Genomic DNA, 57,671 nt, shown 5'->3' on the forward strand with positions numbered 1-57,671 from the left:
TCATCGTCAAGGTCGGTAGCCAGGGCAAGGTCTCGTTGTTCAACTCCGCCGGCAATACCGATGTCGTCGTCGACGTCGTCGGTTGGTTCGCCGCCGCTTCGCCGCAGTAACCTTCGCTCCGGCGCCGCAATTCAACGCGGCGCCGGGCTTTTTACGCAAGGTTTTGCAGCGCGCCTTGCATCTGCGATGTCAAGGCTGTTATCAAGCACGTCCGCATCACAGATCACGGCCGTAGCGCGTGAGCATCGCAGCCAGTTTCGAAATCGAATACCTGCAATATCTGGATGAGTCGGGCAAGCTCCTGCGCGAGGACGTGCCCGCATTCGCGCGCGACGTGCGCGCGCTCGTCGAAGCGTACAAGCTCATGTGCTTCACGCGCACGTTCGACGGCAAGGCCATCGCTCTGCAGCGCACCGGCAAGCTCGGCACTTATGCCTCGTGTCTCGGCATGGAAGCGACGCATATCGCGATCGGCTCGGCGCTGACCGAGGACGACGTGTTCGCGCCGTTCTATCGCGACTACGGCACCCAGTTCCAACGCGGCGTGAAACCGCGCGAAGTGCTGCTTTATTGGGGCGGCGACGAGCGCGGCAATGATTTCTCCGGCCCGGCGCACGACTTTGCCTGGAGCGTGCCGATCGCGACGCAATGCCTGCACGCGGCCGGCTCCGCGCTCGCGTTCAAGATTCGCAAGGAACCGCGCGTCGCTCTCGCCACGGTCGGCGACGGCGGCACCTCGAAAGGTGATTTCTACGCGGCGATCAACGCCGGCGGCGCATTCGCGCTGCCGCTCGTGGTCGTCGTCGTCAACAATCAATATGCGATCTCGATTCCGCGCGCGCAGCAAACCGCCGCAAAAACGCTCGCGCAGAAAGGCATCGCAGCCGGTATCGAAAGCATCCAAGTCGACGGCAACGATCTGATCGCAATGCGTGTCGCGCTCGACCACGCGATCAAGCGCGCACGCCACGGCCACGGCGCGACCTTGATCGAGGCAGTGACTTATCGCCTATCCGACCACACCACTGCCGACGACGCGCGCCGCTACCGCAGCGAAGACGAAGTGAAGGCGGCGTGGGAACGCGAGCCGATCAAACGTTTGCGTGCGTACCTGATGAGTTTGAATGCCTGGACTGAAGACGAAGAAAAAGAATGGCTCGCCGAGTGCGTGAAGCGCGTCGATGCAGAGATCGATGCTTATCTCGCCACCAAGCCGCAGGCGGTATCGGCCATGTTCGACTACACCTACGCCGAACTCCCGCTCGATCTCGAACGCCAGCGCGCCGACGCGCTCGCCGCGGCGAAGGCCTGAGACGATGGCGCAGATCAATCTGATCGAAGGCATCACGATGGCGCTAGCGCACGAGATGGCGCGCGATCCATCGGTCGTCGTACTCGGCGAAGACGTCGGCATCAACGGTGGCGTGTTCCGCGCCACGGTCGGCCTGCAGCAGAAGTTCGGCCCCGAACGCGTGATCGATACGCCGCTCGACGAGGCGATGATCGCCGGCCTCACGGTCGGCCTCGCTGTGCAAGGCATGAAGCCGGTCGCCGAAGCGCAGTTCGAAGGTTTCATGTATCCGATGATCGATCAGATCGCTTCGCACGCCGCGCGCATGCGCACGCGTACGCGCGGGCGACTGACCTGCCCGGCCGTGTTCCGCGCGCCATGGGGCGGCGGCATCCACGCCCCGGAGCATCATTCGGAAGCGATCGAAGCACTGTTCACCAATATCGCCGGACTGCGCGTCGTCCTCGCTTCTTCGCCGGGCCGCGCCTACGGCCTGCTGCTCGCGGCGATCCGCGATCCCGACCCGGTGATCTTCTTCGAGCCCAAGCGCATCTATCGCCAGTACAAGGAAGAAGTCGCCGACGACGGCGAGGCATTACCGCTCGACGTTTGTTTCGTTCTGCGCGACGGCAGCGACGTGACACTCGTGACTTGGGGCGCTCAGGTCAAGGAAACGCTCGAAGCGGCCGACGCGCTCGCGGCCGAAGGCATCAGCGCCGAGGTGATCGACGTCGCCACGCTCAAACCACTCGACTTCGACACGATCCACGAGTCGGTGAAGAAGACGCATCGCTGCGTGATCGTGCATGAGGCGCCGTACACGGGCGGCTTCGGCGGCGAAATCGCCGCGCGCCTGGTCGAGCACGCGCTGTACGACTTGTATGCGCCAGTCGAACGCGTCGCCGGCTACGACGTACCGATGCCGCTGTACCAGCTCGAGATGAGTTATCTGCCGACCACCGCGCGCATCGTCGCGGCGGCGAAACGCGCGCTCGCGGCGAGTTGAGGCGCTTTCGCCGATATGAATCCGCGCAGCGGAATTCGGATTAGCGATTCCCGCGAAAGCGGGAATGACCATCTTTTCAGAACTGCCTCGCTGGGGAGAATGCCGTGAATATCGCTGCGCAAATCCTGATCGCCGTTGTCGCGCTGTTGCACCTGTACTTTCTCGCTCTCGAAATGTTCTTCTGGGATCAGCCTCTCGGGCGCAAGGTATTCAATCTGACGCCCGAGTTCGCCGCGGCATCGAAAAAACTCGCTGCCAATCAAGGTTTGTACAACGGCTTTCTCGCCGCCGGCCTGATCTGGAGTCTGATTCTCGGCGGTCGCGAGGGTTTTCACGTCGCGATCTTCTTTCTCGCCTGCGTGATCGTCGCCGGCATCTACGGTGCACTGACGGTCAACAAGCGGATATTTTTCTTCCAGGCGCTGCCGGCGCTCGTCGCGCTGGCAGTCCTGCATATTCGGTAATCCAGTCATGAGCGAGCTGCGCACCTTCCGTCTGCCCGATCTCGGCGAAGGCCTGCCCGATGCGACCATCGTGGAGTGGCTGGTCAAACCCGGCGACACGATCGCGCTCGACGCGCCGCTGATCTCGATGGAGACCGCGAAGGCCATCGTCGAAGTGCCGTCGCCGTATTCCGGAAAATTAGTAAAAGTATACGGAAGCAACGGCGACGTGATCGCGACCGGCGCGCCGCTCGCCGACTTCGAGATCGACGCGAACGCACCGCAGCGCGCGGAAGCGCATTCGACCGGGCATCATGCCGCGCCTGCGGCAACGCCGGCCGCCTCGTCCGCGCCGGCATCCACCGAAAGACCCGACACCGGCACGGTGGTCGGCGAAATGCAGGCCAGCGATCGCGTCGTCGTTGAAGCCGCGGTCGCGGTCGGCGGCATCAAAGCCGTGCCGGCCGTGCGCGCGCTTGCGAAGAAGCTCGGCATCGACCTCGCTCGCGTTGCACCGAGCGGGGCGGGCGGCGTGGTGACGTTGAAAGACGTACGCGATTTTGCCGCGCGACCGGACGCGAAATCGCGGAAAGAAGAACCGCCGCCGGTGCGAGCCGAAACGCGCAGTGCAGCATCGGCACCGACTGCGGCAGAAAAATCGCCGGCCGTACCGCGCGCCGCCGCATCGTCCGTGCGCGAACACGACGGTTACGGCGAACCGCAGCAGCTCAAAGGCGTACGCCGCAATATGGCGCGCGTGATGGCCGACGCGCTCGCGAAAGTCGTGCCGACCACACTCAACGACGATGCCGATATCCACGCCTGGCGCGCTGGCGAGGACGTCAGCGTGCGTCTGCTACGCTCAATCACCGCCGCATGCAAGGCGGTGCCCGCGCTCAACGCCTGGTTCGACGGCGAAAACCTGACGCGCTCGCTGCACGAACGCGTCGACATTGGCGTCGCCGTCGATACGGTCGACGGCCTCTTCGTGCCGGCCTTGCGCAATGCCGATACGCTCGATGCGCGCGGGCTGCGCGCCGCGCTCGACGACTTGATGCGCCAAGTCCGCGACCGCAGCATCCCGCCGTCCGAGCTGAGCGGCTACACGATTTCGCTGTCGAATTTCGGCGTGTTCGCCGGACGCTATGCGACGCCGATCGTGGTGCCACCGACGGTCGCGATCGTCGCCGCGGGCAAGCTTCGTCATCAGGCCGTCCCCGTCATCGGCGGCATCGAAACGCATCGCGTCATTCCGTTGTCGCTGACCTTCGATCACAGGGCCTGCACCGGCGGCGAGGCCGCGCGTTTTCTCAAGGCGATGCTCGACGATCTCACCTTGCCTGAATAGCGTCCTGCATTGACGCAAAGCGCGGCCGGGCGTATACCATTGCGCCCAGCCTGATCCGGAATGAGATGAAAGCTGTCGGATTGAAGCATACCGAGGCAAACCGCACTCGATTGACCCCGGACGAACGCAAACTCGTCGCGGCCGCAAAAAAAGCCAGGTTGCGCGCGCACGCGCACCAGTCGCAGTTCAAAGTCGGCGCCGCCGCGCGCTACGGCAACGAAATCGTGCTCGGCTGCAATGTCGAATCCGACGTTTACGGCCTGACCAACTGTGCCGAGCGCACGGCCGTATTCGCCGCGCACGCAAACGGCCTGGCGCGCAAAGGCCTGTCGATGATCGCCGTCGTCGCCGATACGCCCGAACCGGTCGTACTCTGCGGCGCGTGTCGCCAGGTGCTGTTCGAGCAAGGCGGACCGGACTTGCGCGTGATCATGTGCAACACGCGCGGCAACGTGCGCGTGGCGACACTGGCCGAGCTGCTGCCCGGCGGCTTTCGCCTAGAAACGATGCCGAAGCGCCGCGCCGCCGCCGCAGCGAAGCCGCGCAAGGCGACGAAACGCGAGCCGCCGCATGCACCGTAGCCGCATCTCCGCCTACGTGCTCGACTGCCAGGTCGACGATCTCAAGGACGCCGCGGAATTCTGGAGCAAGGCGCTCGGCCGCCCGGTCGCCTCGTTCGACCAGGACGGTGACGGCAAGTACGCCGAACTGAAGAGCGACGCCGACGAGCCTTTCCTGCTTTTGCAGCGCGTCGATCACGAAGCGCGCATTCACCTCGATATCGAAACCGACAACCTCGATGCCGAAGTCGCACGTCTCGAAGCGCTCGGCGCCAAGCGCATCCGCTTCGTCAAACGCTGGTGGGTGATGCAGGCACCCACCGGGCACCGTTTCTGCGTAGTGCACAAACAGCGGCCTGAGTTTGGGCCGCATCTCAATACCTGGTCGACCGCTGAAGACTGAAGCCACGCCCCCGCTTCCGACTCGTCGTTGAAGATCCGCCGGGATATTGAACAGACGTGTCCTCGGGAAAACCACTGGCTGGACTCCCTATTGAGCCAAACCTCTTCACCGCAGGTGAAACAAGCGCCGGTATCGAAAAGAAACAATCGATGTGGCGATACATGGCCTTAAACAACGTTGCGCAAACGCTGAATGTGCTCAGCGCTTGCGCGAGTCACGAATGCCCTACAACGCATCCAGCCCGATTGGCACCTTATTCGCGGCAGCCGAATCCGGGTATGCCCGGACTCGGCACGTCTGACTAAGTCCCAGTGGGACTTTTCAAACTGTCTCTAGAACTTCACCGTGATACGTCCCCAGAAGTAGCGGCCGATCGTATCGTAGGTATTCACATCGACGTTCGCGTTGGTTACCGCCTGATAGAACAGCGGCGGCTGCTTGTCGCCAACGTTGTCGATGCCCACATCGATACGCGTGTTCAGTGCCGACAGGTTGTAGCCCGCCGAGATGTCGTTACGCGTCCACGCACCGACGTGATATGCACCGAGTGCGAAGACATGTACGCGGCTCTGGTAACGTTGACGCCACGAAGCTGAAAAGTCGCCCATTGACCAGTCGACGCTGCCGACCGCGCGCCAACGCGCAAAGTTGCCGTACTGCGAGTTGTAACCGCCCGCGAGGTGAACCACTGGCGCGCCCGGAGTCGGAACATTGTCGTAATTCGCGTAGTAGGTTGCTTTCAAACCGAGACGGAAATTGCCGTAAGGAGTTTCCGGCACACGGTAGCTGCTGCCGAAGTCCGCACCCGAAGCATCGAGACGACCGAGGTTGGTGTAGGCCACGCCCGACATGCTGTCGATCTGACCCTCGGAGAAGTTGATGAACTTGCAGAACGGGCTCGTCCTGCTCGCGCCACTAGCGTAGCACAGGTTGGCAATGGTCTGACCGCGCGGACGATCGATCATGTTGTTCAGATAGATGCGCCAAAGATCCGCACTGAAGCTCAGGCCTTCAAGCCAGTGCGGGTCGTAGACGAAACCGAAGTCGAAAGTGGAGCCGGTCTCGGGCTTGATCGGCAGGCCGGCAACGTTTGCGCCGGAGAAGAGCACCTGCACCTGATTGCCATTCGATGAACCAAAACCGGGGCCGGGCGAGACGTAATTGTCGTAGGAGCTCTGCAGCGCAGCCGAGGTCTCGGTCAGGTTCGGCGCTCGAAACACCCGCGACACCGTACCGCGCAGCAACAGATCTTCGATCGGCTTGTACTCGACGGCGACCTTCCAGTTATTGGTGCTGCCGAAACTGGAGTACTTCGAATAACGATCGCCCACGATCAGGTTCGCGCTATGGACGAAGGGCAGGTCCCTGAGGAGCGGCACGAGCAATTCGGCGTAGGCTTCCTTGACGTTGTAGTTGCCGCTGAACGGCGAAGTGCAGGTCTCGGGAATGCCGCCGCAACGACCGCCATTCTTCGGATCGGCAATGGTTGCCTGATCGGCATCGTTCTCCACATATTGCTTGCGATAGCTGAGGCCCGCGGCCATGCTGACGTTGCCGGCAGGAAGCGCGAACAGGTCTCCGTTCGCACTGATGTTGGCCTGGCGCTGAATCTGGAGGCTGTGATAGTGCAGGATACTGCCGTAGTACTTTTGCAGTAGCGCCGCCGTATTCGGATCGCTCTGGTCGAGAATATTCAGACAGGTGGTATTGCTCAGGCCCGCACTGACCGGCGTGCATTTGGCACCGAGCGCGCCATTCTGCGTGAGCGCCGCGGCATTGAGGTAGCCCGTGCGCGTGCGATTGGCGCTGAACTTGCCGAAGCCGATGTTGGCGTCCCATTCCCACGACGTTTCGAACAGCTTGCCATGCAAACCGGCGACGACCTGGTTGTTCTCCGTGTTGTAAGCCTGACGACGCGGACCGAGAGCAGTGAGGCGCAGCGAAGCGTTGCGGCTGCTTGATGTGCCGATATCGATGCCGAACGGGTTGTACGGATTCTGCGAAGAAATGACCACACCCGTGCTGTAAAGACTGATCGGCAGCGAAGCGATCTGGAAGGCCGAATCGGTCTTGTTGTACAGCGTGCTCATGTAGGCTTCAACCGAATCGGTCAGTTTGTAGTTGCCTTTGATGAAGGCATTGGTACGTTCGGACGGCGTCGAAATCAGGTTGACCGCGGCAAAGTTGTACAGATCGCCGAGGCCGCCGGCCCCCGCGGGTTGGAAGCAGCGGAAACCCTTCGGAATACCGTTGCCGCCCGCAGCACTCGAGTCGAACGTGCCGCCCGGGACATTGCCGCCCTCGGGGATATTCGGGCAGCCGCTGAAGACGGGAGCGCGAATGAATCCCGTCGGCGCTGAGGTAGAACCGGTAAAGCTCACGGCGCCCGTGGTGGCGTTGCGGGTATAGGAGTAGCGGCTGTAATCGCGCAGTCCCGCGAGAATCTGATCTTGTTTGTTGTAGTCGATGCCGCCCATCACACTGCCACGATCGCCTGTCTGGCCGATCGTCAGGTTGAAGCCGCGGCGCGCACCGTCATCGCGATCGGAAATGCCGTACTGGCCGCTTACTTCGACGCCCTGAAAGTTCTTGCGCGTGATGACGTTGACGACACCGCCGATCGCATCCGAACCATAGATCGCGGAAGCGCCGTCGGTGAGCACTTCGATGCGTTCGATCAGGTTCGCCGGAATGGCATTGACGTCGGCTGTCGTGCCACCGACCTGGAGACGACGACCGTCGAGCAGAACAAGGGTACGCACCGACCCAAGGCCGCGCAGAGAGACATTCGCTTGGCCGTCGCCACCACCGTTATTGACGTTTGTGTTGCCTGCATTGCCGGCGATCGCAGGAAGATCCTGCACGATGTCGCCAAGCGTGGCTTTGCCTGATCTCGTGATCGTAGCGCGATCAATCGTGATGACTGGATTGGCCGTCTCCATGTCGACGCGGCGGATGTTCGAACCGGTAACGACAATAGTTTCGAGGCTGCGGCTCTTGATGTCCGAGCTGTCGGCACTCTGCGCAGCGGCAGTGCCGACGCTCGCGACGGCTCCCACGGCAAGGCTTAGACGAATGGCAGAAATCAGCTTGTTGCTAGTGAAATTCATATGACTATTAGCTCCCCATCGGTTGAAAAATCGCCGCCCGGCGACGCTTACCAAAAAGCCAAAGCCAGATCGGCAGTGCACGCAGTTGACATGCTAGCAACGAATATTTAACTTAAGCAACAAAATTTAACAAACCAAACAAAAATTTCATCGACCAAGTCTTGACGAGGTCAAACTACGAGTTGCGAAAGGATGGGGAATATCGCAGGGCACATGCCTGCGACCGACTTGCCCGCGTTCAGGGACAGTCCCCGCGCGGCACTCAAGCGACTTCGTACGACGAAGATTTCTTTGAAATGCCTACGACATTTCGACGGCTCCGGGACGGAGCCATTTTTTTGCCGGGTCCGATGATCGAACCCGGTTTTTCATGCGCTGATGATCGAGAATCAAGCGCGATGAGTTGCGCCCTTATGCTGGCGGAATGTGTTCCATCGCCTCGCGCGCCGCCGCCATCGCCGCCTTGGCATCGGCGAACCCGCCCTGGGTTTTCAGCACATTGCGTTTGGCGTCGAGCACCTTGTATGCAAATGCGTCGTCCTCTCGAAACACGACCGGTTGCAGCGCCGGTTTCTCCGCGCGCTCTACGGGTTTTTTCACGGCCTCGATGCCAGAACGCAGATCGCGCAAACCGGCCGCGTGCCGCAGCGTGTCGAGGAATGGTCCGGCCAGTTTGCGCGCACGCGCGGCACCGGTGTGCAGAATATCTTCGATCTCACTGGGCTTGGCGACTAGCGCATCGTAGCGTTCGCGCATTGGCGCCAGCTCCGCGTCGAGCCGCTCGAACAGTTTCTGCTTGGCGTCGCCCCAGCCTATGCCCTCGGCATAGGCTTGGCGCATCGCCGCGGTTTCCTCGGCGCTCGCAAACGCCTGGTAGATGCTGAAGATGTTGGAATCGTCGGGATTCTTCGCCTCGCCCGGCGCGAGCGAGTTGGTCACGATGCCGAGGATCGCCTTGCGCAGTTCCTTTGCCGGCAGCCAGAGCGGAATCGTGTTGTTGTAGCTCTTCGACATCTTGCGTCCGTCGAGGCCGGGCAAGGTCGCCACGTTCTCCTCGATCGCCGCCTCGGGCATGATGAAGTACTCGCCGTCGTAGAGATGATTGAAACGCTGGCCGATGTCACGCGCCATCTCGATGTGCTGGATCTGGTCACGCCCGACCGGCACCTTGTGTGCGTTGAAAATCAGAATGTCCGCGGCCATCAGCACCGGATACATGTACAAACCCGCGGTCACGCCCGCATCGGCATCTTCGCCCTTCTCGCGGTTCGCATCGTTCGCCGCCTTGTAAGCGTGCGCGCGATTGAGCAGCCCCTTCGCGGTGACGCAGGTCAGCAGCCAAGTCAGCTCCGGAATTTCGCGAATGTCGGACTGGCGGTAGAAATATACTTTTTCCGGATCGAGCCCGCAGGCCAGCCAGCTCGCGGCGATCTCGAGCGTCGAGCGCTGGATTCGCGCCGGATCGTCGCACTTGATCAGTGCGTGATAGTCGGCGAGAAAGTAGAACGACTCGGCGTCGGCGTTGCGGCTGGCCGCAATCGCGGGTCGGATGGCTCCGACATAGTTGCCCAGATGCGGCGTTCCGCTCGTGGTGATGCCGGTGAGGATGCGGGTTTTCGAGCTCATTCTTGCGGGGGATGCGGCAGGGAACGCGCAGTTTAAGCCATTGCCGGCGCTCCTGCCCCGAGCGACTTAACCCCGCGGCGGCCAACGCTTCGTTGCATCGTTCACCCCGCCAAAGGAGATCGCAATGAAAATCCTGCCTGCCATTCTCGTTCTTGCCGCACTGTCCTGCATCGCGCCGGTCCACGCCGGCGACCTCGTCGATCTGCGCGTAATCGACCGCGATACGGGCGCCACCCTGCAAAGCTATGCGCGCGACGGCAAGACTTACGTCGCCGGTATGCCTGGCCATCGCTACAGCGTGCAGATCAGAAACCTTGTCGGCGAGCGCGTGCTTGCGGTGCTTTCGGTCGACGGCGTCAATGCGGTGACGGGCCAGACCGCGAGTCCCGACCAGTCCGGCTACGTGCTCGATCCCTATCAGAGCACCGAAGTGATGGGCTGGCGCAAGAACATGAGCGAAATCGCCCAATTCAATTTCACCGCGCTCTCCGACAGCTATGCCGCACGCACCGGCCGTGCGGAGAACGTCGGCGTGATCGGCATCGCCGTGTTCCGCGAAAAGCCGCTCGACCTGCCGTGGCGCGAAGGCAAGATCGCGAGCGCACCGCTGGCCGACCGCTATTCACCGCCCCCGCCGCCCGCGCAGCCGTCTCCGCCGCGGCCCGCGCCCGCCTCGGTGCCGCCGGGCACGGCGGAAACTGCCGCCGCGGCCAAGCCGGCGCCATCGGCCGACAGCGTCGCCCGCGCGGATTCCTACTCGCCCAATCGCCGCACGCTCGAAGCAGCGCGGCCGGAGGAGTCACTTGGCACCGGCCACGGCGCACGCGAAACCTCGCAAGTCCGCTATACCCAATTCGAACGCGCCGGCTCGCAGCCGAACGAAATCGTCTCCGTGCGCTACGACAGCTACCGCAATCTCGTCGCGCTCGGCGTGATTCCGCAGCCGCGGCCGCCGCGGCATTTCGTCGAACCACAGGCCTTTCCGGGCGGTTTCGTGCCCGATCCGAGAGGCTGAAGCGCACGCGGCGCGGCGGAAAATCCTTCCGTCGCGCGGAATCGAAGGGGATAATGGCCGCCCTTCCCATTTGCGTTGCCCTGCCCGCGCTCGGCGATGCCTCTGAATCCCATGCCTGCATCCGCTTCCGGCGACGCCCCCGCCACCACGACCTTTCGCGATCTCGGCCTGCGCGAGGAATTGCTCAAGGTCCTCGCCGGTCTCGGCTACGAATCGCCGTCGCCGATCCAGGCCGCGACGATCCCGAGCCTCGCCGAGGGCCGCGATGTGCTCGGCCAGGCACAGACCGGCACCGGCAAGACCGCCGCGTTCGCGCTGCCGATCCTGCAGCGTCTCGATCTCAGCAGAAGCAAGCCGCAAGCGCTCGTCCTCGCACCGACGCGCGAGCTGGCGATCCAGGTCGCCGAAGCGTTCCAGCGTTATGCGCAGCATTTGCCGGGCTTCCACGTGCTGCCGATCTACGGCGGCCAGGCCTACGGCCCACAGCTCGGCGGCCTGCGCCGTGGCGTGCACGTCGTCGTCGGCACGCCGGGGCGCGTGATCGATCACCTCGAACGCGGCTCGCTCGATCTGTCCGCGCTGACCACGCTGGTCCTCGACGAGGCCGACGAGATGCTGCGCATGGGCTTCATCGACGACGTCGAAGCGGTGCTCAAGAAGACCCCGCCGACGCGCCAGATCGCGCTGTTCTCGGCGACCATGCCGAGCCAGATCAAGCGCATCGCGCAGACTTATCTGCGCAATCCGGAGGAAGTGAAAATCGCGTCCAAGACGACGACCGCGGCGAACATTCGCCAGCGCTATTGGCTGGTCAGCGGCGTACAGAAGCTCGACGCGCTGACGCGCATCCTCGAAGCCGAGCCGTTCGACGCGATGATCGTCTTCGCGCGCACCAAGCAGGGCACCGAAGAACTCGCCGAACGCCTGCAGGCGCGCGGTTTCGCCGCCTCGGCGATCAACGGCGACATCGCCCAGCAGCAGCGCGAACGCACGATCGGCCAGCTCAAGGACGGCAAGATCGATATCCTCGTGGCGACCGACGTGGCCGCGCGCGGGCTCGACGTCGAGCGCATCAGCCACGTACTCAACTACGACATTCCGAACGACACCGAGCCCTACGTGCACCGCATCGGCCGCACCGGCCGCGCCGGCCGCAGCGGCGAGGCGATCCTGTTCGTCGCGCCACGCGAACGCGGCATGCTGCGCGCGATCGAACGCGCGACGCGGCAGACGATCGAACCGATGCAGTTGCCGTCGATCGAGACGGTCAACGAGGCGCGCGTCGCCAAGTTCAAGGACCGCATCACGAGCGCACTCGCCGCCGACGGCCTCGGTGTGTTCCGCAACATGATCGAAGCCTACGAGCGCGAGCACAACGTGCCGGCGATCGAGATCGCCTCGGCGCTCGCACGGCTGGCCCAGGGCGACAAGTCGCTGCTGATCGAAGCGCCGGCGAAAACCGAGCGGCACGAGTATCCAAAGCGCGAATATCCGGTCAGGGAAGCGCCGACGCGCGAGCCGCGCACGCGACGCGAGGAGCGCACGCCTTTCGCCGCCCCGGCGCGCGAGGAATTCCGCGATGCTCCGCGCGAAGTGAAGCGCCGCGACGACGGCGACAAACCGCTGCGCAAGCCGCGCGACGAGACGCGCCGCGAACCGGCGCGCGAGCGCCCCGCCGAACACGGCATGGAAACCTTCCGCATCGAAGTCGGCCACGTGCATGGGGTCAAGCCGAACAACATCGTCGGCGCGATCGCCAACGAAGCCGGCCTCGATTCCAAGCACATCGGCCGCATCGACATTCGCGACGAGCACAGCTTGATCGACCTGCCAGAAGGCATGCCGGCGGAATTGCTCGCCCATCTGAAAAAGGTCTGGGTCTCCGGACAGCGGCTGCGCATCAGCCGCGACACCGGCGACAGCGCACCCGAGTCGCGCAGCGCGCCGCGCGGCAAGCCGCCCGGCAAACACCTCGGCAAGCCGAAAAAGAAACCCAAGCACTACTGAGCCCCGCGCGCTGCGCGGAAACGATCAGATCGATCCGCGGCCGCTCATCGGCTTGCCGCTGCGGGCGCAGTCAGCGACGCGAGCCATGCCTTTGCTTCGTCGATCGTGTGCACGAAGCGCACCGCGCTGTGCGTCGCGTGTTCGTGCGCAAGCTCGGCGAAACGCGCACCGTAGGCGTCGAAATCGCCGATCACGAGGGCAAGCGGCACGCGATAGTTCGTGAACTTCTGGAAGGTTTCGCCCGCGAGGCCGGTGCCGAGCGCGAAGAAGTCCACCGAGACGTCTTGCTCCGTAAGGATCAGGCCGGCCGAGCCGAAGCATTTCCCTAACGCATCGGCGACGTCTGCGGGCGTGGCGAGATAAATTTCGTGATCGGCGGCAAGCAGAAACTCCGCCGATCCGTTCGTCGACGAGAACATGCGCCGCTCAACTTCGCATCAACGTCGACTTGCCGAACAGGCTTTCGACCAGATCGACCGCGAGCCGGCCGGTCTGGTTGCGCTTGTCGAAGGCCGGATTGAGTTCGACGATGTCGAGCGAGCCGAGCCGGCCGGTATCGGCAATCATCTCCATGACGAGCTGCGCTTCGCGATAGCCCGGGCCACCGCGCACGCGCGTGCCGACGCCGGGCGCGATTCCCGGGTCGAGGAAATCGACGTCGAAGCTGACATGCACGTGGGTCGACGCGTCGACGCCTTCGAGCGCTTCCTCCATCGCGCGGCGCATGCCGATTTCGTCGATGTAGCGCATGTCGTAGATGTCGAGGCCGACGTCGTGCACGAGCTTGCGCTCGCCCTCGTCGACCGAACGGATGCCGATCTGGCGGATCGCGTCCTTGTCGAGCATCGGCGCAGGACCGGCCAACGTGGTCAATTCCTTCGGGCCGAAGCCGCACAGGCACGAGACCGGCATACCGTGGATGTTGCCCGACGGCGTGATCGTCGAGGTATTGAAATCGGCGTGTGCGTCGAGCCAGAGCACGCGCAATTTCTTGCCGGTCTCGCGACAGTGGCGCGCGACCGCGCCGATCGAACCGATCGCCAGGCAATGATCGCCGCCGAGCAGGATCGGCAGGCGGTCGATCGCGAGTTCGGCGGCGACGGCCTGCATCACCGCACGGTTCCAATCGACGACCTCGCCGAGATGGCGATAGCCGGCATGCGGCGGCTGCCACGGATTGAACGGGCCGGCGACATTGCCGCGGTCGATCACGTCGAGTCCGCGCGCGCGCAGCGCTTCGCCGATGCCGGCGACACGCAGCGCCTCGGGACCCATCGACGCACCGCGATGGCCCGCGCCGATGTCGGTCGGCGCACCGATCAGGGATACCGGTGTAAATTGCTGCATTTTATACCTTTGAACGAATGAGGAAGATCGCGCGCAAAGCGCGGATGGACGGACCGTCGGGCCGATTTCCATGCGAGGATTCTAGCCGCGGCACGGTAACATTCCGCCCAGGAATCTCATGCTATGCTGCCAACGCATTCACAGTATTGCCGCGCAGCAGACGCTAAGCATCATCCACACTATTCACGGAGACGCAATCCCATGAGCGGACTGATCGATCAAGTCATCGGCCAACTCGGCTCCGGCCAAGTCGAGGCGATCGCCAAGCAGCTCGGCACCGATCCGCAGACCGCGCAGGCCGCGATCGAGCAGGCGCTGCCGCTGATCGTCGGCGGCATGGCAAAGAACGCGAGCACGCCCGAAGGCGCCGGCGCGCTGCACAGCGCACTCGAGCGCGATCATGCCGGCACCGATATTTCCGAAGTCCTCGGCGGCGTTCTCGGCAATGCCGGCGGCGGCGCGGGCGGGGTCGGCGGGCTGCTCGGCAGCCTGCTCGGCGGCGGCCCGCAAGGTGCGCCAGGTGGCCTCGGCGCGGTGATCGGCAGCGTGCTCGGCGGCGGCCAGCAGCAGAGCGGCGTCAATACCGGTATCGGCGGCGCGATCCTCGGCCACATCTTCGGCAACAACGTCAACGCGGCGAATCAAGGGCTCGGCCAGACCACCGGACTCGGCGCGCAGAACGCGGGGCAACTGCTCGCAATCCTCGCGCCGATCGTGATGAGCGTGCTCGCCAATCAGTCGCGCAGCCAGGGGCTGTCGCCGGGCGGCCTCGGCAACGTGCTTACTCAGCAGGCGCAGACGACGCAGCAGCAGGGCGGCATCACCGGCGGCCTGCTCAATGCGGTGCTCGACCACAACGGCGACGGCCATATCGACCTGTCGGAAATGATCCAGGCGGCCGGCGGCCTCATGGGCGCGCTCGGCGGCCGACGCACGGTCTGAATCGTTTCCTTTGCGCATAGACGGCGGGCATGGCCCGCCGTTTTCGTTTCTGTCGTCCGCTTTCAGCCTTCTGCTTGCTTCACGGCGATCGGCGTCGAGCGGAAGCTGATCGCGATGCGGTTGAGCGCATTCATCAAGCCGATCGCCATCGTCAGATCGGCCAGTTCCTTTTCGTTGAACTGCTTCGCCGCGGCGGCGAATTCCTCGTCGGGCACCTTCGTCTCGGCGACGCGCGTGACCGTCTCGGCCCAGCGCAATGCCGCGCGTTCGCGTTCGGAAAACAGCTTGCCGCCTTCGTACCAGACCGGCACGAGGGCGATCTTCGCAATCGCCATGCCGCCCTTGATCAGATCGCGCGTGTGCGAGTCGATGCAGTAGGCGCAGCCGTTGATCAGCGATACGCGCAGATAAACGAGGTCGACGAGTTCCGTCTCCAGGCCGCACTCGCCGATATAGGCGCGGACGCCGCCGAACGCCTTCATGCCGGCCGGGGATTGCTGGTGGTAGTTCAAACGCAGGCTCATGGGGATTTCCTCTGCTGGTGGTTGGTGCGCGTAGATTGCGCTGCAGGCCGATCAGGAAAAAGCACCAAGATCGAAGTGTTTTTCTGTACCATCGATGCATGCCCGCGAAGCCGAAGATCGATGGCTTTAGCCTGCGCGTCGATCGCGAAGCGCGCACCAGCCTGGTCGCGCAGATCCATGCCGGCCTCGGCGCCGCAATCCGCGACGGCAACATCGAGGGCGGCACTCGCCTGCCTTCGTGGCGCGATCTTGCCGCCCAACTCGGCGTCGCCCGCGGCACGGTGCGTGCGGCCTACGAACGCCTGGCCGACGAGCAGCTCATCGTCGGCCTAGGCGCTGCCGGCACGCGCGTGGCCGAGCGCGTCGCCGTGCCGTCGTCGCAGCGCACGGCCGAGGCCGCGCCGCTCACGCGCTTCTATCACGGCTTCGAGACCACGCCGGCGACCTTCCAGATGGGCGTGCCCGCGCAGGATGCGTTCCCGTACAAAACCTGGTCGCGCATCTTCGCGCGCGCTGCGCGCGCGGCCGCGGCCGCGCCGGTCGGCTATCCCGATCCGCGCGGCCATCCCTTGTTCCGCCGCGAGATCGCCGCTTATCTCGCCGTCGCCCGCGGTGTGCGCTGTGCGCCGTCGCAGGTGTTCGTGACCGCGGGCTTTGCCGGCGCGCTCAATCTTGCCGTGCGTGCGCTGCAGCTCGAAGGCCGCACGATGTGGATGGAGGAGCCCGGCTTTCCGTTGACACGCATGGCGCTCGAACGCGCCGGCATTGAACTTGCGCCGGTGCCGGTCGACGATGCCGGCCTCGACGTCGCCGCCGGCACTAAACGCGCGCCGCGCGCGGCTGCGGCGATCGTTACGCCGGGTCAGCAGGCACCGCTCGGCATGACGCTCTCGCTCGAACGCCGCCAGGCCCTGCTGCAATGGGCGCGGCACGCCGATGCCTGGATTCTCGAAGACGATTACCTCAGCGAACTCAAACTCTACGGCCGCGCCGCACCGGCGCTCGCCTCGCTAGACCGCGACGGACGCGTGCTGCACCTCGGCACCTTCAGCAAGAACATCAGTCCCGCATTACGCCTTGGATTTCTCGTCGTGCCGCCCACGCTCGCCGAGCGCTTCGGCGAAGTCGCCGCCCTGCTTGCGCCTGCACCCGATACGGCCGTGCAGCGCGCAGTCGCCGAATTCATGTCTGGCGGACATTTTCTGCGTCATCTACGCCATATGAAGCGGCTGTACTCGGCGCGCAGCAAGGCGCTCGTCGATGCGCTGCGAAAAACGGCGGGCGCGCACGCCGGCATCCACGCGACCGGCGGCTTCGCCGTGCGCCTGGACCTGCCGGCGCGCACCGACGACGTTGCCGTCGCCGCGCAGGCGCTGGCCTTCGGTCTCGCCCCGGTAGCATTGTCGCCGTGGTATGTGCAGACACCGCGCCGTGCCGGCCTGCTGCTCGGCGTGACCAATCTCACCGAGAAACGCCTCGACAAAGACTGTGCACGCCTGATCGAACTGATCGAGCAGCACGGCTGACGCCGCGCGCAAGTGGCTCCATCTAAGTGGTTCTGGAACCGCACGACAATTCTGTTACGGTTTCAATATGGATTCCGCACGCGCTTCCGCCCCCGACGATCTGCACGACGCGCTGAGCCGCCAAGGCTTCGCCTTCGTCGCGCACGAACGCATGCGCGCGCTGCTCGACACGGTCGGCGACCTGCCGGACTGGCCCGCGTTCGCGGCGAGCTGGAACGACCTCGCCGTCGACACCTATCTCGCCGACTACGGCCGCTACCGCCGGCGCCGGCACGCGGTGTTCCGCGTCGAGGCTGCCGGCGCGATCGTGCGCGAAGCGGATCAGCCTCACTACCAGAGTCTTACCTACAATTCGCTGCAGGGCGGCATCGAACGCTGGTTCCAGCCGATCCTGGCGCAGATCGGCGACGGCGCGACGCTCGCGACGCTGCTGCGTTTCTGCCGCAATACGTTCACCGCGCTCGCGCCCGACATCGCCGCCTGGCGCGTGGAAGTGCATCAGTTCCGCATCGAGGCGCGGCCCGACGAACCGGGCCAGCCGACTCCCGAAGGCGTGCATCGCGACGGCGTCGACTTCGTCCTCGTGCTGCTCGTCGACCGCGTCAACATCGCGAGCGGCACGACGACGATCCACGCCGCGGCGACGCGCGAGTTGCTCGGCAGCTTCACCTTGACCAAGCCGCTCGACGCCGCGCTCGTCGATGACGCGCGCGTGTTCCACGGCGTGACTCCGGTCGAGCCGCTCGATCCGGCACAGCCGGCGTATCGCGACGTGCTCGTAGTGACGTTCAAGCGCGCATAGCGCGCGATCTTTCTTGCGTCTCGCGAAGAAACCAAGCAGGGCCGGGCCGTTCCGACCCCTATGCTATAGTCCCTGAAAATCAACAACTACGCGGTGCGCAAGGCATCGCCACAGGGAAAGACCGCATGTCGTCGACCAAAGCGAACGATCTCAAGCAAGCCGCCCTCGAATATCACCGCGCGTTGCCGTACGGCAAGATCAAGGTTGCGCCGACCAAGCCGGTCGTGACCCAGCGCGACCTCTCGCTCGCGTATTCGCCGGGCGTCGCCGCGGCCTGCGAAGCGATCGTCGAAGATCCGTCGGAAGTATCCAGAGTCACCGCGCGCGGCAATCTCGTCGCGGTGATCACGAACGGCACCGCCGTGCTCGGCCTCGGCGCGATCGGGCCGCTCGCGGCGAAGCCGGTGATGGAAGGCAAGGGCGTGCTGTTCCAGAAGTTCGCCGGCATCGACGTGTTCGATATCGAGGTCAACGAGAATGATCCGGACAAGCTCGTCGACATCATCGCCGCGCTCGAACCGACCTTCGGCGGCATCAACCTCGAAGACATCAAGGCGCCCGAGTGCTTCGAGGTTGAACGCAAGCTGCGCGAGCGCGTGAAGATTCCGGTGTTTCACGACGACCAGCACGGCACCGCGATCATCGTTGGCGTCGCCGTGATCAATGCGCTGCACATCATCGGCAAGAAGATCGGTGAGGTGAAACTCGCCGCGTCCGGCGCGGGCGCGGCCGGCATCGCCTGTCTCGACATGCTCGTGCGCCTCGGCGTGAAGCCGGAGAACATCCTCGTCAACGACAAGGACGGCGTGCTCTACCACGGCCGCCCGGGCCTTTCGGGCGAACTCGAGCGCTATGCGCGTGACACGCCGGCGCGCAAGCTCGCCGACATCGTTGTCGGCGCCGACATTTTCCTCGGCGTCTCCGCAGGCGGCGTGCTGACCCAGGACATGGTCAAGACCATGGGCGACAGGCCGATCATTCTCGCTCTGGCCAACCCAACGCCGGAAATCCTGCCGGAACTGGCGAAGGAAGTGCGGCCCGACGCGATTATCGCGACTGGCCGTTCGGACTATCCGAACCAGGTCAACAACGCGCTCTGCTTCCCTTACATCTTCCGCGGTGCGCTCGACGTCGGCGCGACGACGATCAACGCGCAGATGGAAGTCGCCTGCGTGCATGCGATCGCCGAACTGGCGCGGCGCGAAATTTCCGACGTCGCCGAGCGCGCTTACAGCTACGGCGACAATCACCTGACCTTCGGCCCGGAATACCTGATCCCGCAACCGTTCGATCCGCGCCTGCTCGTCTCGGTCGCGCCCGCGGTCGCACGCGCGGCGATGGAGTCGGGCGTGGCGACGCAGCCGATCACCGACCTGCGCGGCTACACCGAAAAGCTCTCGCAGTTCGTGTTCCGCACGACCACGCTGATGAAGCCGCTGTTCGACCGAGCCAAGGCCGACGTCAAGCGCATCGCGTTTGCCGAAGGTGAGGAAGACGTGGTTCTGCGCGCGGTGCAGACCATCGTCGACGAAGGCCTCGCCAAGCCGATCCTGATCGGCCGCCCGGCAGTCATCGAAAAGCGCATCAAGCGCCTCGGCCTGCGCATCCGCGCGGGCGAGCACTTCGAGCTGACCAACGTCGACGACGATCCGCGCTACGACGAATACTGGAACTACTATCACAAGCTCAACGCGCGCCGCGGCACGACGCCGGCGCTCGCCAAGGCGATGATCCGCACGCGCGTCACCCTGATCGCAGCGATCATGGTCGCGCGCGGCGAAGCCGACGGCATGATCACCGGCATCGTCGGCACGTATCAGTCCAAGCTCAACTATATCCGCAGCGTGCTGCCGCTCGATCCCGACGTCTGCGCGCCGTCGGCGATGACCGGCGTGCAGAACGACCGCGGTGCGTTCTTCTTCATCGACACGCACGTACAGCCGGACCCGACCGCCGAGCAGCTCGCCGAGGCGACGCTGCAGGGCGTGCTGCGCCTGAAGATGTTCGGCATCAAGCCGCGCGTGGCGTTGCTCTCGCACTCGAACTTCGGCGGTCACTCGACGCCGAGTTCGCAGAAGATGCGCCGCGTGCTCGAACTCGTGCGTGCGGCCGATCCGGGCCTCGAGATCGACGGCGAGATGCAGGCCGACACCGCGCTCAACGATGCAGTGCGCGCGCGCATCTTCCCCGATTCGACCCTGAGCGGAATGGCCAACGTCTTCGTCTGCCCGAACATGGACGCGGCCAACATCGCCTACAACATGGTGCGCCATATGACCGAGGGCGTCGCGATCGGGCCGATCCTGATGGGCATTTCCAAGCCTGCGCACATCCTCACGCCGGTCTCGACCGTGCGCCGCGTGGTCAACATGACCGCGGTCGCCTGCGTCGAAGCACAGATCCGCGCGCAGATCGCCGGCAGCCCGCCTTCGTCATGATCTGAGCGAGCGGCGCGCGGGAAACTTTGCCGGCGGACGTATTTCCAAGTTTGCGGACGAGCCACTTTCGGAAGCCACCGTGAACGTGCCGCCGGCACCCGCCGCTCCGCGACTTCCCGCCGCCCGGATCGCCAGCAAGCGCTGGCGTTGGGAACGAATGCTCGGCTTTGCTGTTTCGCTCGGCCTGCATCTCGCGATCTTCGCCGCCCTGCTGCGCCCGGAACCGGCGCCGACGCCGGAGCCGGTACTGCCCGCCGCAATCGTTTCGGTCGATCTGACCGCTTCGCAGCCGACCGCGCCCACGCTTCCTGCGCTGCCGATACCGCCGCTGCGCAGCGAACGTGCCACAGCGGCAGCATCCGCCGGCGCGGAGGCGCCGCGATCGCGCACATCGACCGAACCCGCGGGCGTCGCCGCGTCAGCCAATGCGCGCACGAATTCGCGCGCGCCGAATCGCGAGGTGTCGCGCGCGCCCGCGCAACCCGCCCGCGAGGCCCTGTATCGTTCGCCGCCCGCGCGATCGGCACAGGACGCCGACAACCGTGCGCGCGACGCGCAGTCGGCCTACCGCCGGCTGCTCGCCGAATATCTCGCCAAAGTGAAACGCTATCCCGCTTCCGCCGTGGCCACGCACGACGAAGGCACGGTGATGCTCTGGTTCCGCCTCGATCGTTCCGGACGCCTGCTCTCGTGGACGATCTCGCGCAGTTCGCAGTCGCCGCGCCTCGACGGCGAAGTGGCGCGCATGGTCCAGGCCGCGGCGCCGTTCCCGCCGTTTCCGGCCGCTTGGGATGCGCCGTCGGCGACCTTCGTCGTCCCGATCGACTTCTCGCTCAACTGACCAGGGTCGCCGCTCGGGCGAGCTTCACGCCTTTTCCGCGACCGCAATGTAGCCGGCGATCGGCACGCCTTCTTCCATGCGCAATTCGATTTCCTCGAAACAGATCGCCGCGAAGCCCGCGTTGCGACATAGACGCTCGACATAGATACGCGAATGCGCATAGCGCTTGCTCGGACGCAGAACGAAATCGCCTCCGCTATCGGCTACCGTTTCGCAGGAAAAGATCAACGTGCCGCCGGGCCGCAAGGAGCGGAACGCAGCCGGAATGAGATCGACCAAATCGCCGATATAAATAAAGACATCGCAGGCTGCGATGCAGTCGTAACGCTCCGCCGCAGTGTCGCGCAATTCAGCGAGTGCATCGCCCTGATGCAGTTTGCCGTAGATACCCAGCGGCGCCGCTTGATCGAGCATGCGTGCCGAGAGATCGACGCCGACCAGATCCCCGTCGAGGCGGCCGAGGCACATGCCGAGCAAGCCCGTGCCGCAACCGAGATCGAGCAGATCGAATCTGCGCTCGGGATGGCGGCTCAGCACGATGTCGGCGACACGATGCGGAACGCGATATTGCAGCCGTCCGACCAAGTGCCTTTCGAAACGTTCGGCAAGCTCGTCGAACAATTCCGCTACGAGGACGGCAGGCTGCGTGCTCGGCGTTTCACCACGAGCCACGGCCTCACGAAATCGTCGGACCGCGTCGTCAGGTTGATCGGATTGCCCTGCCATGCGGCGGCGAATGTAGCACGGCGCCCGTCGGATCAGATCGCACTGGAATTGGCAACCCGCACTTCCGCGATCGATGAATCGTGCTGCGACGATGAAATTGCGCACACGGTCCACCCGCGGCTCCCGGTTGCTTGCGATGCGGCATCGGCCACCTTCATCGCCTCGACCTACGTTGCACTGAACTGATCAGGTAAGTCGCACCGGCGAACCTCAGGCCTTTTCCGCAACGACGATGTAGCCCGAGATCGGCACCCTTTCTTCCATGCGCAATTCGATTTCCTCGAAACCGACTACGCCGAAGCCCGCATCGCGGCACAGCCGCTCGACATAGGCACGCGAATGCGCGTAGCGCTTGCTCGGACGCAGAACGAAATCGCCTTCGCTATCGGCCGCCGTCTCGCAGGAAAAGATCAGCGCACCGCCGGGCCGCAAAGCACGGAAAGCGAACGGAATGAGATCGGCCAAATCGCCGACATAGATGAATACGTCGGCGGCGATGATGTAGTCGTACGAATCCGCCGCCGAATGGTCCAGTTCCGAACGCAGGTCGCCGTGACGCAGACGCGTATAGATACCGAGGCACTGCGCGCGCTGCAACATGTTCGCTGACAAATCCACGCCGACGAACGCGCCGGACACCTTGCCGAGATTGACCGCGATCAGCCCAGTGCCGCAGCCCAGATCGAGCACGTCGATATCGCACAGCGGATGCCGTCGGCGAACGATGTCGGCGATAAATCCCGGGACGCGGTATTTGAGCTCGCCGGTGAGATGCGCGTCGAAACGTCCGGAGTAATTATCGAAAAGTTTCTCCGTCAGCACAGCGGGCTGGGTGGGCGGCGTCTCGCCGCGCGCAAGTGCGAGATAGAATTCGAATCGAGGATCGCCGGGTTGCAACGATAAAGCCCGCTCGAAGCAAGCGACCGCTTCAGCCGCGCGCCCCAACTCGGTAAGACAAGCACCGAGGCCGGCAAGCGCACTCGCGCTGTCTGGATTTGCGCCGAGCGCGGTGCGATAGAACGGCTCGGCCTCAGCGAAACGCCTTTGGTCGTACAGGCTGATGGCGAGCGGGTGCATGATCGCGACATCGCCGGGACGCAATGCGAGTGCCGCACGCAGGCAGCGTTCGGCAAAGGCATGGGCGCCAGCCAGATTGGCCACGGACACGGCCAATTCGAGCGCAGCGAGATCGTTCGGCGCAACGTCCACCATCATCACGGCGGCGGCGAGCGCCTCGTCGGTCTTTTCCATGCGCCCGAGCGCCTTGCAGCGCTCGATATGGATGACCGGCCAACGCGGCGTCAACGAAATGGCGCGATCCAAGGCGGCAATTTCCTTCACCGCGTCGTTCCCGGCTCGCGCCAACGTGGCTTCGACCAAGCATACGCGCACGTCTCCGCGCGCTTCCGTCCGAACCCGATCGAGCGCTGCGAGCGCGGACGCGAGTTCACCGGCCTGAATCTGCGCCTCGACCGCGCGCAGCTTGGTCATAATCGGATCAGGCACGGGAGAACTCATCGCACGCGCTTCCACGCAAACGGACTAGTACCCATGTACTCGCGAAAAACTCGCCTGCGCCGGACATTCGTATCGCTCATGGAAAAAACATAACGTGCCGAGTCGCGTTTAGCAAAATTCCGCGCGTGCGGCCATGCAGTCGGTCGGTTAGACTTGGCGAGCGCGTTCGCGCAGCGGCAGCGGCCAGACAAAATCGTTCAATCGGCACCCAACGAGGTGCCCGCGGAGGGAAAGACATGAATAAGCTCGACGACATTCTCAAACAGGACATCGACCCCACCGAAACTCGCGAATGGACCGAATCGCTCGATGCGGTGATCGGCGCGGACGGTCCCGAACGCGCGCACTTCCTGCTCGAGAAGATGGTCGACGCGACGCGCCGCGCGGGCGGACATCTGCCGTTCCAGCCGACGACCGAATACATCAACACCATTCCGCCGCACCTGGAGGCGAAGAGCCCCGGCGATTCGGAAATGGAGTGGAAGATCCGCTGCCTGATCCGCTGGAACGCGATGGCGATGGTCGTGCGCGCGAACCGCAAGCCGGGCGATCTCGGCGGCCACATCGCCAGCTTCGCCTCGTCGGCGACGCTGTACGACGTCGGCTTCAACCATTTCTGGCGCGCGCCGAGCGAGAACCATCCGGGCGACCTCGTGTTCCATCAGGGCCATTCGAGCCCCGGCGTGTACGCGCGTTCCTTCCTCGAAGGCCGCATCGGCGAGGACCAGCTCGACTTGTTCCGCATGGAAGTCGCCGGCAAGGGCCGCGGTCTGTCCTCGTATCCGCATCCGTGGCTGATGCCGGACTACTGGCAGGTGCCGACTGTGTCGATGGGCCTCGGCCCGCTGCAGGCGATCTACCAGGCGCACGTGATGCGCTATCTGGAAAACCGCGGCCTGATCCCGAAGAGCGACCGCAAAGTCTGGTGCTTCATCGGCGACGGCGAATCGGACGAGCCGGAAACCCTCGGCGCGATCTCGCTCGCCGGCCGCGAGAAGCTCGACAACCTGATCTTCGTGCTCAACTGCAACCTGCAGCGCCTCGACGGCCCGGTGCGCGGCAACGGCAAGATCATCCAGGAACTCGAAGGCGTGTTCCGTGGCGCCGGCTGGAACGTGATCAAGCTGATCTGGGGCAGCTACTGGGATCCGCTGCTCGCGCGCGACACCAAGGGCGTGCTGCGCCAGCTCATGATGGAAACGGTCGACGGCGAATACCAAGCCTGCAAGGCCTTCGGCGGCGCCTACACGCGCGAGCATTTCTTCGGCAAGTATCCGGAGACGCAGGAGATGGTGCGCAACCTCTCCGACGACGATATCTGGCGCCTCAATCGCGGTGGCCACGATCCGCACAAGGTCTACGCGGCCTACCACGAAGCGGTCAACACCGAAGGCATGCCGACCGTGATCCTGGCCAAGACGGTCAAGGGCTACGGCATGGGCGCTTCGGGTGAGTCGCTCAACCCGACGCATCAGCAGAAGAAGCTCGACAACGAGGCGGTGCGCGCGTTCCGCGACCGTTTCCGCATTCCGATCGCCGACGACAAGGTCGATCAGGTGCCGTACTACCATCCGGGCAAGGATTCGCCGGAAGTGAAATACATGCTCGAGCGCCGCGCCGCGCTCGGCGGCTTCCTGCCGCAGCGCCGGCGCAAGAGCGAATCGTTCCAGGCACCCGATCTCTCTGCGTTCGAGCAGATCACCAAGGGCACGGGCGACCGCGAAATCTCGACGACGATGGCCTTCGTGCGCGGCATCAACCTGCTGCTGCGCGACAAGGGTCTCGGCCAGCGCATCGTGCCGATCGTCGCCGACGAAGCGCGTACGTTCGGTATGGAAGGCATGTTCCGCCAGATCGGCATCTACGCGCCGTTCGGCCAGAAATACCGTCCGCAGGACGCGGACCAGCTCATGTACTACCGCGAAGACATCAAGGGCCAGGTGCTGCAGGAAGGCATCACCGAGCCGGGCGCGATGAGCGCGTGGATCGCCGCGGCGACAAGCTACTCGGTCAACAACGTGCCGATGCTGCCGTTCTACATCTACTACTCGATGTTCGGCTTCCAGCGCATCGGCGACCTGGCCTGGGCGGCGGGCGATATGCGTGCGCGCGGCTTCCTCGTCGGCGGCACCTCGGGCCGCACCACGCTCAACGGCGAAGGTCTGCAGCACGAAGACGGCCACAGCCACCTGTTCGCCGGCAACGTGCCGAACTGCAAGGCCTACGACCCGACCTTCTCTTACGAAGTCGCGGTGATCATGCAGGACGGCGTGCGCCGCATGATGCAGGAGCAGGAAGACGTCTACTACTACGTCACCGTGATGAACGAGAACTACCCGCACCCGGATCTGCCGAAGGGCGCGGAGGCCGACATTATCAAGGGCATGTATCTGTTCAAGGACGCCGGCAAGCCGAAGAAGAACGAACCGCGCGTGCAACTGCTCGGCAGCGGCACGATCCTGCGCGAGGCGATCGCCGCGGCCGACCTGCTCGAGAAGGAATTCGGCGTCAGCGCCGACATCTGGAGCTGCCCGTCGTTCAGCGAGCTGCGCAAGGACGGCTTCGACGCCGAGCGCTGGAATCGCTTGCATCCGGAAGACAAGCCGCGCGTCGCCCACGTGACCGCGTGCCTTGCCGACCGTGCCGGCCCCGTCGTCGCCGCGACCGACTACGTGCGCGAGTACGCCGACCAGATCCGCGCCTTCGTCCCCGACGGCAAGAAGTACACCGTGCTCGGCTGCGACGGCTACGGCCGTTCCGACTCGCGCGAGAACCTGCGCCGCTTCTTCGAGGTCGACCGCTACTATATCGCCCACGCCGCAATCGCCGCGCTTGCCGCCGAAGGCAAGATGAGCGCCAAAGACGTCGCCCGCGCGATCAAGACCTGGAAGATCGACGCGGACAAGCCGAATCCGCTGACGGTATAAGCCGATGGGGGATTCCGGGGATGCGCCGAATCGTGCGCATCCCCGTGCGATCGCAAGTGCGTATTTTCCGCAGCGCCGGCACTACTGGTACGCGCGCTGCAAGCTCGCGAGCGATCCGCTGTATGCCGGCGTCGGCGCTGCGCTGCGCGGAACGACGGCACCCCTGCTCGATCTCGGCTGCGGTATCGGCCTGCTCGCGCACACGCTGCGCGCGCAGGGCTTCGCTGGCAACTACTCGGGCGTCGACAACGATGCGACGAAGATCGCCACGGCGCGGTCTGCGGCCGAACGCGCCGGCCTCTGCGACGTAGGCTACGACTGCATCGACCTGGCGACCGCGCCGTTCCCGCCGCATCGCGGCAGTGTCGCTCTGCTCGACGTGCTGCAGTTCGTGCCCGAACCGGCGGCGACTGCGCTGCTCGAACGCGCCGCGACGTGTATCGCCCCTGGCGCGCGCCTGATCATTCGCAGCGGACTCGCCGGCGCCGACGCACGCGCGCGATTCACCCGTGCAGTCGATGTGTTTTCGCGAGCCGTCGGCTGGATGAACGCGGCGCCGACGCATTATCCGGCACGGGCGCAGCTCGAAGCCTTGCTGCAGCGCTGCGGCCTCTCGGCGCACTTCTCGCCGCTCGGCGGACGATGGTTCAACAACTGGCTGATCGTCGGCGAACGCCGGCGGTGAATGCCGCGCCAATGCGCGCCGGCGACGACCGCAAACGAAGATCGATTCGATCCCGAGAATTCGCGCGCAAGAAGCGGAGTTCACCGGGCGGCATGACAGCGCAGACTGCGCTCGATCTTTCCATCGAGCTCACTGCCATGCACTTCCGTATTCGCGGCCTGCCCGCCGAACCGTTCGCCGAGCTGTTTTCCCTGTCCGATGCCGAACTCGCGCAGCGCCTCGCGGTGCGGTGCAGGGTCGAAGCCGATCACGGCTACCCGTGCCGCATCAGCCTGACCGATGCGCGCATCGGCGACGAAGTCATTCTGATCAACCACGAACATCTCGCCGTCGCCTCGCCGTACCGTTCGCGCCATGCGATCTATGTGCGCGAAGGAGAAGTGCAGTTCGATGCCGTCGACGAGGTGCCGCAGATGCTGCGCAAGCGCCTGCTCTCGCTGCGCGGCTTCGACGCCGACGGCATGATGACCTCGGCTGACGTCGTCGAAGGCCGCGAGCTCGAAACGGCGATCGCGCGCCAGCTCACCGATCCGCGCACGGCCTACCTGCATGCGCATATCGCCCGGCCCGGCTGCTACGCGGCGCATATCGAGCGCGCCTAGCGGGCCATTGCAGCGAACTTGCGCCATGCGCGCGCAAGTTCGCTATGCTTGCTGCGGTTTCCCGATCGGCAAAGGCGGCGATGGAGGCAGCGCAGTGGCGCGCGGAGTGGCTCGACTGGAACGGCAGCGTACTGCGCTGGCGCATCGCCGGCGATCTTGCCGGCCTGCCGGCGACCGAACTGACGCTCGACGGGATCGTCTTCGCGCGCTTCGCTGCGACCGGCGCGGGCGCTGAGGAATTTGCGCTCGAATTCCCGCTGTCGCCGACCGGTCACGACGAACTGCGTTTCGGCGTCGCGGTAACGGGCGCGACCGCATCGCCCGATCTGCTGCCGCCTTGGAACGTGCGCCTCGGCGCCGCTTCCGCCGCGCCGGCCGAATCGTCGGCGCCGACGCCCGCGCGCCGTCTCGCCGCGCTTGCCGGCACCCCCACGCTGCCGTCGGCACCGCTGACCGAGTTGCCACGCGTCAGCATCGTCGTGCCGATCTTCAATTCGCCGCAGAGCGTGCGCAACTGCATCGACTCGGTGCTGCGCCACTCGCCGCAGGCGCGGCTGATCCTGATCGACGATGCCAGCACCGATGCGCAAATCGGCCCGCTGCTCGACACCACGGCCGCGCACAAACAAGTGCATGTCCACCGCAACGAGCGCAACCGCGGCTACACCGGCAGCGTCAACGTCGGCATGCGCCTCGCCGGCGGCGACGACGTGGTCCTGCTCAACAGCGACACCGTGGTCGGCCCGCGCTGGCTGTCGGCGCTGAAGCTCGCCGCCTACGGCGCAGACGACATCGGCACCGTCACCGCAGTGTCCGACAACGCCGGCGCATTCAGCGTGCCCGAGCTGGAGCAGCATTGTCCGATTCCGCCGCGCTGGACGCTCGCGCAAGCGCAGCGCGCCGTGCTGCAGCAGGCCGGCATGCTGTATCCGCAACTGCCGACCGGCAACGGCTTCTGCCTCTACATCAAGCGCGTGCTGCTTGCGCGCATCGGGCCGATGGACGAGGCCGCGTTCCCGCAGGGCTACGGCGAAGAGAACGATTTCTGCCAGCGCGCCGAACGCGCCGGCTACCGCAACCTCATCGCCGGCAACGTGCTCGTGCATCACGAGCGCAGCGCGAGCTTCGGCGACGCGCGGCGCATGGCGCTCGGCGTGCAGGGCATGGCGGTGCTGCGCGAGCGCTATCCCAACTATGAGCGCGACGTCGGCGCGACGCTGTGGAGTTTCGAGCGCCGCGTGGTCGACTATCGCGTGCGGCGCATCTACGCCGACTCCGATCCGAGCGACGCGACGCAACCACCGAAGCCGCGGCTGCTGCTCGCGGCCGATCCGCAGGACGCGGGGACGGCGAAACTGCTTGCCACCCTGTCGCGCAACCAGGAATGTTTTCTGCTGCGCAACGACGGCGACCGCGTCGGCCTGTACCGACTCGACGGCGCAGCGTTCATCGCCGAGGACAGTGTCGAACTTGGCCGCGACGCAGCGGCGCTTGAACGCGTCGAGGCACGTCTGCGCGAATGGCTGGCCGGTTATGCGATCGAATCGGTGCACGCGCGCGGCAGCGCGGCGAGCGACGGCTGGCTGGCCTCGATAGCTGCTGAGTTCGAGATTCCGACGATCTGACCGCGCCGCCGGCAGCGGACGCGATCGATACCGCGTCTACGCGTGCCGGGCGATGCCCGCGTCAGCCTTACTTGATGACGCCCGGCAGGAACGACTGCCAGCGCAAACCGCGCCGGTGCGTGCCGCTCGCGGGGCCGACGCCCTCGGCGAGATTGCTTCCGGCATCGTCGTTCGGCGCCGCCCCGGCGGTGACCGGCGGCTGCGTCGCCGCGACCGCAGGCTTTGGTGCGGGCGCCGATGCCGGGCGCGTCTGCGCGTTCGGCGCGGGCGCCTGTGCCGCGGCTTGCGGCTTCTGCGCGTCGGCTTCGTCGGCATCGCAACTCCGCACCGGGCCGGAATAGAAACCGACGGCGAACAAGGCCAGCAAGGCGACGGCAGCAACGGAGCGTCTGGACATGGAGTTCACCGGTGTTCGGACTTGCATGAGGGTGGGATGGTCGCACGCCCCGGAGGGCTGCGCCAGTGTCTTGGGACAAGATAAAAGCAGAAATCGTGCCAGTCGAAATTTCCCTTTTCGATCAACGCTATTGGCCTTGATCGAAGCGCTGTCCGCGCGTCCGCAGCGGACAATCGGACAAACACGGCAACAATCGGCACGAGTAAAGATGCACTCCGCACGCAAACGGTTGCATCGCTCGGCGCGTCGCTGCAATGCACTATCATCCGGCGATGGCCATCGAACCGCCCTCTCTTCTCGCCGCGCTCTCCGCCGACCACGCGGTTTCGGGCGCCGAGCTGGCGCGGCGGCTGAATGTGACCCGCGCCGCGGTATGGAAGCAGATCGAGCACTTGCGCGAGCTGGGTGCGCCGATCGAAGCGGCGGCGGGCAGCGGTTACCGCCTCGCGTGGCCTCTCGAACTGCTCGATGCCGAGCGTATCCGCGGCGAACTCGACCCGGCGATGCGCAAGCGCCTGCTTGCTCTTGCCGTGCACTGGCAGATCGACTCGACCAGCACCGAACTGCAGCGTTGCGCGGCCGCGGCGACCGGTATCGAAGCCTGCCTCGCCGAAACCCAGAGCGCCGGCCGCGGCCGGCGCGGACGCGCCTGGCAGTCGCCGCTCGGCGGAAATCTGTACTTCTCGCTGCTGCGCCGCTTCTACTCGGGTATGGCCGCGCTATCGGGCCTGAGCCTCGTCGTCGGTGTCGCCGTGGTCGAGGCCCTGGCCGACTGCGGCGTTGCCGGCGTCGGCCTGAAGTGGCCGAACGACGTGCTCGCCGACGGCCGCAAGCTCGCCGGCGTTCTCGTCGAGCTCGGCGGCGAATTCCTCGGCCCATGCCACGCCGTGATCGGCATCGGCATCAATCTGCGCCTGCCATCCGAAGCGCGCGCACGCATCGACCAGCCGGCGATCGACGTGGCGAGCCTGCGCGGCGGCGAAATTCCTTCGCGCAATGCGCTCGCGGCGCGCCTCATCGTGCGCCTGATCGCCGCACTCGATCGCTTCGAGGCACACGGCTTCGCCGCGTTCGCCGCCGACTACGCGCGCAGCGACCTGCTGCACGGACGCCATGTGCGCGTATTGGCCGCGGGCGCGTCGCACGAGGGCGTCGCCGCCGGTGTCGACGAGCGCGGCGCGCTGATCGTGCGCCACGACGACACTCCGCATCACTACGACAGCGCGGAAGTCTCCGTGCGTGCCGCCTGAGAATCCGAACCCACGAATCCTGCATGAAACTTCTGATCGACCTCGGCAATTCGCGCCTGAAGAGCGCGCTGTGGGATGGCACGCACCTGCATCGCGGCACCACCTTGACCCACGCGCGCACGGGCGACGGCGAGCCGGCCGACGGCACTTCGGCCGAAGTGGATTTCGCCTCATTGTGGAAAGATATACCGGCGGTCAACGCAATCTGGGTCGCCTCGGTCGCGGCCAACTCGCTCGAACAGGCGCTGACGCAATCCTTGAACGAACATTTCGCCGTGCCGGTGCGCTACGCGCGCAGTCCGGCCGCCGCCTGCGGCGTGCGTAACGCCTACTCGGCACCGGCGCGGCTCGGCGTCGACCGCTTCCTCGGCATGGTCGCCGCGCACCGCGAATCGGCCGGCCCGGCCGTAATCGCGGGCTGCGGCACCGCGCTTGCGCTCGACGCGGTCGGCGTCGATGGCCGCCATCTCGGCGGGCTGATCGCACCGGCACCGCCGCTGATGCGCCAGGCCTTGCTCGAACGCACCGCGCGCCTCGGCGAACTCGCTGCCGCGCCGATCGCTGAATTCGCCGACACTACGGCGGCCGCGGTCGAATCGGGCACCTGGCTCGCCGCGGTCGCCCTGGTCGAACGCTTCGCGCGCCGCGCGCAGGCCGCGTTCGGCATGACGCCCGCCCTGATTCTTTCCGGCGGGGGCGCCAAGCGTCTCGCCTCGCTGCTCGAACTCGAACACCGCTACGAACCCGAACTCGTCTTGCGCGGTCTCGCTCACTTCGCCGACAGCGACGGCCGCTGACGCCAGGCCGCCGGAATATCCGCCGTCCTATCGCGGACAGGCCGGCAGGCCCTAAAATCCGGGCCTCGAACCGCTGCCCTCGCCGCGGAACCTTCCGGCACGGATGTTCGTTCGCGTATTTTTCCTGCTGCTGCTCGCGCTCAACATCGGTGTGGCGTGCTGGCTGTACTTCGCTCCGCACGCCCCCGTCGCGGCGGCGGCCGCGGCCGATCCGGGCGTGGCCAAGCTCGTCCTGCTCAGCGAAGCCGACCGCAGCATCGCCACGGACAGCGCAGCGCCGACGGCGCAGTCCGCCCATCCGGCCGATTCGAAAAAGGAGAGCTGCCAGTCGATCGGCGCCTTCTCGACTCAGGCCGATATGCGCGCCGCGGTGAAGGCGCTGACGCCGCTCGTCGCGCGCATCCAGTTTCGCGAAACGCGTGTCACCGAAGTGCGCGGCTACTGGGTCTACCTGCCCGCGCCGGCGAACCGCGAACGCGCGCTCGATATCGCGCGCCAACTTTCGAGCAAGGGCATCACCGACTATTACGTCGTCACCGCGGGCGAGCAGCCGAACGCGATTTCGCTCGGTCTGTTCCATGAGCCGACCAACGCAGAGAAGCGCCTCAACGAAATCCGCTCGCTCGGCTTCAAGCCGGAAATGACCCAGCGCAGCGACGAGGTACCGATCTACTGGGTCGACTACGCCCAGACCGGCGACGCGCCGTTCGACTGGCGCGCGCACGTGCCGGTGCGCAGCGAATTGCACGCGCAGCCGATCGATTGTTTTTGATCGCACGGGATTCGTGCGAAAATGCGCCGCCGGCCCAGACCGGCGCCGGCCGAAACGCCCGCGAACCCCATCGTTGCCGCTTTAGCTCAGTTGGTAGAGCAACCGCCTTGTAAGCGGTAGGTCATCCGTTCAAATCGGATAAGCGGCACCACCCAATACACTTTATGCAAACGACTCGCGCGGGTCCGATGGACGCGCGCGAGTCGCTGCGACCGACGTTCCGCCGCGGTCAGACGCTCCGCGTCGCCACCGCCGGCGGCACGCGCGAAGCGCGTGTCGCCGGACCGAGCACGGCGAGCTGGCCGAGCAGCCAGAGACAGACGAAACCGACCGGTACGTAATACCACGGCAGGAGTTTGGCGCCGTCGACATGGGTCAGCAGCCACAGGCTGACCGCGTAGGCGAGCACTCCGCCGAGGATCAGCCCCGCGGTGGTGATGAGGAAATTCTCGGTCAGGAAGTAGCGCAGGATCGCCGACTTGGTCGCACCCAAGGCTCTGCGCGTGCCGATCTGCTTGGTGCGCTGAGCGACCCAGAAGCTGGCCATGCCGACAATGCCGAGCGCAGTGATCGCGAGCAGCGCGATGACGACGCCGCCGAGGATGATCGACATCGCGCGGTCGCCGGAATAGGCATCGGCGCGCACTTTTTCCGTGCTGCGCACGTTGCGTATGATGCGGCTCTTGTTCGAGTCACCGAGCTTGGCCTCGACCATCTTCATCACTTCGTCGCGGCGCCCGGGCTCGGCGCGGATCATGTAGCTCGAACTATTGCCGTAAGGCAGATGCGCGGGCCACATCATCGAGTATTCGATCTCTTCGTCGCCGCGCGACAGCCACGGCGCCTGGAATTTTTCGATGACGCCGATGATGGTCGTCGAGGTGTCTTCGTCGTAAATCATCTTGCCGACCGCATCCTGGCCCGGAAACAGCTTCTCCGCCAGCGCACGCGTGACGATCCCGACCGGCGCGGTCTTGCGGTTGTTCATCGTCATGAACTGGATTTCTTCGGGTTTGAAATTGCGCCCTGCGATCAGTTTGACGCCGTAGGAATTGATCGCATGGTCGTCGACCATGTAGTACGCGGCCGGCGCCGTACTGGTTTTCTGTTTCGGCTGCAGGCTGATGCCGCTGGACCAGCCGCTGCCGCCGAGCGGCAGCATGCCGTTGGTCATCGTCGCGTCGACCACGCCGGGCAGGCCGCGCAGCAGAGCAAGGTCGGCCTCGGCCGAGGTTTGCACGTTGTAGGCCTGACCGAAGCCGATGCTGTTGATCATGAAGGTATCGGCTTCGTTCATGCCGGTCGGCCGCTTCATGTGCAGCATGCGGTCGTTGATGATGAACAGCGCGTTGCACAGGATCGCCAGGGTCAGCGCGACTTGCAGGCCGATAAGGATCATCGACACCTTGCTGCGCATGAGAGCGGAGAGAATCGGGCGGATTTCCATTTGAAATTCCTTTGCTTCCTTCTCCCGACGGGAGAAGGAAAGATGAAGTTACTGAGTCTTGAGCTGCGTGGCCGGGGCGATCCGGCATGCGCGCCAGGTCGGATAGAAACCGGCGACGATCGCGGAAACGATCGCCAGCACGATCGTCACCGCCACCATCTCCCAGTCGAGCTGCGCGACGTTCTTGAAGTTCGTGTACAGCGCGCGCACCGCGACCAGGCCGAGACCGGTCAACAGCAAACCGAGGAAGCCGCCGGCCAGGCCGATCACGCCCGATTCGGTGAGAAATTGCGCGAAGATCTGGCGCCGGCTCGCGCCGAGCGCGCGGCGCAGACCGATCTCGCCGGCCTTGCGCGTGAACTTGGCGAGCAGCAGGCCGATCGTATTGACTAGGCAGACGATCAGGAACGCGAAGCCGAGTCCGCTCTGCACCTTCACGTCGCTCGACACGACTTTCTGATCGACCATCCACTGATTGACGTCGAGCAGGCGGTTGTTGAGCGGGCGCGCGAAGCGCCCGGACTTCTTCTCTTCGTTGACGTAGGCGTCGAGGTAGGCCTTGTACTCGGCCAGACGCGCCGGGCTGTCGAGCTGCACCCAGAAGCGGATCCAGATACATTCGGACTGGAGATACGCGTCCCAGCCGTCGCCGGTGGTCTTCCAGCAACTGTTGCTGCCGCTCGGCCGCTGCTTCAGATCGATGCCGGTCGTGAACGGAATGAAGTAATCCTCGGGACTGTCGAATGGACCGCGGCCGCTCAGATCGTAGAACATGACGCGCAGCGGCCAGTCGTCGAGCACGCCGACGACGGTGTAGTCGTTGCCGTCCATGCGCACGGTCTTGCCGGTCGAGTCGACGTCGCCGAACAGCTTCTCGTTGCCGGCCTTCGACAGCACGAGCACGCGCGCATGCGCGTCGTCTTCGGTCTTCGACCACGGCCGACCGTACTTGAACTTCGGCTCGAACATGCCGAAGAAATCGGAGTACGTCGTGCGTACTAGCGAGAGGTACGGCTTGACCTCGGGATTCTCGGGCTGGATCGGCAGCGCAAGGTTGTACATCGCCGCTTGCTTGTCCGCCTTGCCGGCCTGCATCAGCGCGACCGCGTCGCGGTAGGTGACCTGATCCGGCGGCGAGCCGTCGTCGTTGAACGCGGCGTCCGCGCCCCAGCTGTCCATCTGCACGAAATGCAGCTTGTCGCTCTTCCACGGGATCGGGTCGCTGCCCATCAAGTGCATCACGGTCAGCGTGGTCATGCTCGCGGCGATGCCGAGCGCGATGCCGAGCACCATCAGCGCGGTCAGGATGATGTTGCGCTTCAAGCTGCGCAGGCCGAGTTGGAGATAGTACGAAAACATGGCTTGCCTCGTAGGGGCGCGATTGATCGCGCCGGGCTTTTGTTTCTTTTCAGCGGCGTAGAGCGGGTGCGACGAATCGCGCCCTACGCCACCGCTCCCTCGGCGTGCACGCCGTGCGTCGCCACGCGCAGTTTCGGCTCGGCATCGAAGTCGGTGACCTGGCCGTCCATCACGTGCACGTTGCGCTGCGCGCGCGCGGCAAGCTCGGGATCATGGGTGACCATGACGATGGTGGTGCCCTGGCGGTTGATTTCTTCGAGCAGTTCCATGACCCCGCGCGCCATCAGCGAATCGAGGTTGCCGGTGGGCTCGTCCGCCATCAGCAGGCGCGGCGAACCGGCGAGCGCGCGCGCGATCGCGACGCGCTGCTGCTGGCCGCCCGACAGTTCGGACGGATAGTGCTTCATGCGCGAGGACAGGCCGACGCGCGTCAACGAATCTTCGATGCGCTTCTTGCGCTCGGCCGCGTTGAAGCCGCGGTAGCGCAGCGGCACGTCGACGTTGTCGAACAGGTTGAGGTCGGGAATCAGATTGAAGCCCTGGAAGATGAAACCGATCTTCTCGTTGCGCAGCTTCGAGCGTTGGTCGTCGTTCATGCCGCTGACCGCGACGCCGTCGAGCCAGAACTCGCCCGAAGTGAATTCCTCGAGCAGGCCGGCGATGTTGAGGAAGGTCGTCTTGCCCGAACCCGAAGGCCCGGTCACCGCGACGAACTCGCCCTCGCGCACGTGGATCGAGAAGTCGCGCAGCGCGTGCGTCTCGACCATGTGGGTCCGGTATACTTTGGAAAGATGTTGCATTTTCAGCATGGCGACCTCGGGCTCAGCGATGGATAGGGAAAGCCGCGGATTGGCGAGCGGCGTTGGCAACGGGGATAGCCGCGCGGCGGCTTCGGGAATCAGGCGCAAGCCCTGAATCGCTTGCGCCCAGTGTTTTGTATTCATGTCGGCGGTTCAATTCAGCACCACTCTTTCGGCGCTGTTGAACGTATCGGTGCCGGAGATGACGATGCGGTCGCCCTCCTTGAGGCCCGAGACGATCTCGACCGCATTGAGGCTCGTCGCGCCGACCTGGATCGGCTTGCGCTCGGCGATGCCGTCGTGGACCAGATAGGCGATGCGTCCCGCGCCCGAGTCGACGAACGAACCGCGCTCGACCATCAGCACGTTCGGACGCTCGTCGATCAGGATGCGCGTGGTCAGCTGCTGGCTCTGGCGCAGGCCGGCGGGCTTGTCGGCGGCGAAGCGCACACGCGCGACGACCTGGCCGTTGACCACTTCGGGCGACACTGCCGACAACTCGCCCTTGTACTTCTGCGCGCCGTCGGTGATTTCGGCCGGCATGCCGATCGACAGATCGTGGGCGAACACTTCCGGTACCTGCAGTTCGACTTCGAGCGAGGTCAGGTCGATCACGGTGACGACGCCGGTGTTGATCGGCACGTTCGCCTTCTGCTGCACAAGCAACTGGCCGACCTGGCCGGCGACCGGCGAGCGCACCTTGAGCAAGTCGACCTGGCGCGCGAGGTCGGCGACAAGCAGCTTCTGCCGCTCCAGCGCGAGACGCTTGGTCTTCAGCTCGAACGCCGCAGTTTCGTTCTGCAGGCGCGAGTCGGCCTGCGCGTGAGTCACGTCGAGGTCCGACTTGGACAGCGCGTCCTTCGCCCGCAGCACTTCGATCTCCGCCATCGCGCCCATCTTGAACGCCTGCGCCTTGCGCTCGACTTCGCGCGCCGCGGTCTGGCGGTCGATCAGCGCCTGATCGACGGTTTTCTTCGCGAGCAATTCTTTCTGCTTGGCGTCGATGCCGGCGCGGCCGACGTCGACGTCGAGGCTCGACAGCGTGGCCTGCTCCTGCAGCAGCTTGTTGGCCAGCTCGGGGCTGTCGACTTCGGCGAGCACCTGATCCTTCTCGACCTTGTCGCCAGCGTGAGTCAACAGAGTGACGGTGCCCGGGGCGGTCGCATACAACGTCGGCGCCTGCGCGGCGACGATCTTGCCCTGTGCGGAAATGTCCCGCACCAGCGTGCCGCGCTTGATCTCGGCGATGCGCAGCGCGGAGGCGGAGGCCGACGTGCCCGCCGAGATCAGCCGCGCGACCGACGGCACCAGCCAGACCAGGGCGACGAGCACCGCGGCCCCGGTCGCGCCGATGACGATCCAGCGTTTGTTGACGCGCGGCTGCGCGATATCGATGCGGCGGTCTTGGCCTGAAGTATCTCGGATCATTGCGGCGTTCGGCTTGGGTTGAGAGTCGTGACGACTTCGATGAAGCAAACCCTGTGCCAACCGAAATAATTCTCTTAACTCACTGCCGCAGCTCGATTTTTCTCTTTCCATCGCCGCCGGACGCCGTGTCCGCGGGAAGCGCGGACACGGCGCGGACAACGCGGCCGTCCGCTACGACTTCTTCGTGCCCTGCTGCTTGCTCTTCGTGATCCAGCCGTCGACGCGCGCTTCGAGCACGTCGAGCGGCAGCGCACCGCCGTCGAGCACTTCATCGTGGAAGGCGCGGATGTCGAACTTGTCACCGAGTTCCTTCTTCGCCTTCGCGCGCAGCTCGAGAATCTTGAGCTGGCCCAGCTTGTACGCGAGCGCCTGGCCCGGCCACACGATGTAGCGGTCGGTCTCGGCCTGCAGATCCGGCTCGTCGTCCGAAGAATGCGTATGGAACCAGTCGACCATCTGCTGGCGCGTCCACTTCTTGTAGTGCACGCCGGTGTCGAGCACGAGCCGGTTCGCGCGCAGCAATTCGTCAGAGTAGTGGCCGTACATACTCAACGGATCCTGGTAAAAACCAAGTTCCTCGCCGAGCCGCTCGGCGTACAGCGCCCAGCCTTCGATATACGCGGTGAAGCCGGCCTGCTGGCGGAACGGCGGCAGGCCCGGCAGGGTCTGCGCGATCGAGATCTGCATGTGGTGGCCCGGCAGCGCCTCGTGGTACGCGGTCGATTCGATATTGAGCAGGGAACGATTCTTGAAGTCGCCCGTGTTGACGTAGACGCGGCCCGGACGCGTACCGTCGGGCGTACCCTGGTTGTATTCGGCGCCGGCCGCTTCCTTCTCGCGGTACTCCTGCACCGGCAGCACTTCGACCTTGGTCTTCGGCAGCAGGCCGAATAGCTCGGGCAGCTTCGGTTCCATCTGCGCGATGTACTTCTTGTACAGATCGACGATCTGCTCACGCGAGGAAGCGTGCGTCTTCGGATCTTTGTCGAGCGCTTCGCGGAAACTCTTCAGATCCTTGTAACCCTGCTTCTGCGCAATCTTGAGCTGCTCGCCCTCGATGCGCTTGACCTCGGCGAGGCCGATCTCGTGAATCTCGGCCGGCGACTTGCGCGTCGTCGTCTGCTGCTCGATCGCGAAGCGGTACAGCGCATCGCCGTTCGGCAGCGCCCAGATGCCGGGATCGTTGCGCCCTTTCGGCGCGTAGTCCTTCTCGACGAAATCGCCGAGCTTGACGTAAGCCGGGCGCACTTTCTCATCGACCGCCTTGAGGATCGCGTCGTGCAGGCGCTTGCGGTCGGCTTCGGGCACGCCGTCGGGGAACTTCGCGACGGGGCGGCCGAACACGCTGTCTTCGCCGGCCGGCTTGGCGATGTCGCGAATCTGCACGACGACTTTTTCGAGCAGGAAACGCGGCGGCATCATCTTGTCGCGCTCGCCCTGCTTGAGCACTTCGATCACCTGGTCGAATATCTCGGGCACCTTGTCGAGACGCGCGAGATAGTCCTCGTAGTGCCGCGTCGTATCGAGCGGCACCATCGACACGAACTGCGGCAGTTGCAGGTGCACGCCGTTCATCTGCTCGAGCGGCATTTCGTTGAGCTTGAGTTCGGTCGCGCGGATGTTGTCGCCGAGCTGGCGCACCATCAATTGCTGATTGAGCCGGTCCTGCTCGGCGAAACCGCTCGTGTCGATCGCCTTGAAGCGCGCGAGAAAACCTTCGTAGTCCTTCTTCTGCTGTGCGGCGCCGGCGAGCGAGTAGTCGCTCCAGCGGTCGTTGTAGCGGTAGTCGCCGAGGATCGTCGCAAACTCGGGCGAGTTCTTCAGCGTGTAATCCCACTGCTCGGCAAGCAGCGCATTGAGCGCTTTCAGGCGCGCGCCGGCATCGTCTGCGGCGAAGACGGGGGACTGCGCGCCGAGCGCGACGGCGACGGCAAGCAGCAGGGGTTTGACGGCGATGCGCAGCATGGCGACTTCCTCGTTGGACGAAGCGCCCAGGGTGGGTGGGCGCCGCGCCGCGGCCAAGTGCAGGAAGTCAGGCGTGACGCGCGCCAAGCGCGACGCAGTTCGCAGACCTGCGCCGCCGCGTAGGTCTGCCCGAAGTCAACGGCGCAGATCGGTGCCGGATCTCAGCGTGATCCGTGCGCCCGCGGCGAACAATACCGCGAGCAGGACCAGCGCCCATACCGACAAGGCCGGTGCCGGCACCGCCGCGACGGTCGGCGCCGCGCTCACCTGCTGGATCACGGCGATGCTCGCCGACGCCGTGAGCGCATCGCCGCTATAAGTCGCGGTGATCGTGTGGCTGCCGACGCCGAGCGCGCCGGTCGTGTAGCTCGCATGTCCGTTCGCGTCGAGCGCTACCGTCGCGAGCGACGTACCGTTGTCGCTGAAGGCGACGCTGCCGCCCAGCACCGCAGCGCCGGCGCTCGCTGCGGCTGCCTGCGCATGATTCGCCGTCGGCGTCGCCGATGCCAGAGATACCGTCGCACTGAACGTCACCGCCTGGCCGAACGTGGACGGATTGCCCGAACTGGTCAGCACGATGTTCGCCGTCGCCGGACTCGCCACGACGATCGTCACCGTCGCCGCCACTGATGTACCGTTGACGTCGCTTGCCGTGAACGTAAACGCATCGGCGCCGGAATAATTGGCCGCCGGCGTGTAGGTCGCGACCGCGCCGTTGATCGTCACGCTGCCGTGCGCCGGCGGCGTGACGATGGCGAAACCGAATGTGTACGGTCCGCCCGCATTGGCGTCCTGCGCGCTCAACGTGATCGGCGTCGCCGCGTTGTATGCGGCATGCACGCTCTGCGCCTCGGCGACCGGCGGCGGATTTTTGCTGAAGCTCGCCAGCACCGAGCAGTCGGCGACGATGTGCGCGGCCGTCCAGGTGCCGCCGTTCACGTCGCCGCTCGGCGTGCAGGTATCGCCGTTGACGCTGGCGATGCGATAGCCGCTCGCCGGCGTGACAACGAAGCTCGCCATGCCGCCGTAGTCCACCGGCGAGGCGACGACGGCGATCGTGCCGTTGCCGCCCGGCGCGCTCGCCGTGATCGCATACGTATTGATCGCGAACGTCGCCGTTACCGCGCAGTTGGCGCTGACGTTCTGCGCCGTCCACGTACCGCCGCTCGAAGCGCCGCTCGGCGTGCAAGTGTCGCCGCTCACGCCGGCGACGTGATAACCGGGCGCCGGCGCAAGCGTGAAACTGGCCGTGCCGGCGTAGTTCACCGTCGGCGTCGCGACCGCGATCGTGCCGTTGCCGCCGGCCACGCCCGCGCTGATGTCGTAGGTATTGATCGCGAACGTCGCGATCACCGTGCAGTTCGCCGTGATGCTCGGCGCGGTCCACGTGCCGCCGCCCGGCGCACCCGTGGGTGTGCAGGTATCGCCGCTCACGCCGACAAGATGATGGCCCGTCGCAGGCGTGAGCGTGAAGCTCGCGGTGCCGCCGTAATTCACCGTCGGCGCGACCACCGTGATGGTGCCGCCGCCCGGCGTGCTCGCACTGATGTCGTAGACATTGATTGCGAACGTCGCCGTCACCGTGCAGTTCGCCGTGATGTTCGCTGCAGTCCAGGTACCGCCGTTCGCTGCGCCGCTCGGCGTGCAGGTATCCCCGATCAGGTTCGCGACGTGATAACCCAGCGCCGGCGCGACGGTGAAGCTCGCGCTGCCGCCGTAGGGCACGGGCGACGCGACGACGGCGACCGTGCCGTTGCCGCCCGATACGCTCGCGGCGACCACGTAGGTGTTGAGCGAGAACGTTGCCGTGACCTTGCAGTTCGCGACGATCCCTGTTGCCGCCCACTCGTTGCCGGTGCCACGCGTCGGTGCGCAGGTGTCGCCGCTGAGCGAAGCCGAATAGCCGGCGGCCGGCGTCAGCGTGAACGTCGCCGTGTCACTGTAGTTCACCGTCTGTGTCGGCGGCGCAATCGTGCCGTTGCCGCCCGAGGCCTCTGCATCGACCACATAGGTATTGATCGCGAAACTCGCCGTCACCGTGCAGTTCACCTTGACGTTCGCCGCGACCCAAGCGCCACCAGTCGATGCGCCGGTCGGGGTGCAGGTATCGCCCGTCACGCTGGCGACGTGATAACCCGTGGCCGGCGTCAAAGTGAAGCTCGCCGCATCGCCGTAATTCACCGTCGGCGTCGCGACCGCAATGGTGCCGTTGCCGCCGCTGACGCTCGCCGCGATGGCGTACGTATTGATCGCGAAGCTCGCGGTCACCGTGCAGTCCGCCGCGATATTGGTCGCTGTCCACGTGCCGCCACTCGACGCACCGGCCGGCGTGCAGGTGTCGCCGGTCACGCTAGCGACGTGATAGCCCGTGGCCGGTGTCAGCGTGAAGCTCGCCGCATCGCCGTAGTTCACCGTCGGCGTCGCGACCGCAATCGTGCCGTTGCCGCCGGCAATGTTTGCCGCGATGGTGTAAGTATTGATCGCGAACGTCGCCGTCACCGTGCAGTTCGCCGTGATGTTCGTCGCCGTCCAGGTGCCGCCGCTCGATGCGCCGGTCGGCGTACAGGTGTCGCCCGCCACGCTGGCGACGTGATAGCCCGTGGCTGGCGTCAGTGTGAGGTTCGCCGCATTGCCGTAGTTCACCGTCGGCGTCGTGACGGTAATCGTGCCATTGCCGCCGCTGACGCTTGCCGTGATGGTGTAAGTATTGATCGCGAACGTCGCCGTCACCGTGCAGTTTGCGCCGATGTTCGTCGCCGTCCAGGTGCCGCCGCTCGATGCGCCGTTCGGCGTACACGTATCACCCGTCACGCTCGCGACGTGATAGCCCGCGGCCGGGGTCAACGTGAAATTCGCCGTGGCGCCGTAATTCAACGTCGGCGTCGTCACCGCAATCGTGCCGTTGCTGCCGCTGACGCTGGCCGTGATCGTGTAGGTGTTGATTGCGAAGCTCGCCGTCACCGCGCAGTTCGCCGTGATATTCGCCGCGGTCCAGGTGCCGCCGCTCGAAGCGCCGCCCGGCGTGCAGGTATCGCCCGTCACGTTCGCGACGTGATAGCCCGTGGCCGGCGTCAGCGCGAAGCTTGCCGTGCCGCCGTAGTTCACCGTCGGCGTCGTCACCGCAACCGTGCCGTTGCCGCCGGGCGCGCTCGCTGTAACGGTGTAGGTATTGATCGCGAAGCTCGCCGTCACCGCGCAGTTCGCCGTGATGTTTGCGGCCGTCCAGACACCGCCGCTTGCCGCGCCCGTCGGCGTGCAGGTGTCGCCGCTCACGCTCGCGACGTGGTAGCCCGCCGCGGGCGTCAGCATGAAGTTCGCCGTGCCGCCATAGTTCACGCTCGGCGTGGTTACCGCAATCGTGCCGTTGCCGCCGGCGACGCTCGCCGTGATCGCGTAGACGACGACTTGCAGGGCCGCGGTGCCGCTGCCGCCGAAATAGTTCGCATCGCCCGCATAGTTCGCCGTCAGAGTTTTGCTGCCGGGGCTGAACGGCGTGAGCAGGCAGCTGCCCGTGCCGGCGGCATCGAGACTCGCGATCGCGCAGCTCGCGCTACCGTCGCTGACGCTGATCGCGCCGCTCGGTACGCCGGCGGCCGGACTCAGCGCGGCGACGCGCACGTTCACCGTGACGGCGCTGCCGAGATTCACGCTGCCGCTCGCCGGCGTCACCATCACTGCGGTCGCGCCCTTGTTCACCACATGCGCTGCCGCAGCGCTCGTGCTCGCGCTGAACGAACTGCCGCTGGCCGGAGTGTAGGTCGCGGTCAGGTTGTAGGTGCCGGCCGCGGCCCAGGTGATCGTGCACGATGCCGTGCCCGAAGACAGCGTCGCCGGGCCGCAGGTATGCGCGACAGCGGCATCGTCGGTCACGCTGATCGTGCCGTCCGGCGTGCCGGACGAGGCATTGACGGTGACCGACACGGTATAACTTTCTCCGACCACCGAAGCGGCCGTCGACGTGATCGTCGTCGTCGTCGACAGACTGGCCGGCACCGCGGCAAGGTCGGAGCGGCTGGTCGCGCCGAGCGCGGCGAATTGACCGCCGACGTAGAGATTGCCGGTGGCATCGCGGGCCAGCGCATAGATCGGCGCGTCGGGCGACGGATTCCAGTTCGCATCGACACTGCCCGTGGCGCCGCTCAACTTGGCCAGATAGCGCGGCGACTGACCGTTGATCGAATTGAACGCGCCGCCGGCGAAGACATATCCGCCTGCGCCGACGCTGAGCGCGTTGACGTTCGAATCGGCCGCGGGACTCCAGTTCGGATCGACAACGCCCGCCGTCGTCAGCTTGGCGATATACGCACGCGATTGACTGCCGAAGCTGGTGAAGCGACCGGCCGCGTAGACGTTATTGCCGTCTACCGCAAGCGCCATCACGTAGCTGCTCGCCGAGACATTCCAGTTCGCGTCGACACTGCCGGCACCGGAGCCGGACAACTTGGCGCTGTATTGACGCGCCTGGCCACCGACCGAAGTGAAATAGCCACCGGCATAGACATTGCCACCGGCGTCGAGCGCCAGCGCGCGGACGGTGTCGTTCGGCGACGGGTTCCAAGTCGCGTCCACGGCACCGCTGCTGGCCGACAGTTTGGCGAGATTGGTGCGCGCTTTTCCGCCGATGCTGGAGTAGCCGCCACCGGCGTAGACATTGTTGCTGCTATCCACAGCGAGCGACCAGATGTAACCGTTCGGCGACGGATTCCAGCTCGCATACGCGGAACCGGTACTGCCGCCCGCCAGTTTGGCGAGATAATTTATCGACTGACCGCCGATGGCGGTGAAGTAGCCGCCTGCGTATACATCGCCGCTGCTGTCCACGGCCAGCGCGGAAATCACGTTATTGGCCGACGGGTTCCAGTTCGTATCGAGCGTGCCGTCGGCTTGCAGGCGCAACAGATTGCCGCGCGGCAAGCCATTGGCCTTGAGAAACGTTCCGCCGACGATAAACCCGCCGCCCGGTTGCGCGGCGATCGCACTGACCAGGGTGCCGGAGGCGGTTTCGGTATCGGTGTTCGCAGCGCTGACGATGCCGGCCGCAGACACCTTGCCCAGCCCCATGTGCGGCTGCCCGCCGAGCATGTTGAAATCGCCGCCTACGTAGACGTTGGCGCCGGCGGCATCCACAGCCAGCGCGCGCACGGTGGTGAGGGTTGCGGCGGCCAGGGTCGGCGACGGATTCCAGCTGGCGACGACGCCGGTGTTCGATATCTTGGTGACGCCATTGCGCGGCTGGCCGCCGAACTGGTTGAAACTGCCGCCGACGTAGAGATTGCCGCTTGCATCCAGCGCCAGAGACAGAACCAAACCGCCGCCGGCCGGACTCCAGCCCGTGTCCACGGCACCGGCACCGCTGCCGGACAGCCTGGCGACGCCGTAGCGCGTCTGCCCGCCGATCGAACTGAAGTAGCCGCCGGCGTAAACATTGTTGCTGCCGTCCACCGTGAGCGCCCAGACATAACTGTTGGCCGACGGATTCCAACTGGCATCGACCGTGCCGCTACCGCTGCCCGACAATTTTGCGATACGCGACCGCGCCTGGCCGCCGACTGCAGTGAAGTTGCCGCCGGCGAAAACGTTGCCGCCGGAATCCAGCGCGAGCGCCAGCACTGCACCGCCCGTGGCTGACGGATTCCAGTTCGGGTCGGCGGCACCGCCGCTGCCGGTGAGCTTGGCGACGCCGTTGCGCGCCTGACCGCCGATATTGGTGAAATAGCCGCCCGCATAGACGTTGCCCGCGGCATCGACCGCCAGCGCCGCGACTTGATTGTCGGGCGCCGGATTCCAGTTCGGGTCGATCGTGCCCGTGCCGCTGCCGGAGAGCTTGGCGACGCTCTGCCGGTACGGGCCGCCGGGGGGACTGAAGCTCGCGCCCACATACACGTTGTCGCTCGCATCCGCGGCGAGGGCGAGGACGTTGTAGGCACCTTGCGGATTCCAGTCCGGATCGAGCGTGCCGTCCGGCCGCAGCTTGGCAAGGTTCGACCGCTTCGTTCCGTTCAGCGAGGTGAAAATGCCGCCGATCACCACGCTGCCGTCGGACAAGCGCACCATCGCCGTGACCGGGCCAAAGGTGGATATCTGCACATTCGGATTGGGCAGCGGCGGCGGACTCTGCGCGCGGCCGGCCTGCGCGGTCAGGCCCAGCGCCAGCAGCAGAAAGAGACGCTGTGCCCAGTACAAAGCGAACGCGCGAACGAACGGACCGCTGCGCGGCACGGATTTGAGATTCATCGTGATAAGTCTTCCGGAGCCGCAGTGCGGCGGTCTGATCGATGCGCGGCGGGTATAAACGCGATCGACAGCGACTAAGCGCTGCCGATCACGTCCCCCTAAACCCGGCCGGTAAAACCTACGCCTATCGCGGCGAAAAGTTGTCGATGCGTTGTTGCGAGTTGTTGCGCGATCGGCGGATTTGCCGCAATACCCGCTTTTTTCGCCAACGGGTTCACGAATCGGACGGCGGCGGCAGGCGCGCACGGGCTTGTTTGCGGCACAGTTCGCTCTCTGCGCACTGCCGCGTTTATCATCGCGTCCCATGAACGCCATGCCGAAACCGCCGACCGCAGCGATGCTCTGGCGTTTCGGCAATGCCGAGTTCGACGAGGCGGCCTTCGTGCTGCGCGTCGCCGGCAGCGAGTGCGATCTGCAGACGCGGCCGCTGCAAGTGCTGCAACTGCTGCTGCGCCACGCCGGCGAAGTGGTCACGCGCGAAGAGATTCTCGACGCGGTCTGGGGCCACCGGCATATTGCCGACACCACCCTCAACAGCGCAGTCAGCCGCCTGCGCCGCGCGCTCGGCGACGAAGAGCTGCGCATCATCGGCAACGTCGCGCGCGTCGGTTACCGGCTCGGCGTGCCGGTGCGCGCCGACGCCATCGAGGCCGCGGTCGGACCCGGGGCCCTGTCGCTGAAGGCCGGCCAGGGCGTGCCGGGGCGGCCTGACTTCGTCCTCACCGAACCGCTCGGCTCGGGCGAAGTCGAGGTGTGGCTGGCGCGGCAGAAGCACACGCGGACCCTGCGCGTGTTCAAGTTCGCGCTCGACGGCCCGCGCCTGACCTCGCTCAAGCGCGAAGTCACCCTCGCGCGCGTGCTGCGCGAAACGCTCGGCGAGCGCGCCGACCTGGTCTACCCGCTCGACTGGAATTTCGAGACGCTGCCGTTCTTCATCGAACTGCCCTACGCCGGCAGCAACCTGATCGACTGGGCGCAGACGCAGGGCGGCATCGCCTCCGTTGCCCTGCAACGGCGCATCGAACTGCTCGCCGACATCGCCGAGACCGTCGCCGCCGCGCACGACGCCGGCGTGCTGCACAAAGATCTGAAGCCGGCCAACGTGCTGATCGACGCGGCCAACGCGCGTGCGCGCGTGATCGACTTCGGCTGCGGACAACTGCTCGATCCCGAACGGCTCACCGAGCTGAAAGTCACGCGCATGGGTTTCACGCGCGAAGAGATCGGCGAGTATTCGCGCGGCGGCACCGCGCTCTACCTCGCGCCCGAAGTGTTGAACGGCCACGCGCCGACCATGCAGGCCGACGTCTACGCGCTCGGCGTGATGCTCTACCAGCTCTGCGTCGGCGAGTTGCAGGCGCCGATCACGCCGGGCTGGCAGAGCCGCATCGCTGACGAACTGCTGCGCGAGGACATCGAAGCCGCCGCACACGGCGAACCGGCGCAGCGCCTCGCGTCCGCCGCCGAACTCGCCGCGCGCCTGCGCAGTCTGCCTGCGCGCCGTGCCGCACGCGAGCACGAGCGCGCGCTGCGCGAACGCGCGGACGCGATGCAACAGGCACTCGAAACACAGCGCGCGCGGCGGCCGTGGATCGTCGCCGCGATTGCCGTGCTCGCCGTCGGCCTCGTCGCCAGCAGCGCGTTGCTCCTGTTCGCGCGTGCACAGCGCGAAGAAGCCCTGCGCCAGCAGGACGAAGCGCTGCGGCAGAAGCGCATCGCCGAAGCGACGCGCGGCTTCCTGCGCGACGACGTGATGCGTGCGGCCAATCCCGACTACCGCACCGGCGCGCAGGAAGTCAGCGTCAACGACGCCATCCGCAGCGCCGCCGGCAAGGTCGCGCAGCGCTTCGCCCGCCAGCCCGGGCTCGAAGCGGAAGTGCGTGGCGAACTCGGCTCGCTCTACAACCAGACCACCGAGTACCGTCTCGCCACGGCCGAGTTCGAGCGGGCGCTCGAATTGTTCGCGCACGATCCGCGCGCCGACGCGCGCTCGCTTGCGCTAACGCGCTACCGGCTCGCGCAGGCGCTGGTCGGCCAGTACGAATATCCGAAGGCGCGCGCCGTGCTCGATGCGACTGCGGAGCCGCCCGGCGCAGACGATGAAGTCGCCCTCGCGCGCGACATCGCCTGGGGCAATTACCTCTACCGCACCGGCGACTCGGCGGCGGCGCTGGCCTATCGGGAACGCGCGGTCGCCGACCTGCGCCGGCTCGATCCCGACGACACCCTCGCCCTCGCTCTCGCGCAGATCCAGCTCGCCAATATCCATCGCGTCCTCCACCACGACGGTGAAGCCCGGCGCATCGCTGACGCCGTCGCCGCCGACCTGCTCGCCAGGCAGCTCGACGACACCACCGCCTACGCGACCGTGCTGGCCCTGTCCGCGCGCCTCGCCTACAACCGCCACGACTACGCGCAGGCCCAGGTGCAGGGCAACGCCGCGGCCGATCTGATACGCAAGATCGCCGGACGCGACACGATCACCGTCGTCGAAGCCCTGTCCTATGTCTCGGCCGCGCAGACCGCGAGTGGCGACTACGCACAGGCGCGCGCGACGACGCAGCGCTGCTACGACGCGCTCATCGCGCTCAAGCACCCGAGCGCGATTGCCGCGGCGATCGGCCTCGCCCACATCGACTACCTCGCCGGCGACCGCGCCGCGCTGCCGCGCATGCAGCGCCTCGTCGGCGAATACGAAACCGCGGCGAGGGCGACGACCGGCCAGCCGCCGCCGATCGCGATGAGTGGACGCTTCGATCTCGCCGACGATCTGCTCGACGCGGGCGCGGCGACGCAATTGCCGGCGATACGCGAACTCGTTGCCTCGCTCGACCTCGCCGCATACGAGCGTGACACCGGCGAACTCGACTGGCCGGCGCGCTTCGACGCCCTGCGCGGCCGCCTCGCCCTGCTCGAAGGCGACAAGGCGCGCGCCAGGCAATTGCTCGAAGCGGCAATCGCCGCGATGAGCGAAGCGAAATCCGCACGCCACCAGATCGAACGCGCGCAACGCGCGCGCGCTGCGGCGAAGTAGTCGGCCGCGTCGCTCTGACGCACGAGCGGCATTCGCACATTCTCTCTTTTGCGACCGCTCGTTCGAGCGATGCGCGGCATGCGCCGCAAATATCGGAACGTCGCCGCGACCCGAACGAGAAAACGTGCCGAATCCTCGTTGCTACCGTCGTAAAAAATATTTCGCCGGACGTGATAGCCGGCCATACCCATTTGCGCCTGCTTCTGAATGATCGGGATTCACGCGGCGCAATCGCCGCCTTCGACGGGCCGAGCCCGCGAGAAGACCCGGCAGTCTCCGAGCAGAGGATTCGCAATGAAGGGCCGTTACCGTCAGCGCAATTTGAAACTGTCTTTCCTCGCGCTGAGCCTCGGCCTCGGCACATTGGCGCAGGCGGCCTGTCCGAACGGTTACCTCTGCGGCAGCGACGGAGGCGCAGGCGGGAATGCGTCGTACAACGCTGCGGGCAGCGGCGGCGTCAACGCCGACGCCACTGCCACGTACGCGCGCAACGGCGGCGCCGGAGGATGCGGAGCGGGACAGGGCAACGCAGGCGGCGGCTGCGGACTCGCCGACAACTATCTCGGCGGCGTCGGTGGCGGCAGCGACAGCGGCGGTGGCGGCGGCAGCAACTATTACGGCGGCGGCGGCGCGAGCGCGGGCGGCAGCGGCGGTGGCGGCGGCGCGGGCGGCAGCGAAGGACAACTGGCACACATGCCGGGCAACCTCGGCAGTTCGCTCGGCGGCAATGGCGGCAACGGCGGCAGCAGTTGGGAGGACCCGAAGACCGGTGGCGCGGGCGGCGGCGGTGGCGGCGGCAGCGGTGCGGCGCTCGACGGCGGCTTGTCCTACAACATCGCGGCGAACGTCACCATCCGCGGCGGCAGCGGCGGTGCCGGGAAAGGCATGGCAGGCCGCAATGCCTCCTCGAGCGGCGATGGCGGTTACGGCCTGCGCGTCGGCGACGGCGCGAGCCTCGTCAACAACGGCGCGATCTTCGGCGGCAACGGCGGCGCGAATGTCGCCGGCCGCAGCTCGGGCGGTATCGGCATCGTCGGCAAGGGCCTGACGATCCTCAATTCGGGCGCCATCTCGGGCGGCCTCGCCGGCGACGGAACGACGCGCGCGGCGGCGATCCGCTTCACCGGCGGCACCAACGCCCTCGTACTGCAGGGCAATTGGACGATCGCCGGCACGGTCGACGCGACCGCGGGCATCGACGACACGCTCACGCTCGGCGGCAGCACCGATTCGACGTTCGATCTCAATCAGGCCGGCGACGGCGGACAATTCGTCGGCTTCCAGGCTCTCGGCAAAAACGGCACGAGTTCGTGGAGCCTCACCGGCAGCACGGCGCTACCGCTAAATTTGTCGGCCGGCACGATCGTCATCGGCAATCCGTCTGTGAACGGCGGCATCACCGCGGTGTCGATGGGCTCGCTGACCTGGAACGGCGGCGCCGCGATCGGTATGCAGCTCGGCGCGTCGGCGGCCGGATCGGACGTGCTCAACATCAGCGGCGTACTGGCCCCGGCCGGCAGCGGCACGTATCGTTTTCACTTCAGCGACGGCGTGGGTACTCCGGGCTGCGGCACGACCTATCCGCTGATCCGCGCCGCCGGCATCAACACCTTCGTTCTGCGCGATTTCAGCTTCGACTATTCGGGCGCGAACGCGAATTTCGACGGCGTCTTCGCGATCAGCGGCGACGACCTGCTGTTCGAGACGACGAAATGCCAGCAAGCGATCACTGCGTTCTCGGCGACGCCCGCGAGTACGGTCTATTCGCCGAGCGGCACGTTCACGGTTTCCGCTGCAGCCGGAGATTCGGCGAACCCGGTGACGTTCACTATCGCTGCCGCGTCGGCATCCGTGTGCGCGCTCGCACCTGCGCCGGCCGCCGCAGGCTCGACCTCGACGCGCACCGTTTCCCCGCAATGCCAAGGCTGGGGCAACGGCGCCGACGCCGCCGCGCCCGCGGCCTGCAACAACGGCACCTACACGGCCAGCATCGCGATTCGCGGCGCCGGTGTGTGCAGCGTGCTCGCGAACCAGGCCGGTAACACGACGTACCAAGACGCAACGCCATTGAGCCTGCCGGTGACGATCGCCAAGGCCGCACAGACGATCGATTTCGGCGCCCAGCCCACGCAGACCTTCGTGAAGAACGGCACGTTCGCAATCGCACCTGCGGCGACGGCGAGCAGCGGTCTCGCCGTGAACTATTCGATCGCTGCGGCATCGGCAGCGGTATGTTCGCTCAGCGGCGCGACAGTGACGATGCTCGCTGCCGGCACCTGCACCGTGGCGGCGGATCAGGCCGGCAACGCGAACTACAACACCGCCACGCAAGTCGCTCAATCGATCGCGATCGGCATCGCAAACAGCACGGTGACGCTGAGTGTAAATCCTGCGAACGCAATGGTCGGACAGACTGTCGTCTTCACCGCGACAGTGAACGGCCAAGCACCGACCGGCACGATCACGTTCAAGGATGCAGCGAACTCGCTATGCGCCGGTCCCGTCGTGATCGCCGCGGCTACATCGACCGCGACTTGCACCACGACGCTCAGCCTCGGCAGCCACAGCGTCGTCGCGACCTATTCCGGCGATACGAACAACAGCGGGCCGCAGAGCAGCGCGGCGGTCGCGGTCGGCGTCGCGCTCAATCCGGCGACGATGAATCTCGTGGCAACGCCGAACCCGGTCACGCAAGGCCAGGCGCTGACCCTGACCGCGACGGTCGGCGGCAATGCACCGGCCTCGTCTTCGCTCGCGTTCGCAGCGACCGCGAAGCAAAACGCTGCGCCGGCCGCAGCGGCAACGCCGACCGGCAGCGTGACGTTTTACGACGGCGCCGCGGTGCTCGGCAGCAGCAACCTCGATGCGGCCGGCATGGCGACGTTGAGCATTGCTTCGCTGTCCGTCGGCACACACCAGCTCAGTGCGACGTATGCGGGCGACGGCATGTTCGCGCAGACGACGATGGCGGCGGCGGTCGCGGTCAACGCGGCGGCGCCCGCCGTGCCGGCGCCGGCATTGTCGCCATGGATGTTGATCCTGCTCGGCGGCCTGCTCGCATCGTTCGCGTTGCAGCGATGCGCCAAAGGCTGAGCCCGCGCACGCAAGAAAACGGGAGCGGGGAAAGGGGCGGTGGGCTCGCGGCGCCTAGTGCGCCGCGAGCTTGTCGAGCGAGTAGCCGGCGACGGCCTTGTACTGGTTGACGATGCTTTCGAGTTCGTCCTTGCCGACCACGTCTTCGATGCGCTCGAAGCGCGCGCCGTTGGTGCGCTCGTGCACGACCTGCAGAATCTTGTCGGGCGGTGCCTTGCGGTTCATTAGCACGACGTCGCCGGTTTCCTTGAGCCGCACCTTCTCGTACGCGGCCAGCGCGTCGGGGCCGACACCGAGTTCCTTGAACTTCTCGGCGATGTAGCGCGCATCGAGAATCGCCTGTCCGGCACCGTTCGAGCCGCGCGGCACCATCGGATGCGCCGCGTCGCCCAGCAGGGTCAGGCGGTCGAAGGTCCAGCGCGGCAGCGGGTCCTGATCAACCATTGGGTATTCGAGGATTTCGCTCGTCGATTCGATCAAGCCGGCGACGTCGAGCCAGTCGAAATGCCAGTTCGCGAACGTCGGCAGCACGTCTTCTAGACGGCCGCGGCCGTTCCAGTCGCGTCGCGCCGGCTGCGGTGCGGCGACTTCGGCGACCCAGTTGACGAGCTGGTTGCCGTCGGCGTCGATCGCATCGCGGATCGGATAGATCACCATCTTGCCGACCGTGAACCACCCGGCGCGCACCATCGTCGCGCCGCCGAGGAACGGTTTCCACTTCACCGCGCCGCGCCACATATTGTTGCCGGAATAGCGCGGCGCGCCTTCGTCCGGATAGAACTGCTTGCGCAGCGCCGAGTGGATCCCGTCGCAGGCGACCACGACCGAAGCGCTCACGCTATGCGATGCGCCGTGGCTGTCGACGAACTGCGCCTTGGCGCGATCGCCCTCGTTGCTCGCGCCGGTGCAGCGGCGGTCGGTGACGATCGCGTCGGCGCCGAGACGCTCGCGCACCGCGGCAAACAGCACCGCATGCAGATCGCCGCGATGTATCGAAAACTGCGGCCAGACGTAGCCGGCGGCGACGCCGGCAGGCTCGCGGTAGATGAGCTGGCCGTGATGATTGAAGAACGCCGATTCCTTCGTCGTCACCGCGACCGCGGCCAGGCGCTCGACCAGGCCGAGGCGGTCGAGCACGCGCACCGCGTGCGGCAGCACATTGATGCCGACGCCGAGCGGCTTCAGCTCGGGCGCCGCTTCATAGACGCGGCAGGAGATGCCGGCGGCGTGCAGTTCGAGAGCGAGGGTCAGGCCGGCGATGCCGGCACCGACGATCAGGACTTCGCATTCTTGGCTCATGGGGTTACTCGCATCGTGATGGCGGCGCGGGCCGCGCGGACTATTCGGCGTCGATCTGCTTTGCCGGCGCGGCATCGGCGAACGCGGCGAGTTCCTCGCAGCGCGCGGCGATGGCGTTGATCGTCGGATACGCACTCAGGTCCGCACCGAAGCGCTTCGCGTTGAACACCTGCGGCACGAGCGCGACGTCGGCCAGGGTCGGCGTGTCGCCGTGGCAGAACTTGCCGCGCCACGGGCTCGCGGCGAGGCGCGCTTCGAGCGCCGAGAATCCGGCGCCGACCCAATGCCGATACCAAGCGTCGGTGTCGTCTTTCTTCAGGCCGTAGGCGGCGGCGAGGTGTTTGAGCACGCGCAGATTGCCGATCGGATGAATGTCGCAGGCGATGTCCATCGCGATTGCGCGCACGTCGGCGCGACCGACCGGATCGGCCGGCAGCAGCGGCGGCGACGGATGCGTCTCTTCGAGATACTCGATGATCGCGAGCGATTGGTGCAGCGGCGGACCGCCGTCGACGAGCACAGGCACGAGCGCCTCGGGCGCGATGTCGCGGTACGCCGGTGCAAACTGCTGGCCGCCGTCACGCGTGAGGTGCACGGAAAGATAGTCGTAGGCCAAACCTTTCAGGTTCAGCGCGATACGCACGCGGTACGAGGCGGAGCTGCGGAAATAATTGTAGAGCTGCATGGTCTTCGCTCCGCGATCAGACGACGGCGACGTCGAATTCACCAAGGCCGTCGATGCCGCCCTGGATCTTGTCGCCCTTGACGACGGCGCCGACGCCTTCGGGCGTGCCGGTGTAGATCAGATCGCCCGGCACGAGCGCGAAGAATTTCGACAGGTAGGCGACCGTCTCGGCGACCGACCAGATCAGGTCGGACAGATCGGCCTTCTGTTTCGATTCGCCGTTGAGCCTGAGCCAGATTGCACCCTTGGCCAGATGGCCGACTTCGCTCGCACGGTGGATCGGCCCGATCGGTGCGGAATGATCGAAGGCCTTGCCGATATCCCACGGCCGGCCCATCTCGCGCATCTTGATCTGCAGATCGCGGCGGGTCATGTCGAGACCGAGCGCGTAGCCGTAGACGTGATCGAGCGCGTTCTCCACGGCGATGTCGCTGCCGCCCTTGCCGATCGCGGCGACGAGTTCCATTTCATAGTGGCAGTTCTTCGTTTCGGTCGGATACGGAAACGTGCCGGTCGAACCCGGCGCGACGTAGACGATTGCATCGGCCGGCTTGCAGAAGAAGAACGGCGGCTCGCGGTCGGGATCGAAACCCATCTCGCGCGCATGCGCGGCGTAGTTGCGGCCGACGCAGTAGATACGGCGAACAGGAAATGCCTGGTTGGTGCCTGCGACGGGCACCGTAACGGCGGGAGCAGCGGGAACGGCGAGATTCATGACATGACTCCGGGAAATCGAAAGGTCCGTAAACGTATTCGCAATTGTGCGGGAAGCTGCTTCTTGCTCGTCATTCCCGCGCGCTCTTGGCGGGAATCCAGTGACTTTCCCACTAATTCAAAGGCGCTGGATTCCCGCCAGAAACATGCGGGAATGACAGGAATGGAATTTTCCGCTTTTCACTGGTTGAGTACTCTCAGCTATCCATCCTTTGTTCGCGCAGAATATTCAGCGCGCTCTGCACCGGGCGGTCGGAAAAACTGAACAGCACCGCGTCTTCGTCCGCATGCAGCGTGTGCGTTTTCCACGACGGCACGACGAAGTGATCCTTCGGCCCGAACTCGAACGCGACGCCGTCGACGACGACGCGGCCGCGGCCTTCGACCACCGAGTAGACCGCGCCGTCGGTGCTGCGGAAGGGTTTTCCGGAAAATCCGCGCGGCAGAAATTGGATGAAGGTCGCCAGTGTCGGCATCGGCCAGCCGCCGGTCGCCGGATTGACGTAGCGCAGTTTGACGCCGTGCCAGTCGTCGATCTCGCCGTCGCGGTAGAGGCGGTCGAGCACTTCGCGCGAGCGCAGGTACGGATAGCTGAAGATCGGCGAAGTCGGCGACGACGGCTGATAGTCAACCGGCAGCAGATTGTGACCGTAGCGCGCGAGCGCATTGCCCTCGGGACGGCTGACCTGCTGCGACTTCGCCGCACTCTTCTCCTCGAAGCCGGCGTCGAAGAAACGCACGATCGGAATATCGAGGCCGTCGAGCCAGACCACGGCCTCGGCCTCGCCGTCGAGACCATCGTTGCCGTGATCGTGCCAGGTCCAGCTCGGCGTGATGATGAAATCGCCCGGATACATGGTCGTGCGTTCGCCGTCGACCGCGGTGTACGCGCCCTTGCCGTGCACGATGAAGCGCAGCGCCGACTGCACGTGACGGTGCGCCGGCGCGACTTCGCCCGGCAGGATCAACTGCAGGCCCGCGTACAGCGACTGCGTCGCGCTCGACTGCCCCGGCAGCGCCGGATTCTCGAGGATCAGCACGCGCCGCACCGCTTCTTCCGCAGTGATCAGCGCGCCCGCGCGTTCAATGAACGGGAACACCTCGCTCCACTTCCACAATGCCGGCACGCACGGGCCGTTCGGCGTGTGCGGCACGAGCACGCTGAGCGATTCCCACAGCGGCGACATGTGCAGTTGCTTCAATTCCTGGTAGAACGCGCCGCGCTGCTGCGCGGCATCGGTATTCGTCGCGGTCATGATGAACTTCCGGGAGAAACGACGGCGGCCTGGCGCGCATAGCGCTGCGCGAGCACGGCGCAGACCATCAATTGCACTTGATGGAACAACATCAGCGGCAGCACGATCGCGCCGACCGTCGCGCCGGCGAACAGCACGTTCGCCATCGGCACGCCGGCGGCGAGGCTTTTCTTCGAGCCGCAGAACAGGATGGTGATGCGGTCCTCGCGCGAAAAGCCGAGGCGCTTACCGAGCTGCGAGGTGACGAACAGCGCGACCGCGAGCAGCACGCAGCAGAGCCCGAGCAGGATCGCGAGCGTCTGCAGCGACACCTGCTGCCAGAGGCCGGCGACGACGGCCGCGCTGAACGCGGTGTAGACGACGAGCAGGATCGAGCCGCGATCGACCAGGCCGATGACTTTCTTGTGCCGGTCGATAAAGGCGCCGATCCACGGCCGCAGAATCTGCCCGGCAACGAACGGCACGAACAACTGCAGGACGATGCCCTGGATCGCCGCGAGCGGCGCGGGCCCGGCCGCGCTCGCGTTAGTGTGGATCAGCACGCCGACCAGCAGCGGCGTGATGAAGATGCCGAGCAAGCTCGACGCCGACGCCGCACACACCGCCGCGGGCACGTTGCCGCGCGCGATCGAGGTGAACGCGATCGACGACTGCACGGTCGACGGCAGGGTACAGAGAAACAGAATGCCGAGCGCGAGCTGCGCGCCGACGAGCCCGGTCGCGAGCGGCTGGGCGAGGTAGCCGAGCAGCGGAAATAATACGAAGGTGCAAGCGAGCACGAGCAGGTGCAGGCGCCAGTTGGTCAACCCCGCGATGACCGCTTCGCGCGAGAGCTTGGCGCCGTGCAGGAAGAACAGCAGCGCGATCGCGACATTGGTGACGACCTCGAAGATCTCGGCCGCGCGGCCGCGACACGGCAGCAGCGTGGCGAGGATCACGGTGGAGATCAGGGCGAGCGTGTAACGGTCGAAAATCAGGGCAAGCGTATTTTTCATGGCACTGCAAACATTCCTTGGTGTTGCTTATCTTCCATTATTTTGTCTGCATCACGTTGACCACGGCCAGCGTCATCGCCTGCGTGCCGGTGCGGATCACTTCCTGCGCCGCAGGCAGATACTTCGACGAATGATGCACCGGCAGCACTTCGCCTTTCTGTTTCGCCTCGGCCACGCGCTGCGGATCGTAGGCGCCGATGCGGAAATAGAACGACGGCACACCGGCCACGCCGTATTCGGAAAAATCCTCGCTGCCGGTCTCCGGAACGAGCAGTTCGTGCGTGTCGGCGCCGAACGCGGTGCGGAACACCGCCGCGGTTCTCTCGGTCAGCGCCGCGTCGTTGACGATCATCGTGTAGCCGCGGCGGAGATCGAAGTCGGGCGGGGCCGGCGCGCCGGCCATGTCGGCTTCGGCCTTCGCCGTGCGCTGGATGCCGGCGAGCAGTTTCTCGCGCACCTCGGTGTCCTGCGCGCGCGTCGCGCCGCGCACGGTCGCCTTGTCCGGCGTGCCGTTGCCGAGCGGCCCGCTGTCGATCGAGCCGACCGCGATCACGCCGAATGCGGCGGGGTCTTTCTCGCGGCTGATCACGGCCTGCACGTCGACGGCGAAACGCGCGGCCATGAGTACCGGATCGATGCCCATGTTCGGCCGCGAGCCGTGGCTGCTGCGGCCGTGGAAGACGATCTGGAAATCGTCGACGCTCGAACTGGCCACGCCCGGCTTGTAATAGACGCCGGGCGGATCGGCCGAATTGTGCAGGCCGAACGCGAAGTCGGGCCGCGGGAAGCGCGTGAACAGGCCGTCGTCGATCATCGCCTTGGCGCCGTTGCCGC

42 protein-coding genes, 1 tRNA gene and 1 pseudogene (1 of these 44 running past the window's edge) are annotated in these 57,671 nt (G+C 65.7%); 24 read left to right on the forward strand and 20 right to left on the reverse strand.

The window, feature by feature from the left end; genetic code table 11:
* Positions 1 to 238: 238 nt before the first annotated feature.
* From pdhA to FFS30_RS15450, 6 genes are all read left to right on the forward strand, one after another.
* A complete protein-coding gene (gene pdhA, locus FFS30_RS15425) occupies positions 239 to 1,312 on the forward strand; it encodes a pyruvate dehydrogenase (acetyl-transferring) E1 component subunit alpha (RefSeq protein ID WP_137914082.1) in 1,074 nt (357 codons plus the stop codon).
* Positions 1,313 to 1,316: 4 nt separating this feature from the next.
* Positions 1,317 to 2,297 carry an alpha-ketoacid dehydrogenase subunit beta gene (locus tag FFS30_RS15430; protein WP_137914083.1) on the forward strand — a complete coding sequence of 327 codons (981 nt, stop codon included), beginning with the start codon at positions 1,317 to 1,319 and terminating at the stop codon, positions 2,295 to 2,297.
* Positions 2,298 to 2,401: 104 nt separating this feature from the next.
* Positions 2,402 to 2,761, forward strand: a complete 360-nt coding sequence (locus tag FFS30_RS15435) for a DUF1304 domain-containing protein (protein WP_137914084.1) — start codon at positions 2,402 to 2,404, stop codon at positions 2,759 to 2,761.
* Positions 2,762 to 2,768: 7 nt separating this feature from the next.
* Positions 2,769 to 4,088 carry a dihydrolipoamide acetyltransferase family protein gene (locus FFS30_RS15440; RefSeq protein ID WP_137914085.1) on the forward strand — a complete coding sequence of 440 codons (1,320 nt, stop codon included), beginning with the start codon at positions 2,769 to 2,771 and terminating at the stop codon, positions 4,086 to 4,088.
* Between the two features lie 65 nt (positions 4,089 to 4,153).
* Positions 4,154 to 4,669: a cytidine deaminase gene (locus FFS30_RS15445; RefSeq protein ID WP_137914086.1), complete on the forward strand. Its 516-nt coding sequence runs from the start codon at positions 4,154 to 4,156 to the stop codon at positions 4,667 to 4,669.
* Entirely contained in the window at positions 4,659 to 5,051 is a 393-nt protein-coding gene (locus FFS30_RS15450) for a VOC family protein (RefSeq protein ID WP_137914087.1), read from the forward strand. The genes FFS30_RS15445 and FFS30_RS15450 overlap by 11 nt, the downstream gene beginning before the upstream one ends.
* Positions 5,052 to 5,383: 332 nt before the next feature.
* Here the strand turns inward: FFS30_RS15450 and FFS30_RS15455 are convergent, their stop codons facing one another.
* Positions 5,384 to 8,110 carry a TonB-dependent receptor gene (locus FFS30_RS15455; RefSeq protein WP_249352506.1) on the reverse strand — a complete coding sequence of 909 codons (2,727 nt, stop codon included), beginning with the start codon at positions 8,108 to 8,110 and terminating at the stop codon, positions 5,384 to 5,386.
* Between the two features lie 486 nt (positions 8,111 to 8,596).
* A pseudogene (locus FFS30_RS15460) lies at positions 8,597 to 9,787 on the reverse strand (tryptophan--tRNA ligase); the annotation flags it as partial.
* Between the two features lie 124 nt (positions 9,788 to 9,911).
* Between FFS30_RS15460 and FFS30_RS15465 the strand changes: the two are divergent.
* The gene (locus FFS30_RS15465) at positions 9,912 to 10,802 is read left to right on the forward strand and encodes a hypothetical protein (protein WP_137914090.1); all 891 of its coding nucleotides are present in this window, start codon (positions 9,912 to 9,914) and stop codon (positions 10,800 to 10,802) included.
* Between the two features lie 111 nt (positions 10,803 to 10,913).
* On the forward strand, positions 10,914 to 12,809 hold the full coding sequence (locus FFS30_RS15470) for a DEAD/DEAH box helicase (RefSeq protein ID WP_137914091.1): 1,896 nt from the start codon (positions 10,914 to 10,916) through the stop codon (positions 12,807 to 12,809).
* A 44-nt stretch (positions 12,810 to 12,853) separates the two neighbouring features.
* Here FFS30_RS15470 and FFS30_RS15475 read toward each other — a convergent pair whose 3' ends face one another.
* Positions 12,854 to 13,228, reverse strand: coding sequence for a DUF4180 domain-containing protein (locus tag FFS30_RS15475; protein WP_137914092.1), 375 nt, complete (start codon positions 13,226 to 13,228; stop codon positions 12,854 to 12,856).
* 7 nt (positions 13,229 to 13,235) lie between these two features.
* A complete protein-coding gene (gene rocF / locus FFS30_RS15480; protein WP_137914093.1) occupies positions 13,236 to 14,156 on the reverse strand; it encodes an arginase in 921 nt (306 codons plus the stop codon).
* A gap of 201 nt (positions 14,157 to 14,357) precedes the next feature.
* Between rocF and FFS30_RS15485 the strand changes: the two genes are divergently transcribed.
* The gene (locus FFS30_RS15485; RefSeq protein WP_137914094.1) at positions 14,358 to 15,098 is read left to right on the forward strand and encodes a DUF937 domain-containing protein; all 741 of its coding nucleotides are present in this window, start codon (positions 14,358 to 14,360) and stop codon (positions 15,096 to 15,098) included.
* A 62-nt stretch (positions 15,099 to 15,160) separates the two neighbouring features.
* On the opposite strand, the gene FFS30_RS15490 is transcribed toward FFS30_RS15485, so the two are convergent.
* On the reverse strand, positions 15,161 to 15,622 hold the full coding sequence (locus tag FFS30_RS15490) for a carboxymuconolactone decarboxylase family protein (RefSeq protein ID WP_137914095.1): 462 nt from the start codon (positions 15,620 to 15,622) through the stop codon (positions 15,161 to 15,163).
* 98 nt (positions 15,623 to 15,720) lie between these two features.
* Between FFS30_RS15490 and FFS30_RS15495 the strand changes: the two genes are divergently transcribed.
* The 4 genes from FFS30_RS15495 (at position 15,721) to FFS30_RS15510 (ending at position 21,229) form a co-directional block, all read left to right on the forward strand.
* The gene (locus FFS30_RS15495; RefSeq protein WP_212742490.1) at positions 15,721 to 17,148 is read left to right on the forward strand and encodes a PLP-dependent aminotransferase family protein; all 1,428 of its coding nucleotides are present in this window, start codon (positions 15,721 to 15,723) and stop codon (positions 17,146 to 17,148) included.
* Between the two features lie 67 nt (positions 17,149 to 17,215).
* Complete coding sequence (locus FFS30_RS15500) at positions 17,216 to 17,950, forward strand: 2OG-Fe dioxygenase family protein (RefSeq protein WP_137914096.1); 735 nt, start codon at positions 17,216 to 17,218, stop codon at positions 17,948 to 17,950.
* Positions 17,951 to 18,075: 125 nt separating this feature from the next.
* The gene (locus FFS30_RS15505) at positions 18,076 to 20,388 is read left to right on the forward strand and encodes an NADP-dependent malic enzyme (protein ID WP_137914097.1); all 2,313 of its coding nucleotides are present in this window, start codon (positions 18,076 to 18,078) and stop codon (positions 20,386 to 20,388) included.
* A gap of 79 nt (positions 20,389 to 20,467) precedes the next feature.
* Positions 20,468 to 21,229, forward strand: a complete 762-nt coding sequence (locus tag FFS30_RS15510) for a TonB family protein (RefSeq protein WP_137914098.1) — start codon at positions 20,468 to 20,470, stop codon at positions 21,227 to 21,229.
* Between the two features lie 24 nt (positions 21,230 to 21,253).
* On the opposite strand, the gene FFS30_RS15515 is transcribed toward FFS30_RS15510, so the two are convergent.
* On the reverse strand, positions 21,254 to 21,814 hold the full coding sequence (locus tag FFS30_RS15515) for a methyltransferase domain-containing protein (RefSeq protein ID WP_171014656.1): 561 nt from the start codon (positions 21,812 to 21,814) through the stop codon (positions 21,254 to 21,256).
* Here FFS30_RS15515 and FFS30_RS23900 point away from each other — a divergent pair.
* On the forward strand, positions 21,797 to 22,141 hold the full coding sequence (locus tag FFS30_RS23900; protein ID WP_171014657.1) for a hypothetical protein: 345 nt from the start codon (positions 21,797 to 21,799) through the stop codon (positions 22,139 to 22,141). The two genes, FFS30_RS15515 and FFS30_RS23900, sit on opposite strands and share 18 nt — an antisense overlap.
* Before the next feature lie 24 nt (positions 22,142 to 22,165).
* Here FFS30_RS23900 and FFS30_RS15520 read toward each other — a convergent pair whose 3' ends face one another.
* A complete protein-coding gene (locus FFS30_RS15520; RefSeq protein ID WP_171014658.1) occupies positions 22,166 to 23,461 on the reverse strand; it encodes a methyltransferase domain-containing protein in 1,296 nt (431 codons plus the stop codon).
* Positions 23,462 to 23,709: 248 nt separating this feature from the next.
* On the opposite strand from FFS30_RS15520, the gene aceE reads away from it, so the two are divergent.
* From aceE to FFS30_RS15540, 4 genes are all read left to right on the forward strand, one after another.
* The gene (gene aceE, locus FFS30_RS15525) at positions 23,710 to 26,400 is read left to right on the forward strand and encodes a pyruvate dehydrogenase (acetyl-transferring), homodimeric type (RefSeq protein WP_137914101.1); all 2,691 of its coding nucleotides are present in this window, start codon (positions 23,710 to 23,712) and stop codon (positions 26,398 to 26,400) included.
* A 4-nt stretch (positions 26,401 to 26,404) separates the two neighbouring features.
* Entirely contained in the window at positions 26,405 to 27,085 is a 681-nt protein-coding gene (locus tag FFS30_RS15530) for a class I SAM-dependent methyltransferase (RefSeq protein ID WP_137914102.1), read from the forward strand.
* A gap of 92 nt (positions 27,086 to 27,177) precedes the next feature.
* Complete coding sequence (locus FFS30_RS15535; RefSeq protein WP_249352508.1) at positions 27,178 to 27,687, forward strand: DUF1203 domain-containing protein; 510 nt, start codon at positions 27,178 to 27,180, stop codon at positions 27,685 to 27,687.
* 44 nt (positions 27,688 to 27,731) lie between these two features.
* Entirely contained in the window at positions 27,732 to 29,312 is a 1,581-nt protein-coding gene (locus tag FFS30_RS15540; protein WP_137914103.1) for a glycosyltransferase, read from the forward strand.
* A 67-nt stretch (positions 29,313 to 29,379) separates the two neighbouring features.
* Here FFS30_RS15540 and FFS30_RS15545 read toward each other — a convergent pair whose 3' ends face one another.
* Complete coding sequence (locus FFS30_RS15545; protein WP_137914104.1) at positions 29,380 to 29,709, reverse strand: hypothetical protein; 330 nt, start codon at positions 29,707 to 29,709, stop codon at positions 29,380 to 29,382.
* A gap of 272 nt (positions 29,710 to 29,981) precedes the next feature.
* Between FFS30_RS15545 and FFS30_RS15550 the strand changes: the two genes are divergently transcribed.
* The 4 genes from FFS30_RS15550 (at position 29,982) to FFS30_RS15565 (ending at position 32,679) form a co-directional block, all read left to right on the forward strand.
* On the forward strand, positions 29,982 to 30,959 hold the full coding sequence (locus FFS30_RS15550; RefSeq protein ID WP_171014659.1) for a biotin--[acetyl-CoA-carboxylase] ligase: 978 nt from the start codon (positions 29,982 to 29,984) through the stop codon (positions 30,957 to 30,959).
* Positions 30,960 to 30,982: 23 nt separating this feature from the next.
* Complete coding sequence (locus FFS30_RS15555) at positions 30,983 to 31,756, forward strand: type III pantothenate kinase (RefSeq protein ID WP_137914105.1); 774 nt, start codon at positions 30,983 to 30,985, stop codon at positions 31,754 to 31,756.
* A gap of 103 nt (positions 31,757 to 31,859) precedes the next feature.
* Positions 31,860 to 32,528: an SPOR domain-containing protein gene (locus FFS30_RS15560; protein WP_137914106.1), complete on the forward strand. Its 669-nt coding sequence runs from the start codon at positions 31,860 to 31,862 to the stop codon at positions 32,526 to 32,528.
* Between the two features lie 75 nt (positions 32,529 to 32,603).
* Positions 32,604 to 32,679: transfer RNA gene (locus FFS30_RS15565), tRNA-Thr, on the forward strand.
* A gap of 78 nt (positions 32,680 to 32,757) precedes the next feature.
* On the opposite strand, the gene FFS30_RS15570 is transcribed toward FFS30_RS15565, so the two are convergent.
* The 6 genes from FFS30_RS15570 to FFS30_RS15595 all read right to left on the reverse strand — a co-directional run bounded on the left by FFS30_RS15570 (position 32,758) and on the right by FFS30_RS15595 (position 45,761).
* The gene (locus FFS30_RS15570; protein ID WP_137914107.1) at positions 32,758 to 33,975 is read right to left on the reverse strand and encodes an FtsX-like permease family protein; all 1,218 of its coding nucleotides are present in this window, start codon (positions 33,973 to 33,975) and stop codon (positions 32,758 to 32,760) included.
* Positions 33,976 to 34,023: 48 nt separating this feature from the next.
* Complete coding sequence (locus tag FFS30_RS15575) at positions 34,024 to 35,334, reverse strand: ABC transporter permease (protein WP_137914108.1); 1,311 nt, start codon at positions 35,332 to 35,334, stop codon at positions 34,024 to 34,026.
* Between the two features lie 83 nt (positions 35,335 to 35,417).
* Complete coding sequence (locus FFS30_RS15580; protein ID WP_171014696.1) at positions 35,418 to 36,143, reverse strand: ABC transporter ATP-binding protein; 726 nt, start codon at positions 36,141 to 36,143, stop codon at positions 35,418 to 35,420.
* Positions 36,144 to 36,287: 144 nt separating this feature from the next.
* A complete protein-coding gene (locus tag FFS30_RS15585; protein WP_137914109.1) occupies positions 36,288 to 37,562 on the reverse strand; it encodes an HlyD family efflux transporter periplasmic adaptor subunit in 1,275 nt (424 codons plus the stop codon).
* Between the two features lie 171 nt (positions 37,563 to 37,733).
* Positions 37,734 to 39,527 carry a DUF885 domain-containing protein gene (locus tag FFS30_RS15590; protein WP_137914110.1) on the reverse strand — a complete coding sequence of 598 codons (1,794 nt, stop codon included), beginning with the start codon at positions 39,525 to 39,527 and terminating at the stop codon, positions 37,734 to 37,736.
* A gap of 135 nt (positions 39,528 to 39,662) precedes the next feature.
* Positions 39,663 to 45,761, reverse strand: a complete 6,099-nt coding sequence (locus FFS30_RS15595) for an Ig-like domain repeat protein (RefSeq protein WP_171014660.1) — start codon at positions 45,759 to 45,761, stop codon at positions 39,663 to 39,665.
* Between the two features lie 304 nt (positions 45,762 to 46,065).
* Here FFS30_RS15595 and FFS30_RS15600 point away from each other — a divergent pair, with 304 nt between their 5' ends.
* Both FFS30_RS15600 and FFS30_RS15610 read left to right on the forward strand, forming a co-directional pair.
* On the forward strand, positions 46,066 to 48,795 hold the full coding sequence (locus FFS30_RS15600) for a winged helix-turn-helix domain-containing protein (RefSeq protein ID WP_137914112.1): 2,730 nt from the start codon (positions 46,066 to 46,068) through the stop codon (positions 48,793 to 48,795).
* A gap of 294 nt (positions 48,796 to 49,089) precedes the next feature.
* The gene (locus tag FFS30_RS15610; RefSeq protein WP_171014661.1) at positions 49,090 to 51,888 is read left to right on the forward strand and encodes an Ig-like domain-containing protein; all 2,799 of its coding nucleotides are present in this window, start codon (positions 49,090 to 49,092) and stop codon (positions 51,886 to 51,888) included.
* Positions 51,889 to 51,942: 54 nt separating this feature from the next.
* Here FFS30_RS15610 and FFS30_RS15615 read toward each other — a convergent pair whose 3' ends face one another.
* The 6 genes from FFS30_RS15615 to FFS30_RS15640 form a co-directional block, all read right to left on the reverse strand.
* Positions 51,943 to 53,187, reverse strand: a complete 1,245-nt coding sequence (locus tag FFS30_RS15615; RefSeq protein WP_137914114.1) for a flavin-dependent oxidoreductase — start codon at positions 53,185 to 53,187, stop codon at positions 51,943 to 51,945.
* A 40-nt stretch (positions 53,188 to 53,227) separates the two neighbouring features.
* Complete coding sequence (maiA, locus tag FFS30_RS15620; RefSeq protein ID WP_137914115.1) at positions 53,228 to 53,872, reverse strand: maleylacetoacetate isomerase; 645 nt, start codon at positions 53,870 to 53,872, stop codon at positions 53,228 to 53,230.
* Positions 53,873 to 53,888: 16 nt separating this feature from the next.
* On the reverse strand, positions 53,889 to 54,587 hold the full coding sequence (locus FFS30_RS15625; RefSeq protein ID WP_137914116.1) for a fumarylacetoacetate hydrolase family protein: 699 nt from the start codon (positions 54,585 to 54,587) through the stop codon (positions 53,889 to 53,891).
* A gap of 196 nt (positions 54,588 to 54,783) precedes the next feature.
* Entirely contained in the window at positions 54,784 to 55,842 is a 1,059-nt protein-coding gene (gtdA, locus tag FFS30_RS15630; RefSeq protein WP_137914117.1) for a gentisate 1,2-dioxygenase, read from the reverse strand.
* The gene (locus FFS30_RS15635) at positions 55,839 to 56,837 is read right to left on the reverse strand and encodes a bile acid:sodium symporter family protein (RefSeq protein WP_137914118.1); all 999 of its coding nucleotides are present in this window, start codon (positions 56,835 to 56,837) and stop codon (positions 55,839 to 55,841) included. The genes gtdA and FFS30_RS15635 overlap by 4 nt, the downstream gene beginning before the upstream one ends.
* 37 nt (positions 56,838 to 56,874) lie before the next feature.
* Positions 56,875 to 57,671 carry the 3' portion of an amidohydrolase gene (locus FFS30_RS15640; protein WP_137914119.1) on the reverse strand. The gene runs 532 nt beyond the window's last position, so the window shows 797 of its 1,329 coding nt (coding positions 533–1,329); its start codon lies beyond the right edge, outside the window; it ends in the stop codon at positions 56,875 to 56,877.

It is taken from the genome of Rudaea sp. 3F27F6, assembly GCF_005503555.1.
Classification (GTDB): Bacteria; Pseudomonadota; Gammaproteobacteria; order Xanthomonadales; family Rhodanobacteraceae; genus Rudaea.

What these genes read in the sequence shown, in the direction of transcription:
- maiA (WP_137914115.1), bottom strand. Translation starts at nt 53,872, where the DNA reads ATGCAGCTCTACAATTATTTCCGCAGCTCCGCCTCGTACCGCGTGCGT.
- FFS30_RS15485 (WP_137914094.1), top strand. Translation starts at nt 14,358, where the DNA reads ATGAGCGGACTGATCGATCAAGTCATCGGCCAACTCGGCTCCGGCCAA.
- FFS30_RS15585 (WP_137914109.1), bottom strand. Translation starts at nt 37,562, where the DNA reads ATGATCCGAGATACTTCAGGCCAAGACCGCCGCATCGATATCGCGCAG.
- FFS30_RS15570 (WP_137914107.1), bottom strand. Translation starts at nt 33,975, where the DNA reads ATGGAAATCCGCCCGATTCTCTCCGCTCTCATGCGCAGCAAGGTGTCG.
- gtdA (WP_137914117.1), bottom strand. Translation starts at nt 55,842, where the DNA reads ATGACCGCGACGAATACCGATGCCGCGCAGCAGCGCGGCGCGTTCTAC.
- FFS30_RS15445 (WP_137914086.1), top strand. Translation starts at nt 4,154, where the DNA reads ATGAAAGCTGTCGGATTGAAGCATACCGAGGCAAACCGCACTCGATTG.
- FFS30_RS15600 (WP_137914112.1), top strand. Translation starts at nt 46,066, where the DNA reads ATGAACGCCATGCCGAAACCGCCGACCGCAGCGATGCTCTGGCGTTTC.
- aceE (WP_137914101.1), top strand. Translation starts at nt 23,710, where the DNA reads ATGAATAAGCTCGACGACATTCTCAAACAGGACATCGACCCCACCGAA.
- FFS30_RS15465 (WP_137914090.1), top strand. Translation starts at nt 9,912, where the DNA reads ATGAAAATCCTGCCTGCCATTCTCGTTCTTGCCGCACTGTCCTGCATC.
- FFS30_RS15555 (WP_137914105.1), top strand. Translation starts at nt 30,983, where the DNA reads ATGAAACTTCTGATCGACCTCGGCAATTCGCGCCTGAAGAGCGCGCTG.
- FFS30_RS15490 (WP_137914095.1), bottom strand. Translation starts at nt 15,622, where the DNA reads ATGAGCCTGCGTTTGAACTACCACCAGCAATCCCCGGCCGGCATGAAG.
- FFS30_RS15430 (WP_137914083.1), top strand. Translation starts at nt 1,317, where the DNA reads ATGGCGCAGATCAATCTGATCGAAGGCATCACGATGGCGCTAGCGCAC.
- FFS30_RS15500 (WP_137914096.1), top strand. Translation starts at nt 17,216, where the DNA reads ATGGATTCCGCACGCGCTTCCGCCCCCGACGATCTGCACGACGCGCTG.
- FFS30_RS15635 (WP_137914118.1), bottom strand. Translation starts at nt 56,837, where the DNA reads ATGAAAAATACGCTTGCCCTGATTTTCGACCGTTACACGCTCGCCCTG.
- FFS30_RS15590 (WP_137914110.1), bottom strand. Translation starts at nt 39,527, where the DNA reads ATGCTGCGCATCGCCGTCAAACCCCTGCTGCTTGCCGTCGCCGTCGCG.
- FFS30_RS15495 (WP_212742490.1), top strand. Translation starts at nt 15,721, where the DNA reads ATGCCCGCGAAGCCGAAGATCGATGGCTTTAGCCTGCGCGTCGATCGC.
- rocF (WP_137914093.1), bottom strand. Translation starts at nt 14,156, where the DNA reads ATGCAGCAATTTACACCGGTATCCCTGATCGGTGCGCCGACCGACATC.
- FFS30_RS15625 (WP_137914116.1), bottom strand. Translation starts at nt 54,587, where the DNA reads ATGAATCTCGCCGTTCCCGCTGCTCCCGCCGTTACGGTGCCCGTCGCA.
- FFS30_RS15505 (WP_137914097.1), top strand. Translation starts at nt 18,076, where the DNA reads ATGTCGTCGACCAAAGCGAACGATCTCAAGCAAGCCGCCCTCGAATAT.
- FFS30_RS15470 (WP_137914091.1), top strand. Translation starts at nt 10,914, where the DNA reads ATGCCTGCATCCGCTTCCGGCGACGCCCCCGCCACCACGACCTTTCGC.
- FFS30_RS15595 (WP_171014660.1), bottom strand. Translation starts at nt 45,761, where the DNA reads ATGAATCTCAAATCCGTGCCGCGCAGCGGTCCGTTCGTTCGCGCGTTC.
- FFS30_RS15475 (WP_137914092.1), bottom strand. Translation starts at nt 13,228, where the DNA reads ATGTTCTCGTCGACGAACGGATCGGCGGAGTTTCTGCTTGCCGCCGAT.
- FFS30_RS15540 (WP_137914103.1), top strand. Translation starts at nt 27,732, where the DNA reads ATGCTTGCTGCGGTTTCCCGATCGGCAAAGGCGGCGATGGAGGCAGCG.
- FFS30_RS15575 (WP_137914108.1), bottom strand. Translation starts at nt 35,334, where the DNA reads ATGTTTTCGTACTATCTCCAACTCGGCCTGCGCAGCTTGAAGCGCAAC.
- FFS30_RS15615 (WP_137914114.1), bottom strand. Translation starts at nt 53,187, where the DNA reads ATGAGCCAAGAATGCGAAGTCCTGATCGTCGGTGCCGGCATCGCCGGC.
- FFS30_RS15440 (WP_137914085.1), top strand. Translation starts at nt 2,769, where the DNA reads ATGAGCGAGCTGCGCACCTTCCGTCTGCCCGATCTCGGCGAAGGCCTG.
- FFS30_RS15560 (WP_137914106.1), top strand. Translation starts at nt 31,860, where the DNA reads ATGTTCGTTCGCGTATTTTTCCTGCTGCTGCTCGCGCTCAACATCGGT.
- FFS30_RS15545 (WP_137914104.1), bottom strand. Translation starts at nt 29,709, where the DNA reads ATGTCCAGACGCTCCGTTGCTGCCGTCGCCTTGCTGGCCTTGTTCGCC.
- FFS30_RS15450 (WP_137914087.1), top strand. Translation starts at nt 4,659, where the DNA reads ATGCACCGTAGCCGCATCTCCGCCTACGTGCTCGACTGCCAGGTCGAC.
- FFS30_RS15530 (WP_137914102.1), top strand. Translation starts at nt 26,405, where the DNA reads ATGGGGGATTCCGGGGATGCGCCGAATCGTGCGCATCCCCGTGCGATC.
- FFS30_RS15550 (WP_171014659.1), top strand. Translation starts at nt 29,982, where the DNA reads ATGGCCATCGAACCGCCCTCTCTTCTCGCCGCGCTCTCCGCCGACCAC.
- FFS30_RS15580 (WP_171014696.1), bottom strand. Translation starts at nt 36,143, where the DNA reads ATGCTGAAAATGCAACATCTTTCCAAAGTATACCGGACCCACATGGTC.
- FFS30_RS15535 (WP_249352508.1), top strand. Translation starts at nt 27,178, where the DNA reads ATGACAGCGCAGACTGCGCTCGATCTTTCCATCGAGCTCACTGCCATG.
- FFS30_RS15610 (WP_171014661.1), top strand. Translation starts at nt 49,090, where the DNA reads ATGAAGGGCCGTTACCGTCAGCGCAATTTGAAACTGTCTTTCCTCGCG.